The 45,935-nt window shown below is 62.6% G+C and carries 39 protein-coding genes and 5 pseudogenes; 27 read left to right on the forward strand and 17 right to left on the reverse strand.

The window, feature by feature from the left end:
- The first annotated feature begins 122 nt into the window (after positions 1-122).
- The 4 genes from L5014_RS32200 to L5014_RS32215 all read left to right on the forward strand — a co-directional run bounded on the left by L5014_RS32200 (position 123) and on the right by L5014_RS32215 (position 1,774).
- A complete protein-coding gene (locus L5014_RS32200; RefSeq protein WP_238467844.1) occupies positions 123-458 on the forward strand; it encodes a cupin domain-containing protein in 336 nt (111 codons plus the stop codon).
- A gap of 66 nt (positions 459-524) precedes the next feature.
- Positions 525-737, forward strand: a complete 213-nt coding sequence (locus L5014_RS32205) for a hypothetical protein (protein WP_238467845.1) — start codon at positions 525-527, stop codon at positions 735-737.
- Between the two features lie 121 nt (positions 738-858).
- Complete coding sequence (locus L5014_RS32210; protein WP_238467846.1) at positions 859-1,215, forward strand: carboxymuconolactone decarboxylase family protein; 357 nt, start codon at positions 859-861, stop codon at positions 1,213-1,215.
- On the forward strand, positions 1,196-1,774 hold the full coding sequence (locus L5014_RS32215) for a hemerythrin domain-containing protein (RefSeq protein WP_238467847.1): 579 nt from the start codon (positions 1,196-1,198) through the stop codon (positions 1,772-1,774). The genes L5014_RS32210 and L5014_RS32215 overlap by 20 nt, the downstream gene beginning before the upstream one ends.
- 56 nt (positions 1,775-1,830) lie before the next feature.
- On the opposite strand, the gene L5014_RS32220 is transcribed toward L5014_RS32215, so the two are convergent.
- Genes L5014_RS32220 through L5014_RS32250 form a run of 7 tightly spaced genes read right to left on the reverse strand, consistent with a single transcriptional unit; the run spans position 1,831 to position 5,947 of the window.
- Complete coding sequence (locus L5014_RS32220) at positions 1,831-2,019, reverse strand: hypothetical protein (protein ID WP_238467848.1); 189 nt, start codon at positions 2,017-2,019, stop codon at positions 1,831-1,833.
- Positions 2,020-2,027: 8 nt separating this feature from the next.
- Positions 2,028-2,420 carry a hypothetical protein gene (locus L5014_RS32225; RefSeq protein ID WP_238467849.1) on the reverse strand — a complete coding sequence of 131 codons (393 nt, stop codon included), beginning with the start codon at positions 2,418-2,420 and terminating at the stop codon, positions 2,028-2,030.
- Positions 2,420-3,295: a helix-turn-helix domain-containing protein gene (locus tag L5014_RS32230; protein WP_238467850.1), complete on the reverse strand. Its 876-nt coding sequence runs from the start codon at positions 3,293-3,295 to the stop codon at positions 2,420-2,422. The genes L5014_RS32225 and L5014_RS32230 overlap by 1 nt, the downstream gene beginning before the upstream one ends.
- A 57-nt stretch (positions 3,296-3,352) precedes the next feature.
- Positions 3,353-3,622, reverse strand: coding sequence for a DUF2249 domain-containing protein (locus L5014_RS32235; protein WP_238467851.1), 270 nt, complete (start codon positions 3,620-3,622; stop codon positions 3,353-3,355).
- A 36-nt stretch (positions 3,623-3,658) separates the two neighbouring features.
- Entirely contained in the window at positions 3,659-4,210 is a 552-nt protein-coding gene (locus L5014_RS32240) for a hemerythrin domain-containing protein (RefSeq protein ID WP_338019364.1), read from the reverse strand.
- A 22-nt stretch (positions 4,211-4,232) separates the two neighbouring features.
- Positions 4,233-5,426: an NnrS family protein gene (locus L5014_RS32245; protein WP_238467879.1), complete on the reverse strand. Its 1,194-nt coding sequence runs from the start codon at positions 5,424-5,426 to the stop codon at positions 4,233-4,235.
- Between the two features lie 2 nt (positions 5,427-5,428).
- Positions 5,429-5,947, reverse strand: coding sequence for an RrF2 family transcriptional regulator (locus L5014_RS32250; protein ID WP_238467852.1), 519 nt, complete (start codon positions 5,945-5,947; stop codon positions 5,429-5,431).
- Between the two features lie 775 nt (positions 5,948-6,722).
- On the opposite strand from L5014_RS32250, the gene L5014_RS32255 reads away from it, so the two are divergent.
- Together L5014_RS32255 and L5014_RS39090 are read left to right on the forward strand one after the other, a co-directional pair.
- Positions 6,723-6,986 (forward strand): DUF2249 domain-containing protein, encoded by a 264-nt coding sequence (locus tag L5014_RS32255; RefSeq protein WP_238467853.1) that lies wholly within the window; start codon positions 6,723-6,725, stop codon positions 6,984-6,986.
- Between the two features lie 11 nt (positions 6,987-6,997).
- Positions 6,998-8,107: pseudogene (locus L5014_RS39090) on the forward strand (hypothetical protein).
- Between the two features lie 77 nt (positions 8,108-8,184).
- Here the strand turns inward: L5014_RS39090 and L5014_RS32270 are convergent.
- Positions 8,185-8,760, reverse strand: coding sequence for a hemerythrin domain-containing protein (locus tag L5014_RS32270; RefSeq protein WP_338019365.1), 576 nt, complete (start codon positions 8,758-8,760; stop codon positions 8,185-8,187).
- Between the two features lie 694 nt (positions 8,761-9,454).
- Complete coding sequence (locus L5014_RS32275) at positions 9,455-9,715, reverse strand: hypothetical protein (RefSeq protein ID WP_238467882.1); 261 nt, start codon at positions 9,713-9,715, stop codon at positions 9,455-9,457.
- Between the two features lie 80 nt (positions 9,716-9,795).
- Here L5014_RS32275 and L5014_RS32280 point away from each other — a divergent pair, with 80 nt between their 5' ends.
- The 8 genes from L5014_RS32280 to L5014_RS32315 all read left to right on the forward strand — a co-directional run bounded on the left by L5014_RS32280 (position 9,796) and on the right by L5014_RS32315 (position 23,168).
- Positions 9,796-12,900 (forward strand): transglycosylase domain-containing protein, encoded by a 3,105-nt coding sequence (locus L5014_RS32280; RefSeq protein WP_238467856.1) that lies wholly within the window; start codon positions 9,796-9,798, stop codon positions 12,898-12,900.
- A gap of 522 nt (positions 12,901-13,422) precedes the next feature.
- Complete coding sequence (locus L5014_RS32285; protein ID WP_238467857.1) at positions 13,423-13,860, forward strand: hypothetical protein; 438 nt, start codon at positions 13,423-13,425, stop codon at positions 13,858-13,860.
- A gap of 401 nt (positions 13,861-14,261) precedes the next feature.
- Complete coding sequence (locus L5014_RS32290; protein WP_238467858.1) at positions 14,262-18,068, forward strand: nitrate reductase subunit alpha; 3,807 nt, start codon at positions 14,262-14,264, stop codon at positions 18,066-18,068.
- On the forward strand, positions 18,065-19,588 hold the full coding sequence (gene narH, locus L5014_RS32295) for a nitrate reductase subunit beta (protein ID WP_238467859.1): 1,524 nt from the start codon (positions 18,065-18,067) through the stop codon (positions 19,586-19,588). Before L5014_RS32290 ends, narH begins: the two co-directional genes overlap by 4 nt.
- Positions 19,589-20,299 (forward strand): nitrate reductase molybdenum cofactor assembly chaperone, encoded by a 711-nt coding sequence (gene narJ, locus L5014_RS32300; RefSeq protein WP_238467860.1) that lies wholly within the window; start codon positions 19,589-19,591, stop codon positions 20,297-20,299.
- Positions 20,300-20,351: 52 nt separating this feature from the next.
- A complete protein-coding gene (gene narI, locus L5014_RS32305; protein ID WP_238467861.1) occupies positions 20,352-21,035 on the forward strand; it encodes a respiratory nitrate reductase subunit gamma in 684 nt (227 codons plus the stop codon).
- A gap of 22 nt (positions 21,036-21,057) precedes the next feature.
- Entirely contained in the window at positions 21,058-21,864 is an 807-nt protein-coding gene (locus L5014_RS32310; protein ID WP_238467862.1) for a peptidylprolyl isomerase, read from the forward strand.
- Positions 21,865-21,887: 23 nt separating this feature from the next.
- The gene (locus tag L5014_RS32315; RefSeq protein ID WP_238467863.1) at positions 21,888-23,168 is read left to right on the forward strand and encodes an MFS transporter; all 1,281 of its coding nucleotides are present in this window, start codon (positions 21,888-21,890) and stop codon (positions 23,166-23,168) included.
- Positions 23,169-23,195: 27 nt separating this feature from the next.
- On the opposite strand, the gene L5014_RS32320 is transcribed toward L5014_RS32315, so the two are convergent.
- The 6 genes from L5014_RS32320 to L5014_RS32345 form a co-directional block, all read right to left on the reverse strand.
- Positions 23,196-24,422, reverse strand: a complete 1,227-nt coding sequence (locus L5014_RS32320; RefSeq protein WP_238467864.1) for an ISL3 family transposase — start codon at positions 24,420-24,422, stop codon at positions 23,196-23,198.
- Positions 24,423-25,157: 735 nt separating this feature from the next.
- Positions 25,158-25,340 (reverse strand): transposase, encoded by a 183-nt coding sequence (locus tag L5014_RS32325; protein WP_420800177.1) that lies wholly within the window; start codon positions 25,338-25,340, stop codon positions 25,158-25,160.
- 444 nt (positions 25,341-25,784) lie between these two features.
- Complete coding sequence (locus L5014_RS32330; RefSeq protein WP_238467865.1) at positions 25,785-26,390, reverse strand: hypothetical protein; 606 nt, start codon at positions 26,388-26,390, stop codon at positions 25,785-25,787.
- A gap of 370 nt (positions 26,391-26,760) precedes the next feature.
- Entirely contained in the window at positions 26,761-27,783 is a 1,023-nt protein-coding gene (locus L5014_RS32335; RefSeq protein ID WP_238467866.1) for an APC family permease, read from the reverse strand.
- Positions 27,783-28,358 (reverse strand): APC family permease, encoded by a 576-nt coding sequence (locus L5014_RS32340; RefSeq protein WP_238467867.1) that lies wholly within the window; start codon positions 28,356-28,358, stop codon positions 27,783-27,785. The genes L5014_RS32335 and L5014_RS32340 overlap by 1 nt, the downstream gene beginning before the upstream one ends.
- Before the next feature lie 64 nt (positions 28,359-28,422).
- Positions 28,423-28,740 (reverse strand): DUF1840 domain-containing protein, encoded by a 318-nt coding sequence (locus L5014_RS32345; protein ID WP_238467868.1) that lies wholly within the window; start codon positions 28,738-28,740, stop codon positions 28,423-28,425.
- Positions 28,741-29,115: 375 nt separating this feature from the next.
- Here L5014_RS32345 and L5014_RS32350 point away from each other — a divergent pair, with 375 nt between their 5' ends.
- From L5014_RS32350 to L5014_RS32365, 4 genes are all read left to right on the forward strand, one after another.
- Positions 29,116-29,571, forward strand: coding sequence for a MarR family winged helix-turn-helix transcriptional regulator (locus L5014_RS32350; RefSeq protein WP_238467869.1), 456 nt, complete (start codon positions 29,116-29,118; stop codon positions 29,569-29,571).
- Positions 29,572-29,707: 136 nt separating this feature from the next.
- Positions 29,708-31,168, forward strand: coding sequence for a trypsin-like peptidase domain-containing protein (locus L5014_RS32355; protein WP_238467870.1), 1,461 nt, complete (start codon positions 29,708-29,710; stop codon positions 31,166-31,168).
- Positions 31,169-31,620: 452 nt separating this feature from the next.
- Complete coding sequence (locus L5014_RS32360; protein WP_238467871.1) at positions 31,621-31,812, forward strand: hypothetical protein; 192 nt, start codon at positions 31,621-31,623, stop codon at positions 31,810-31,812.
- Positions 31,805-33,874: a recombinase family protein gene (locus L5014_RS32365; RefSeq protein ID WP_238467872.1), complete on the forward strand. Its 2,070-nt coding sequence runs from the start codon at positions 31,805-31,807 to the stop codon at positions 33,872-33,874. Before L5014_RS32360 ends, L5014_RS32365 begins: the two co-directional genes overlap by 8 nt.
- Before the next feature lie 21 nt (positions 33,875-33,895).
- On the opposite strand, the pseudogene L5014_RS32370 reads toward L5014_RS32365, so the two are convergent.
- Positions 33,896-34,983, reverse strand: a pseudogene (locus tag L5014_RS32370) (IS3 family transposase); the annotation flags it as partial.
- A 442-nt stretch (positions 34,984-35,425) separates the two neighbouring features.
- Here L5014_RS32370 and L5014_RS32375 point away from each other — a divergent pair.
- The 6 genes and pseudogenes from L5014_RS32375 to L5014_RS32400 all read left to right on the forward strand — a co-directional run.
- A pseudogene (locus tag L5014_RS32375) lies at positions 35,426-36,223 on the forward strand (IS630 family transposase); the annotation flags it as partial.
- Positions 36,224-36,331: 108 nt separating this feature from the next.
- A complete protein-coding gene (locus L5014_RS32380; protein ID WP_238467873.1) occupies positions 36,332-36,793 on the forward strand; it encodes a helix-turn-helix domain-containing protein in 462 nt (153 codons plus the stop codon).
- On the forward strand, positions 36,790-37,338 hold the full coding sequence (locus tag L5014_RS32385) for an IS630 family transposase (protein WP_238467874.1): 549 nt from the start codon (positions 36,790-36,792) through the stop codon (positions 37,336-37,338). The genes L5014_RS32380 and L5014_RS32385 overlap by 4 nt, the downstream gene beginning before the upstream one ends.
- Positions 37,339-37,343: 5 nt before the next feature.
- Positions 37,344-37,565, forward strand: a pseudogene (locus L5014_RS32390) (IS630 family transposase); the annotation flags it as partial.
- Positions 37,566-38,131: 566 nt separating this feature from the next.
- Positions 38,132-38,374 (forward strand): hypothetical protein, encoded by a 243-nt coding sequence (locus L5014_RS32395; protein WP_238467875.1) that lies wholly within the window; start codon positions 38,132-38,134, stop codon positions 38,372-38,374.
- A gap of 1,026 nt (positions 38,375-39,400) precedes the next feature.
- A complete protein-coding gene (locus L5014_RS32400; RefSeq protein ID WP_238467881.1) occupies positions 39,401-39,727 on the forward strand; it encodes a hypothetical protein in 327 nt (108 codons plus the stop codon).
- Positions 39,728-41,059: 1,332 nt separating this feature from the next.
- On the opposite strand, the pseudogene L5014_RS32405 reads toward L5014_RS32400, so the two are convergent.
- Positions 41,060-41,732, reverse strand: a pseudogene (locus L5014_RS32405) (MgtC/SapB family protein).
- Between the two features lie 521 nt (positions 41,733-42,253).
- Between L5014_RS32405 and L5014_RS32410 the strand changes: the two are divergent.
- The 3 genes from L5014_RS32410 to L5014_RS32420 all read left to right on the forward strand — a co-directional run bounded on the left by L5014_RS32410 (position 42,254) and on the right by L5014_RS32420 (position 45,774).
- Positions 42,254-43,009 carry an energy transducer TonB gene (locus tag L5014_RS32410; RefSeq protein WP_238467876.1) on the forward strand — a complete coding sequence of 252 codons (756 nt, stop codon included), beginning with the start codon at positions 42,254-42,256 and terminating at the stop codon, positions 43,007-43,009.
- Positions 43,010-43,703: 694 nt separating this feature from the next.
- The gene (locus L5014_RS32415) at positions 43,704-45,479 is read left to right on the forward strand and encodes a PHA/PHB synthase family protein (protein ID WP_238467877.1); all 1,776 of its coding nucleotides are present in this window, start codon (positions 43,704-43,706) and stop codon (positions 45,477-45,479) included.
- Between the two features lie 10 nt (positions 45,480-45,489).
- Entirely contained in the window at positions 45,490-45,774 is a 285-nt protein-coding gene (locus L5014_RS32420) for a hypothetical protein (RefSeq protein WP_238467883.1), read from the forward strand.
- The last annotated feature ends 161 nt before the right edge of the window (positions 45,775-45,935 follow it).

A 45,935-nucleotide genomic window follows, 5' to 3' on the forward strand; every position in this document is an offset into this window, starting at 1 on the left:
TTGGTCGTAGTAAGCGACCCCGCAGGCGGGCCACAGACAACGGCAAGGAGAGAGAGGTTAATTCGGATAGCATAATTTTTGTCTTGGAATGGTTGACTTTCAACGCCCCATAGAAGGCTGTTATGGCGATGCCACGGGTGACACAGGGGGAACTGATCGACGTTCGACCGCTCGGTGACGCACTGCGGGATTCGAAATCCGTCACGCTCATGCGCTCGGATCACCTGGAGGTGGTTCGGCTTGTGCTTGCGGCGGGCAAGCATATTCCCGAGCACCGGGCGCCCGGAGAAATAACCGTGCAGTGTCTCGAGGGCGTCGTTAAGTTCGGCACCGGCGCGGGAGCCCAGCTGATGCACAGCGGGGATATGCTATTTCTGCTGGCCGGGGAGCCCCATTGGCTCGAGGCCGTGGAAAACGCCTCGGTACTGGTAACCCTTTATCTCCCCCATGGTCGTTAGGTTGGCCGGTTCGGTCTGCGGGGGGACCGCCGTAGACCCGGCCCGCAAGGCAATAGCGAGGCAAGCATGAGCGAGCAGCCACGCATTGAGTTCCTCATCGAACGCGACGGGCTCCCGCAGGCCACCGACTGGGTGCACCGCACGATGCATATCTATCGCCGTGCGGTGCTCACCAGGGGACATTTCGCGCGCACCCATCCTTACCGGCACCGCTTCATCATTGCGTATCTGGAATTCAGGAGATGGTTACGAACGGGTTCCACCGCCCGGCCGGCGTGACGGCGGGTCTCGAACCTCTTTCATGGCGGCGTCAACAGCGGCACGCCGGGCTGGATTGAGTGCGACGATGTCGACTGCGAACGTCCGCGTTTTTCGCAGAAGGTGAATGATGGAAAACTCAATGTATCCGCAGCCCGGTCCGGAAATGGCGAGACGACGCCGGGAGCTTGCACCCGACGCGCTCGCTGCGTTCCGGGCTTTCAGCAGCAGCGTGTTTGCCGACGGCGCCCTGCCAGCGAAGACGAAACAGCTGATCGCTGTGGCCGTCGCACACGTGACGCAGTGCCCCTGGTGCATCCGTGGTCACACGAAAGAGGCCTTGAAGGCTGGAGCATCGGGGGCTGAGATCATGGAAGCGATCTGGGTCGCGGCCGAGATGCGTGCGGGTGCAGCTTACGCGCATTCGGCACTCGCGCTCGACGTGATGAAGCAGGAGGAGCAGTCGAGTGAGGCCCGCCATGACGACGAGCATCATTGACAACCTGATCGCCGAGCACCGGCGTCTGGAGCGACTCGTGCAACTCCTCGACCGTCAATCGCTGCTTCGCGACGCGCAGGCGGCAGCGAACGCTGCACTGCTCGTGGATGCCCTCTATTACCTCACGCGGTTTCCCGACGTGAACCACCATGCGCTGGAGGACCGCATCATCGGCAAGCTGCTCGAGAAGAAGGTACTGGCCCACGAACTGGGAAGCGAACTGTCGGCGCAGCACGAGACGCTGGCATTTCAGGGCCACGAATTGATTCAGGATCTCGAATCCATGGTGCGTGATGAAAATATGTCCAGGGAACTCCTTGAGTTTCGGATCCGGCTGTACGCGGAGCGACTGCGGCATAACATGGCCGTTGAGGAACTCACGCTGTTTCCCGTCGCGAGGCGTCATCTGGACTCCGGCGACTGGGCCTCAATCCTGCAGGCAAGCCCGACCCGGTCAGCCGACCCGCTTTTTCAAACGCCTGTCCATGAGCGCTTTGTGCAACTGCATCGTGTGATTGCTGCCGAAGCCGATTGCGGATGCCGCGAGGGCAACATGTAGAGCCACTGGCTGTGAAGGCAGGACAGCCAACCACCCGGGCGCTCCCGCTTTCGAGCTCAGGAGGGGTAACGGTCTTTGCGCCGGTCGATACCGGTCGCGACGTTCGTCGCGACCGGCCAAGGTTCCGGATGGACGGCGGGGGGATCGCTTGCCGGGAAGCTCTCCGCCCCGGCCTCGTCGATCAGGGCTTCGAGGTGATCCGCGCCCTGACGGGCCGCGCGCTCAATTTCATGAAGGATTTGCATGATGGGCCTCAATAATGGTCTCGACTGCGATCAAGGTTTGGCAAGACATCTTTCGATGCCCGGCGCGTCGTTTTGCAAAGCCGGACGACGAGAACGTCACCCAACGGCGTCACCTGAGGTTTGCCCCGGCACCTGCGACACTGGTCAATCTTGACCAGATTGCCGTTTAACAATGGCAGCAGGTCGGGCCACTCGATGCTGACCTGCCCGGGGGTGTGAGCAACGAGCATGAGCGTGGCAATCTCGTGCGGCGTCAACAACGGGAAATCTGTGGCGCAAGTGGGAGACGCACCGCATTCCAGCGCGGTCCGGCCTGAAGGCCGTGCTTGCCCATCCCGGTGGGTGTCGACATGGTTGACCGGTCGTGAGGCAATGCCGTCGATTTCGTAGTGCGTTTCCATCAATGTCCTCCTGGCCGATGTTCTGGCAAGCGCCCCTCAGGCGCGTACCCCAATGCCTCCAGGTGCGGTTTCCCCCGGAAGGACGCGGGGCCAACGTCTGTCGCCAGCTTTCGCAGCCCATCAATATCGAGAATCCTGAGATCCTTGCCACACGCGTGGATCAGCCGGCGCCGCTGCAATTTCGTTACTGTCCGGCTGACCGTTTCGAGCTTCAGTCCGAGGTAGCAGCCGATTTCCTCACGCGACATCTTCAGCGTAAATGCAGCAGCGGAGTAGCCGCGCGCCTGCCAGCGCCGCGACAGGTCGGCGAGAAAGGAGGCTACCCGCTCCTCCGCCGTCATGGTGCCGAGCAGCATCATGAGGGTGGACTCGCGCACGATCTCGGCGCCCAGCATCTGGTGCACATGGTGCTGGATCGTCTTTACTTCCCGACAGAGCATCTCCAGCAGGTCGAACGGCATCACGCACACGGCACTGTCTTCCAGCGCGATCGCCTCGCAGCTGTGTCTGCCGCTGGCAATGCCATCAATACCGAGCGTGTCGCCCACGATGGCAAAGCCCGTGATCTGCTCGTGCCCTTCGCGATGCATGACCACGGTCTTGAACGACCCTGTGCGGATCGCATAGATGCTCCGGAACGCGTCGCCCGGGCGATACAACGCGTGGCCGCGATGAACGATGCGTACGCACTGCACGACATCGTTGAGCCGCTCGTGGGCCCGCGCGTCAATGGGGCTGCGGGTGCACAGCGCGGCCATCGCGCACGTCTTGCAGCCGATTTCTGCCGCCCACCTCGCTTCCTCGTCCGGCCGCGCGAGCGGTTCACGATAAGGGGCAGGCGTAGCGCTTCTCTGGAGTACGGTTGTCGTCAACATGCTTTCCTCTGGCCATGAATATCCGGGTGAACGGATGCGTAGATCCACGCGGGCAATTCAATCCACGGCTTTCACCGCGAAGTCAATCACGATGTTGCCCGGTTCGCGCGCGACGTATCCGATCTCCACGCGCGGCCCGAAGTGATGCTCGATCTGCGCCAGGAGCGGCAGCGGGTCGTGATCGTTGACAAAGCGCATCACTTCGCCTGGCTCCAGCGCACCGAGCGCGCCAAAAATGGCCGCGTGGCGAAAACGTCTGGCAACGCCGCGGGCATCGAAAACGTACGGCCAGGAAAGAACGGGAAGGATGTCTGATGGATTATGCATGGCTGTTTCTCCTGAAAAGGCGGTTGATCGCGGCCGTCACTGCGGTGTAATGGTGCCAATGGTGCGTCGGGCCACCATGGCCGCGCTCAGCCTGGCCAGTTGCTGCCGGTCGAGGCACGCTTCGGCAAATGGAAAAATCTGGCTCTCCTCCAGGGCAATGTGCGCGCGGTAAGCGCCGGCGAAGTCAGCGACCCGGACCGGTTCGAGCGGTCTCGTTTTCCCTTCGGCGATATCGGCGAGCACGGTGCGCAATTGTGCCCACGACGCCTCCATGGATCGATGCTCGTCGAGCAGGGATGCGATCCGCTCACCCACCGGCGAGCACTGACGCTGACTGATCCCAAGCAGCACCGGAAAGAGATCCTGTTCCTCGTCAGCGTGATGATGCGGCGCGGCGAGGTCGAAATAGCGCATGATGTTCCGGGCTGCCTGCTGCGCCTGCGTATCCGCGCCGTGCGAAGGCAGGTGTGCCGCAAGCTTTTCGAGCGTCGTGCATTGCACCGCAATGCGCTCATGACACGCCCTCAGCATCTCAACGGGTTCATCAAAAGAAGGCGCGGGTTTGATCAGGAGGCTGTCAGACTTCATTTCGTACTCGCATCGTTTCGCTTCAGCCCGCCTTGCCGTCGATTCGCGGACGTGTCAGCCAGGGCCAGTATTGGCGCACGTACAGCGCGAACGCCGCGCACCAGCACAGGCCGGCGGCGTCGATCCACCCGGCGCTCCAGCGACTTGCGAGCAACGGGCCGGCAACGCGCAGGATAGCGGCGGCGATCACGAGGCAATAACAGGCAATCTCAGTTGACCCGGCGACGAGCTGACGCCCCGTATGTCCGAGCGCCGTACGCGTGATCATGGCGATGATCGCGCCGCCGAGCACACCGACGGTGAGGGCGTGCAGTGCAATGGAATGCGGCACCAGTCCGACCGCGCTCAGCGCCAGCAGGGCGAAGCCGAGTGGCAGCCACGCGTAGGCCACGTGAAGGATCGCGAGAATCGGCCGGCGGCCCACTTGCCACGAACGCCATCCCGCAAGCCGGATGCCATGGACCACCGCCGTCGCGACTGCCGCGCTGACGACAAGCCACGCGCTCGCGCCCATCGCGTCGAGCGCAAAAGCCAGCAGCGGCAACGGAACGGCCAGCGCCTCGATCGCGCGCCAGCGCCTGCACGCATAGCCAGGTACAGCGTTAGCCGTGAACGCCGGCGTGACGCGACCCGCGATGATGGCGACGAGCGTCACCAGCAGTCCAACAGCCGCGTCAGCAGAGCGCAGCGCCAGATCGGCCCGTCCCTGCAACACCCAGGCGTGAAACAGGATGTTCAGGAGGCCGAGCATGCCCAGCACGACGGGTACAAAGATATTGTGGCGGTTGCGTGCCGGCATAAGCACGCGCAGCAGGACGATCATCAGGACTGGCAGAAACGCCGAATCCACGATCGCGGCCAGCCGCTCCGGGCCGAACCCTACCGTGATGCGCCCCGCGAGCCACAAAAGCCATAACAGGGCCAACGGCCCGCCAGATGGTGTTTCGCGCGAGGTCCAGGCCCGCACCGCCGTCAGCAGAAAACCAGCGACGATGGCTGCGGCAAACCCGAAGATCATCTCGTGCGCATGCCACAGGATGCCGTTGAGTGACGTCATCCGGCCTGCCGGCACAATGCCATGCAGCGCGCCAAGCCAGACCAGCATGGCGAGCGCACCGAACAGCGCACCACCGAGATAAAACGGCCGGAAGCCGAGTCTCAGGACGGGCAGATCCGATGCCGGAATCGCGCAAGAAGAACGGTGCGGAAGATGCATTTTCATGACCGGACTCCTGCCCGGTGCCGCGTGGCACCTTGCGGGCGCGACACAACCACCGGTGCCAGTTGGCGACGGTCGGCCACGCCCAGGACAGAGGCCGCCACGGTGGGCGCTGCAATGGCCTCCCGCAACGTCATCGTGTCAAGTTCATGGAGGAACGCATCGACCGCCCGGTACAGCCTGCGCCTGAGGTTGCAGGCCGGGAAAATCGCGCAGTTGTGCGGGACAGTGGTGTCATGGCAACGCACGACGGAGAAATCCTTCTCGGCGACACGCACGATCTCCCCTACCGAGATCTGCTCGGGCGCGCGCGCGAGGCACGCGCCGCCGGTCCGGCCGCGCGTCGTCTCGATGAGACCGACCTGACTGAGTTCGTGAATGATCTTCGTCAGGTGATTGCGCGAGATCCCATAGGCCCCCGCGATTTCGTCGATCGTCGCAACGCCACCATCCGGGTACTTCAGGGCGAGGTACATCATCACCCGAAGCGTGTAATCGGTGTAGACGGTGAGGTGCATGGCGACTCCATCCTTGAAGCGGTCCGCTGGGGACCCAGGCGCGAGGCCAGTCAGCTTCGATTCGCACTTAACATGCATTTACCATACATCATTAAAGCCGGATTCACAATGACGCCGGGCGATTGATTCCATTTCCCGGCGCGTGATCCGTTCTGACCTCCGGATGCCCCCTCACGCTCGTGCCACGGCTGTCCCGAGGTGGTCAGCCATTGGGGGCTTTCTCATCGTGCGACCAATTGACCCGGATCGGATCCGGATGCCGGCCCCCGTGCTAAAACATACATAAGAAATACATTTTATCCGCCCGGTCTGCGCGGCGCCGGGTACCTCCCTCTTCTCGGTGACCCCGGAAGGAGCGCGTCATGCGATTGACGACCTGGCCTGCATCGCAATGCCTTCTCTCACGCCTATACCCGGGGTGGCGTCCTGCGCCGTCCCGGCTGTTTCCGAGCGTTCGCTTGATGGCGCCCCCAGGTCGCGGACCAGTCGCGCGTAGCAGCGCCATCCTGGGTCACATGCCGCGTCCCGGGCCTCGAACGCATCCACGACTGATCTTGCTGCGCGAGCACACCCCATTCGTCAGGGGCCAGCGACGTCCTTCTTTGGCCCGGGAAGTCGCACCTTCCAGCGGTTCTGTCGATGTCGCGCTGGTCTGGGACCCGCCGTGGTCGCCTGCCATGATGAGCGAGGCCGCGCGCGAGGTGCTCCACTGGCCCGAACATTGACGCTTCCGGTTTCTTTCATTGTGGCTGCAGTTTCATTCTGGAGTACGAATATGTCTACCATTGCCATCCCTGCCTCCGTGATCGTCGTCGACGTTGGTACGGTTGATCCACGTGATCGCCATTCCATGGTTTTCGACACGTTTGCGGGACTGGCCCCTGGCCAGGCGCTCGAACTCGTGTCGGACCACAATCCCGAACCGTTACTCGAGGAGTTCGTCGCCGAACTGCCGGACGGGTTCTGGTGGCGGGGCGAAAAGGATCCGAACAACCTCTGGCGCGTGCTGATTGTCAAACCCGAGACGGCGCTCGATTGACGGCAACGGCCATGCGTACCCTTGCGTTTCTGCGATCGGCAGCGGCCGCCACAGGTATCGCCGCTGTCCCGCTCCTCGCCTGCGCGGTGCTGACCGGGTTGGCGCGCCTCGGCGTGGTGGTGCCGGCGTTCGCGCTGACACGCGCAGCCTGGCACGGCGTGCTGATGATTCCGGTGTTTTTCGGCACCGTGATCAGCCTGGAGCGGGCGGTAGCCATGCAGCGCACGGCGCCTTATCTCGCACCGGCGGGCACGGTGGTTGCCGGAGCGGCGCTGCTGGCCGGTGCGCCAGTGCCACTCGTGCAGGCGTTGCTTGTGATCGCAGCCGGCATCCTGGTGGCTGCGAGCATTAGGCTCGCCTGGCGTCAACGCACGCTGTTTCTGTTCGTCCTGGCAGGCGCCGCAGTTTGCTCGGCGGTCGGCAATGGCGTGTGGCTGACCGTCGGTGACCTGTCGGCCGCGATACCGTGGTGGCTGTCGTTCCTGATCCTCACCATTGCAGGCGAGCGCCTCGAACTGACGCGCCTGCTGCCCGTGTCAAGATAGGGACCCCGGCAGTTCGTGATCATCGTCGTGGTCATACTTGCCGGTGCGACCGGTGCACTGTGGTGGCCCGACGGCTTCCTGCGTGTGTTCGCCGGCGGACTGCTGGCGCTGGCCGCATGGGTCGCACGCCATGACGTCGCCCGCCACACGGTGCGACAAAGGGGAGTGGTGCGCTTCATCGCAGTGTGTCTTTTGTCGGGCTATGGCTGGCTGACCGTTGGCGCGCTGCTGGGTCTCAGCGGTGCCTTCGCGCCCGGGCATGCCTGGCGGGATGCGGCGCTGCACGCGATCACGCTGGGGTTTGTGTTCTCGATGCTCTTCGGCCACGCGCCGCTCATCCTGCCGGCCGTGGTGCGCGAGCGCCTGGCGTACCACCCGAGCTTCTACGTCCCTCTCGCAGTGCTGCATGTCTCGCTTCTGGTGCGAGTGGCCGGCGGCTTGAGCGGAGCATTCTGGCTGCGCCAGGCAGGTGGACTCGCGAGCGCGGCGGCGCTCGTGCTCTTCGCGCTCACCTTACTGATCGGCGCATACCGAACCTGGCGACGAACAGTTTCCGGGGTCATGTCGAGCCGTTAGCGTGATGTCATCGCTGCCGCCCGCGGCACCGCGGAATCGGTCGCCGCGGACGGATGGCGGATCAATCAGACTTCTGTTCATGTCTGGTGGTCTTGCCTGGACGCATGCGCTACACGATCGATCTGCCTGCGCAGTATCTCGAAGCGCTCCAGCACGTCGTCGCCAAATAGCGGATCGGAGCCGGCCGGCACCGCCGCAGCTACTGCGGCCCAGTCCTCTCCCGTCAACACCTGTGCCGCACGAGGCATTACAACGCGCTCCTCGGTGGCAAGATGGTGACGATAGTACACAAGGTATGTCGCCGTGGCCGCCTCAAGATGCGACCGGGGGGTCAACACATCTTCCGCAATCTGCTTAAGGCAATTTAGTAGCTCCTCGCCCGCTGTCGCGATAACACGGTGCTCCTGGAGGAGCCGGTTTACCAGCAGTTGGACACCGGGATCCTGTTCAGCAAGCCGCGCGTACGCGACATCCTCCGGAGGATGGTGAACGCGATCAGCAAAATTCCGCATGTAGTAGAGGATATCGGACATGAGCGCATAGTCCGGGCGCTCTCCCTGATGGAATTCAGCAACCTGTTCCTCCAGGAGGTCGAGGAGTCGCGCGAAATTGACGTGCTCGGCATGCCATACGGCGAGTGAGTCTGCCATCATAGGCTCCGTTGAAATTGAATGACGGACGATAGAACGTTTGCTCGTTACTTCCTGGACGTCGGACCCAGCGTGAAATGTGCAATTCGGAAATTCGGCGGCGCGGCACACGCGCGACTGATACGACATAGCCCTGCCCCCATTACCCGACATCACGGTAATGTTCACCGCTTTGTATGGCGAACAATGCGACCATCGCTACGTAGCGTCAATGCGATGCCATGTGCGATCAATTCTTCCTGACTCGGCGGCATTGCAATGCGTACGTCGGCGACTGTGCGGAAAATTACAATCCGCTCGCCGCGGACCTCACCCACATTTATCCTCGAATCATGCCGATTGCGATGACTCAGTGCCTGGCTATATTCAGTGGCACTAACAGCAGCTTATCGCTCCGACTCAGCCTAGTTTCGCTGGCTGGCAAAACATTGAGATAGATCAAATCTTCACTGACAGCGGCCGACTTCGTTCTCGGACCGGGGGAATCTCCGCATTGCCGACGGGGAAGTCGACCTGGTGCTGCACAACCCCTCGCATAGTGTCTTCAGATCGGACAGCCTGCCGTTCTCCGGCAGTATGCTCGAGCACAGCCGGGACGCCATTGGGCGTGGCGAGCTCAAGGAGGCCAATCATCGTCTTGCAGGCATCGCGCTGCGTCAGCCGTACCTCGAACTGCTCCCACGTCCTGAAACAGGCCTCACGCGGAAACGTCGTGGTGGCCCACCGGAAACGAATGGCTTGACAGCCATTGCCCCGCCAGGCGGGTGACACCGCCACCCGTTAGCTTGCCCAATGTCGACCAACCCGCGCTCGCCGATGCACCTTTAAAAGTGAAGGTATACAGGGGCGCCGGGCTGCTGCTTACCGTCCATTTAACAAACTGGTGGTCGGCAAGTCGACTTTGCTTGCGCTCGCCAAGGAACATATCGTCGACCTGTTCGTCATCGGCGTGCGGCACTGGCACACGAATCACGCAGGCGAGATAAACTTTCTGAGAGGTGTACTCCGCGATCTGACGCGACGTCAGGGGGAATAACCATGAGCCGCCCGTCTGTCCGCTCTTCTCTTCCTGTCACCCACGCCCGTTCAGTCTGGCGATGGGTCAAGTGGGGTTTGCTCGTCGCGATTCTAGCGGCCATCGCTATCCTGGCGCACATCGTCCAGACCGAAATCGACACCTCGCGGCTGCAGGCGCGCTACCTCTCCGAGTTGACGCGCGACATCGGCTTCGCGGTCGAGCCCGGCGCGAGCCACAACATCCGTTTTCCCACGACGAATGGCCCTTACGATATCCGGCTTGGGTATGCGCAACTGCCTGCGTTCACCGACCGGTTCGAGCAGCGCGGTTTCGCAGTGGCCGCGCAGGCGCGCGATTCAGCGCGCATGATCGCGCTCGCCGACGAAGGCCTTTTCCTCCCTTATGAGGAAAAGGACCAGGCCGGCATCGTGCTGCGCGACGCGACCGGCGAGTTGCTGTTCCGCACGCGCTATCCGCAGCGCGCCTACGAAAACTTCGGAGCCGTGCCGCCGCTTGTGCGCGATTCGCTGGTCTTCATCGAAGACAAGTACCTGCTCGCCGCCGACCAGCCGAACCGCAATCCGGCCATCGACTGGGGGCGCTTCAGCCGCGCGCTCGTCGATCAGGGCTTGCGCCTCGTGAACAGGCACCAGCACACGCCGGGGGGCAGCACGCTCGCCACGCAGCTCGAGAAGTTCCGCCACTCCACGGGCGGGCGCACCGCCACTCCGCCAGAGAAGCTGCGCCAGATTGCGTCGGCCTCGGTGCGCGCCTATCTCGACGGTCCGCAGACGATGCCCGCGCGCCAGCAGATCCTCGTGCACTACCTGAATTCAGTGCCGCTTTCGGCGAGGCCGGGCGTGGGCGAGATCAACGGCATCGGCGACGGCCTCGCGGCCTGGTACGGGCGCGACTTTGGCGACGTCAACCGCATCCTGCGCGAGCCCATCTCGAACGCGACGCTCGACGAACAGGCGCTCGCGTTCCGCCAGGTGCTCTCGCTCCTGATCGCGCAGCGCGCGCCCTCGTATTTCCTGCAGAAGAACAACGACGCGCTGGCGAAGCTGACCGACAGCTATCTGCGTCTGCTCGCAAACGGCGGCGTGATTTCGCCCGCGCTGCGCGACGCCGCGCTGGCGACGCAGCTCACGCTCGACCGCTCGAAGCCCGCGCCGCGCCCGCCGGTCTCCTACGTCGAGCGCAAGGCGGTGCTCACGCTGCGCACGCAGCTGATGCAGGCGTTGGGCCTCAAGACGCTCTACGATCTCGACCGCCTCGATGTTTCGGCCACGTCCACGCTCGACGACGCCGTGCAGCAGGCCGTGAGCAACCGGCTCGCCGATGCCGCGACCATGGATGGCGCACGCGCGGCGGGGCTCGTGGGTTTCGAGATGCTGCGGCCTGCCGACGATCCCTCGAAGATCGCGTACAGCTTCACGCTGTTCGAGCGGCGCGGCGGCGAGAACCTCGTGCGCGTGCAGACCGATAGCGTGAACGAGCCGTTCGACATCAACTCCGGCGCGCGCCTGAATCTCGGCTCGACGGCGAAGCTGCGCACGCTCATTACGTATCTGCAGATCGTGAGCGCGCTGCACGCGAAGTACGCAAACGACGATGCGAAGACGCTGCGCGCGATGATTCCGCAGGTCGACCCAGGCGATGCGCTTACGCGCTGGGCGCTCGACTATCTCTCGACGACGCCCGACCGGTCGCTGCCTGCCATGCTCGAAGCGGCCGTGCAGCGCAAGTATTCGGCCAATCCGGGCGAGGTCTTCTACACGGGCGGCGGTGCGCAGACCTTCAATAATTTCGAGTCGAGCGACAACTCGCAGATCCTCACCGTGCAGCAGGCGTTCCAGCATTCGGTGAATCTTGTGTTCGTGCGGCTCATGCGCGACATCGTCCACTACGAGATGATCCAGACTTCGGGGCCACCCTCGGCTTACCTCGACGATCCGGCCGTGCGCAACCGCTACCTCACGCAGTTCGCCGACGGCGAAAGTCAGGTCTACATGCGGCGCTTCTACACGCGCTACGCAGGCAAGGGTAATGACGAGGCGCTGCAGATCCTGCTGCAGCACACCCGCAAGGGCCCGGCGCGGATCGCGACGGTGCTGCGCAGCGTGAACCCGAACGGCGACCAGGCATGGTTCAACGGCGTGATGCGCGCGCAACTGAAGAACACCCAGTTCCAGGGGCTCGACGACGCAGACCTCGCGAAGTACTACAACAAGTACGCGATCGACAAGTTCAACCTCAACGATCGCGGCTATATCGCGGGCATCCATCCGCTCGAACTGTGGCTGCTGAACGATCTGCGCGCCCATCCCGATGCGACGCTCGATCAGGTCCAGCAGCAAAGCCACGACGCGCGCCTCTATACCTACAGGTGGCTCTTCAAGACGCGCTATCACGCCACGCAGGACCGGCGCATCCGCCACATGATCGAGCTGAAGGCCTACGCCGCGATCGGCAGGTCGTGGCGCGCGCTCGGCTATCCGTTCGACAACATCACGCCTTCGTATGCCTCGGCGATCGGCGCGGCGGGCGACCGGCCGTCGGCGCTCGCGTATCTGATCGGCCTCGTCTCCGACAACGGCGAGAAGCTGCCGACGCATAGCTTCGAATCGCTCGACTTCGCGCGCGGCACGCCCTACGAGACGCGCTTCGTACACGCGGCCACGCCACCGCAGCCGCTCATCTCGCCGGAGATCTCGCAGGTGGTGCGCGAGCTGCTGACGTCGGTGGTGCAGGGTGGCACGGGCAAGCGGCTCGCCGACGGCATGACGTTCTCCGACGGCAGGACGCTGCAGGTCTATGGCAAGACCGGCACGGGCGATCAGCGCTTTAACGTCTATGCGAAGGGCGCACGCCTGATCGAGTCGCGCAAGGTAAACCGCTGTGCGACTTTCGTCTTCGTCATCGGCGACCGCTTCTACGGCGCGATCACCGCTTGGGCGCACGAGCCCTATGCGGCGCGCTACACGTTCACGAGCGCGATGGCGGTCCAACTGCTCAAGTCGATGACGCCTGTGCTGCAGCCGCTGCTGGAGGACAAGAACTCGCCGGCCGGCACGCTCAGGGCTGGAAGCGGCGCACAGGCGATGACGCCGAGCCATCCGTAGACGGGGCGACACGCATCGCGCGAGTTGAGCGCGTGCGTAACCACGCGCGGCGTCGAATTGGTCCAGTTCGGCGGCGGGATTATATTCGGATGTCGAACCCGTTCTGGCAAAGATGCATGTGAGCTGATGAAGTGCTGAACGTGAGGTCGTTCGCAAGCAGGCGCGCCTTCCTTGGCGGGTTGCCCGACGTGTTGGCGCAGATGCGCATTCCGTACAGTTCACCGTGTCGCAAAAACGTCTTCAAGTGCGCCGATACCATGGCCCTCCCGTGAGCGTTTCGCGAACAGCGACGCGTTCGCCCCTCAGGTGAAGCAGCCGTCACGCGGGAGATCCCGGAAAGGCTCACCTCATATTCGCTATCATACGTTCCTCCGCCAGACCTGCCCCCCGATCTCCCTACCAGCCCGCGACGTTGACCGCTAGCTCGAAGCTGCGGCACGCGAAAACACCCGACACAGCGACCAGTCGGCGATCCGCCATTTTGAAATTGAATGGGGCGGCTTCCTGTCGGCAAGCGCTGATGTGATCGCGCGGTACACCGTCGAACACGCCGCATCATTGTCAATCAATACGTTGCGCGCACGTCTTGCCGCAATTGCGCAGCGGCATCAGGCACAGTGCTTCCCCGACCAAGGCACCCCACCGCCCGAACCGCCGGTAATTGCATTGCCTGCTCCGTCACCGACGACAAGGACCGTGGCACCGAGGACCGAAACCCGTCTGGACCTGCACCTGGCAGGTCCACTTACTGAACGCAACAGCAAGTTCGTGCGGGCAGGTCAAAGGCGCGTCGATTCACGCCGCAACGAATACGAGATCGCAATGCCGTACGAATATGGCCTGTACACGGAGCGGGCGATCGCCGAGTTACGCGCAGAAATGCATTCCACTGCAGACTTCTGCAACTGCTGGATCGAGGGATCGCTGCACAATCCTGTGACCGATACGTATTGGGGATGAGAATGTTCGCTGCGGACTCAAGGACGCGCGAATGATTTCGACCGACGGGAAAAGGTGCATCTGTTGGAGGACTATCAGAAGCACCAGCAAGCCTGGCCGGGGTCGATCGCCCCGGGACGACAGGCGAACCCATAAGAAAAACAGACGTTACCGCGTTGGATCGAAATGATCCGGTGCATTTTTATAACCAAAAGGCTTATGACCGGAACCTTCCTTTCCTCGTCGTGGATCCCGGGAAGGCCATCATTCGAAACGCAAACGATTGCGGCCTCTGGCGTTCATGCCCAACACGCAGCACCGCAACGATCAATCAGACCCTCAATGTTTTCATCGCCCACTTTGCACTACGCAGTCGTATCCATTTAATTCATAATCGCCTGAACGCGAAACCTGGAGGTGCCATGAGTCATTTTCTGGATCGTCTGCGTTACTTCACTACTGCGAGACCGCAATTCGCGGACGGCCACGGCGCCGTTACCGATGAAGACCGAAAGTGGGAAGATGCTTATCGCACGCGCTGGGCGCACGATAAAATCGTGCGCTCCACGCACGGCGTCAATTGCACGGGCTCATGCTCATGGAAGATCTACGTGAAGGGCGGCATTGTCGCCTGGGAAACGCAGCAGACCGACTATCCGCGCACCCGCCCCGACATGCCCAACCACGAGCCGCGCGGCTGCTCGCGTGGCGCATCGTACTCGTGGTACCTCTATAGCGCGAACCGCCTGAAATATCCGCTCGTGCGCAGCGCACTCGTGAAGCTGTGGCGCGAGAAGCGCCGCACGCTCTCGCCCGTGGAAGCCTGGGCCGCGATCGTCGACGACGAAGAGGCGCGCAAGAGCTACCAGTCGCGGCGCGGCCTCGGCGGTTTCGTGCGCGCCGACTGGAGCGAGGTGACCGAGCTCGTCGCCGCGGCCAACGTCCATACGGTCAAGCGCCACGGTCCCGACCGCGTGGTCGGTTTCTCGCCCATCCCCGCCATGTCGATGGTCTCGTATGCGGCGGGCTCGCGCTATCTCTCGCTGATCGGCGGCGTGTGCCTCTCGTTCTACGACTGGTATTGCGACCTGCCGCCGGCCTCGCCGCAAACGTGGGGCGAGCAGACCGACGTGCCGGAATCGGCCGACTGGTACAACTCCTCGTTCATCATGCTGTGGGGGTCGAACGTGCCGCAAACGCGCACGCCCGACGCGCACTTCATGGTGGAGGCGCGCTATCGCGGCGCGAAGATCGTGTCGATCTTCCCCGATTACGCCGAAGGCGCGAAGTTCGGCGACATCTGGCTGCATCCCAAGCAGGGCACCGACGCCGCACTCGCGCTCGCGATGGGCCACGTGATCCTGAAGGAATATCATCTCGCCGGCAAGAGCGCGTATTTCGCCGATTATTGCCGCCGCTTCACGGACATGTCGTGCCTCGTCACGCTCACGGAACGCGACGGCCAGTACGTGCCCGATCGCTACCTGCGCGCCTCCGACTTCGCCGATTCTCTTGGCCAGACCAACAATCCCGACTGGAAGACCGTCGTGATCGATTCCGCGAACGGCGCGTTCGCGACGCCGCTCGGCTCGGCGGGCTTCCGCTGGGGCCAGCAGGAAGGCGGCGACCTCGGCAAGTGGAACCTGCGCGAGGAAAACGCCCAGGGCGCATCGCTCGTGCCGGCGCTCTCGCTGGTCAAGGGCCACGACCAGGTGGTGGACGTGGCGTTTCCGTACTTCGGCAACGTCGCGCACGCGCACTATTCGCATACCGATCACCAGTCGGTGCTGAGCCGCCGCATCGGCGTGCGCCGCGTGGCCACGCGCGACGGCGAGAAGCTCGTGGCCACCGTCTACGATCTCTTCATCGCGAACTACGGCCTCGATCAGGGACTCGGCGGCAAGGACGTCGCGCAAAGCTACGACGACGACGTGCCTTACACGCCCGCATGGCAGGAAGCGATCACCGGCGTGAAGCGCGCCGACGTGATCAATGTCGCGCGCCAGTTCGCGGAAAACGCGGACAAGACCCAGGGCAAGTCGATGGTGATCATCGGCGCGGGCATCAATCACTGGTATCACATGGACATGGCGTACCGCGCCATCATCAACATGCTGGTGATGTGCGGCTGCGTGGGCCAGTCGGGAGGCGGCTGGTCGCATTATGTCGGCCAGGAGAAGCTGCGCCCGCAAACGGGCTGGACCGCGCTGGCGTTCGCGCTCGACTGGAACCGTCCGCCACGCCAGATGAACGCGACGTCGTTCTTCTACGCGCACACCGACCAGTGGCGCTACGACCCGATGAACCCCACCGACCTGCTCTCGCCGCTCGCGGACAAGTCGGCGTATCACGGCGCGCCCATCGACTACAACGTACGCGCCGAGCGCATGGGCTGGCTGCCCTCGGCGCCGCAGCTCGGGTGCAATCCGCTCGAACTCGGGCGCGCGCTCGGCGACGCCACGCAGGCAGGCGCGGCAGTGGCGGGCAAGCTCAAGGACGGCAGCCTCAGGCTCGCCTGCGAGGACCCCGACAACCCCGCCTCGTTCCCGCGCAACCTGTTCGTATGGCGCTCCAATCTGCTCGGCTCGTCGGGCAAGGGACACGAGTATTTCCTCAAGCATTTGCTCGGCACCACTAACGGCGTGCAGGGCGAGGAAGTCGCGAAGAACGGCGCGGCGCGTCCCGAGGAAGTCGTCTGGCACGACGAAGCGCCGCGCGGCAAGCTCGATTTGCTCTGCACGCTGGACTTCCGAATGTCCACCACCTGCATGTACTCGGACGTCGTGCTGCCAACGGCCACGTGGTACGAGAAGGACGACATGAATACGTCCGACATGCATCCGTTCATTCACCCGCTCTCCGCCGCCGTCGACCCCGCATGGCAGGCGAAGAGCGACTGGGAAATCTTCATGGGCATCGCGAAGCGTTTTTCGGAGCTGAGCGTGGGGCACCTGGGCCGCGAGCGCGACGTAGTGCTCTCGCCGATCACGCACGACGCGCCGGGCGAGCTCGCGCAACCCTTCGGCGTGGCCGACTGGAAGCGCGGCGAATGCGACCCGGTGCCGGGCAAGACCATGCCGACGGTGACCGTGATCGAGCGCAATTACCCCGAGACGTATCACCGCTTTACCTCGCTCGGCCCGCTGATGGACAAGCTCGGCAACGGCGGCAAGGGCATCAGCTGGAATACCGAGGAAGAAGTTAAACAACTCGGTGACCTCAACTACCGCTACCCCAACGAGCCGGAGTCCGGCGACGCCGCAGGCCGTCCGCGCATCGAGACCGCGCTCGATGCGGCCGAAACGATCCTCTCGCTCGCGCCGGAGACCAATGGCGGGGTGTCCGTGAAGGCGTGGGAGGCGCTCGGCAAGATCACCGGCGTCGACCACGTGCATCTGGCCGAAGCGCGCGCCGACGAGAAAATCCGCTTTCGCGACATCCAGGCCCAGCCGCGCAAGATCATCTCGTCGCCTACGTGGAGCGGCATCGAATCGGAGCACGTGTCGTATAACGCGGGCTATACCAACGTGCACGAGCTGATCCCGTGGCGCACGCTGAGCGGCAGGCAACAGCTCTATCAGGACCACGAATGGATGCGCGCATTCGGCGAAGGGCTGTGCGTCTACAAGCCGCCCATCGACACCGGCAGCTACGCGCACATGCACGGCGTGCGCTCGAACGGCAATCCCGAGATCGCGCTGAACTTCATCACGCCGCACCAGAAGTGGGGCATCCATAGCACCTACACGGACAATCTGCTCATGCTCACGCTCTCGCGCGGCGGGCCGATCGTCTGGATCTCTGAGAAGGACGCCGCGCAGATCGGCGTGGTCGACAACGACTGGATCGAGTGCTACAACTCGAACGGCGCGCTGTGCGCGCGCGCCGTGGTGAGCCAGCGCATCCCGCGCGGCATGGTGATGATGTACCACGCCCAGGAAAAGATCGTGAACACGCCGAGTTCGGAAATCACCGGCACGCGCGGCGGCATTCACAACTCGGTCACGCGCATCTCGCTCAAGCCCACGCACATGATCGGCGGCTATGCGCAACTGGCCTACGGCTTCAATTACTACGGCACGGTCGGCTCGAACCGCGACGAGTTCCTGCTCGTGCGCAAGATGAAGAAGATCGACTGGCTCGACAGCGAAGAAACGCCCGTAGGCAACCTGCCGTCCCCCGTCAATGCGCCAGTCAATGCGGCCGCCCGCGAAGGAGAAACGTCATGAAGGTGCGCGCACAGATTGCGATGGTGCTGAACCTCGACAAGTGTATCGGCTGCCACACTTGCTCGGTCACCTGCAAGAACGTCTGGACGAGCCGCGAGGGCATGGAGTACGCGTGGTTCAACAACGTCGAAACCAAGCCCGGCATCGGCTATCCGAAGGAGTGGGAGAACCAGGAGAAGTGGCGCGGCGGCTGGACGCGCAAGGCCGACGGCAAGATCGAGCCGCGCCAGGGCAGCAAGTGGCGCCTGCTCGCGAAGATCTTCGCCAACCCGCATCTGCCCGAGATCGACGACTACTACGAGCCGTTCACCTTCGATTACGCGCATCTGCAGGAAGCCGGCAACACCAGGGCGATGCCGGTCGCGCGGCCGCGCTCGCTCGTGAGCGGCGAGCGTATGGAAAAAATCGAATGGGGGCCGAACTGGGAAGAGATTCTGGGCGGCGAGTTCGAGAAGCGCGCGAAAGACTATAACTTCGAGAACGTGCAGAAGGACATCTACGGACAGTTCGAAAACACCTTCATGATGTACCTGCCGCGCCTGTGCGAGCACTGCCTCAATCCGGCGTGCGTGGCCTCCTGCCCCTCCGGCTCGATCTACAAGCGCGAGGAAGACGGCATCGTGCTGATCGACCAGGACAAGTGCCGCGGCTGGCGCATGTGCGTGTCCGGCTGCCCGTACAAGAAGATCTACTACAACTGGAAGAGCGGCAAGGCCGAGAAGTGCATCTTCTGCTATCCGCGCATCGAGGCGGGCCAGCCCACGGTGTGCTCGGAAACCTGCGTGGGACGCATCCGCTATCTGGGCGTGCTGCTCTACGACGCCGACCGCATCGAGCAAGCCGCGAGCGTGGCCGACGAGAAGGACCTCTATCAGGCCCAGCTCGACGTGTTCCTCGATCCGTTCGATCCGGCCGTGATCGAGCAGGCCGCGCGCGACGGCGTTCCGCAGGCGTGGATCGACGGCGCGCAGCGCTCGCCGGTCTACAAGATGGCGATCGACTGGAAGATCGCGTTCCCGCTGCACCCCGAATACCGCACGCTGCCGATGGTCTGGTACGTGCCGCCGCTCTCGCCCATCAACTCGGCCGCGAACAGCGGCGACCTCGGCATGAACGGCTATCTGCCCGACGTGGAGGCGCTGCGCATTCCGCTGCGCTATCTGGCGAATCTGCTGACCGCCGGCGACGAGCAACCCGTAAAGGTGGCGCTCGAGCGCATGCTCGCGATGCGTGCGTTCATGCGTGCGCGTCACGTGGACCGCGTCGATGCCACCCAGGTGCTCGATCAAGCGGGGCTTTCGCTGCATCAGGTCGAGGAGATGTACCGCTATCTCGCGATCGCGAATTACGAAGACCGCTTCGTGATTCCCACCACGCACCGCGAATATGCGGAAGACGCCTTCGATCTGCGCTCGGGTTGCGGCTTCACGTTCGGCAACGGCTGCTCGGACGGCCGCAGCGAGGCGAGCCTGTTCGCGCCCAAGACCGGCTCGCGCCGTATTCCGATTCAGGAGATCTGAATGTTTGCGCCACGCCCTCCCAATCGCCTCACGTTCCGGCTGCTTGCCGCGTGCCTCGAGTACCCGACCGAAGCGCTGATCGGCGCGCTCGACGAGGCGCGCGAACTCGTGCAAGGCGAACGCGCGCTGCGCGGCGAGACGCGCGAGCATCTGCTGCGCTTTCTCGACTATCTCGGCTCGCGCGACCTGCTCTCGCTCCAGGAGAACTACGTTGCGCTGTTCGACCGCGGCCGCGCCACCTCGCTGCATCTGTTCGAGCATGTGCACGGCGAGTCGCGCGAGCGCGGCCAGGCGATGATCGACCTGAAGCAGATGTACGAGCGCCATGGCCTGCTGCTCGGCCCCGATCAGCTGCCCGACTACCTGCCGGTATTCCTCGAATATCTGTCGATCCTTGAAGCCGGCGAGGCGCGCTCGCTGCTCGGCGAAACCCTCGCGATTCTGCAGGCGATCACTGCCGAGCTGAGCCGCCGCAACAGCCACTATGCGTATGTGACCGGCGCGGTGCTCGCGCTCGCGGGCAACACCTTGGGTGACATCGAAGCGGCGCTGCCCGAAGAAGCGCACGACGACGACGCGAACGCGCCGCACGACGGCCAGGATCTCGATGCGCTCGATGCTGCGTGGAGCGAGGAGCCGGTGAAATTCATGGGCAATGCGCAGCCCGCGGTGGCGCCGGTGGAGTTCCATGCGCGCCGGCCGTCGCGCTGAAAGCCGCACCTGTACACCGCGCGGCCTGCCGCGCATTCAGCAAGGAGCAGTCATGGGCCAATATTTCCACCAGTTCCTGTTCGGCACCTATCCGTACATTTGTCTGGCGGTGCTGCTGTTCGGCTCGCTGGTACGGTTCGACCGCGAGCAATACACCTGGAAGAGCGACTCGTCGCAACTGCTGCGGCGCGGCGCGCTGCGCGTCGGCAGCAACCTCTTTCACTGGGGCATCCTGGTCGTGGCGATGGGTCACTTCGTGGGCTTTCTCGCGCCGCACTGGCTCGTGGCGCCGTTCATCTCGGCGTCCATGCACCAGTTGCTTGCGATGGTCGCGGGCGGCACCGCGGGCTTCTTCGCCATCATCGGACTCACGATGCTGATCGCGCGGCGCCTCGGCGATGCGCGCATCCGCCACAACAGCAGGACGTGGGACATCGTGATCGTGTTGATGCTGTGGGTGCAGCTCGCGCTGGGACTCGGCACCGTGGTGCTCTCGGCGGGCCACATGGACGGCGCGATGTTCGAGCAGCTCACCGACTACGTGAAGGGCGTCGTGACGTTCCGCGGCAACATCGCCGGTCTGCTCGACGGCGTGCCGCTCGTCTACCAGACGCACATCGCGCTCGGCTTCACGATCTTCCTCGTTTCGCCGTTCACGCGCATGGTGCACATCTGGAGCGGCATCGCTTCGGTGGCCTATCTGCTGCGTCCGTACCAGCTCGTGCGCAAGCGCTGAAACGACTCAAGGAGACACGTGCATGAATGCCGATAGTACCGGTAACCAAGCCGTGGCGGGCGCCGGGTTGACTGCGCCCGCACGCGTGAACCATGTGGAAATCGATCTGCAAGCCATCGCCGAGGAAAGCCGCCATCACGCCGACGATCCCGATCCGCCGCTCGCGGCGCGCCGCGCGCTGGTGGTGCGCGAGTTGCTGCGCCAGCGCGCGGTGGAGCTAGCGCTGATCGATGCCACGAGCCCGCTCGACGACGACGCCCTCGAAACCCTGCTCGCACGCGAACTGCGGGTGCCGGAGCCGACGCCCGAGGACTGCCGGCGCTTTTATGAGCAGCACCCCACGCGCTTCATCCGCAACGAGATCGTCTACGCGAGCCATATTCTCTTTGCCGTGACGGACCGCGTGCCGCTCGCGCTGCTGCGCCAGAAAGCCGAGGAAACGCTCAATGCGCTGCTGGCCGCGCCGGACACCTTCGAGGCGCGCGCCCGCGAACTTTCGAACTGCCCCTCGGCGGGCGTGGGCGGCAGCCTCGGCCAGTTGATGCGCGGCGACACCGTGCCCGAGTTCCAGAGCGCGCTGTTCGACAACCCGGACGAGGGCCTGCTGCCTCGTCTCGTGCGCACGCGCTACGGATTTCACCTCGTGCGCATCGATCGGCGCGTGGCGGGCGAGCCGGTTGCATTCGAGGCTGCCGCCGGCGACATCGCGCGCTTTCTCGCGGAGCGGGTGCGCCACAAGGCGATTCAGCAATACGTATCGATTCTGGCATCCGGGGCCTCGCTCGAAAATGCCGCCGTCGATGCAGCGGCGAGCCCACTGGTTCAATGAGCCGTACAGCACTGGGAGACGACATGAATACACGTAACAAACCAGCCCAGACCGCTGCCGCCGCACCCGAGGTCGCAGACGCCAAGGCATGGTCCGTGCTGCTCGCGAGCACGCTCGCGTTCCTGGTCTGCTTCGTGGTGTGGATGATGTTTGGCGTGCTTGGCGTGGGCTTGCGCGACGAGCTCAAGCTCAACAGCACCGAGTTCGGCTTGCTCACGGCGACGCCGGTGCTGACCGGCGCCGTGATGCGGCTTCCGCTGGGCACCTGGACCGACCGTTTTGGCGGGCGCATCGTCATGACGATCCTGCTCGTGGTCTGCGCCGTGCCCGTCTATATCATCAGTTATGCAGATCAGTTCTGGCAATTTCTCGTCATCGGCCTCTTTCTCGGCTGCGTGGGCGCCTCGTTCGCGGTGGGCACGCCCTATGTCGCGCGCTTCTTTCCGCCCAAACAACGCGGCTTCGCGATGGGTTTTTTTGGCGCGGGCACCGTGGGCGCAGCGGTCAATCTGTTCGTGACGCCAGTACTCACAAAGCTCTACGGCTGGCGTTTCGTGCCGCGCGTTTATGCCGTCGCGCTGCTCGTGACCGCCGTGATCTTCTGGCTGGGCTCCGCGCGCGACCCCGGCGCGGGCAAGGCGAACGGCTCGTGGCTCGACGCGTTCAAGGTGCTCGGCGATTCCCGCGTCTGGCGCCTGTGCCAGTACTACTCGATCACATTCGGCGGGTTCACGGCACTTTCGCTGTGGATTCCTCAATATCTGAAAGCCGAATACGGCATGTCACTGGTAATGGCTTCCGCGTTTGCGGCGGGTTTCTCCCTGCCGGGATCGGTGCTGCGGGCCGTGGGCGGCATCCTCGCCGACAAGCTCGGCGCGCATGCCGTCACGTGGTGGGGCCTGTGGGTCGCGTGGATTTGCCTGTTCATTCTCTCGTATCCGGCCACCGATTTCGTAATCCATACCATCGACGGCACTGCCACGCTGCATATCAGCATGCCAGTCGCGGGTTTCGTCGCGCTCACGTTCGTGCTGGGCGCCGTGTTCGCGTTCGGCATGGCCTCGACCTTCAAGTACGTGGCCGACGACTTTCCCACCAACATGGGTGTGGTGACCGGCATCGTGGGTCTCGCAGGCGGGCTGGGCGGCTTCCTGCTGCCGATCCTGTTCGGCGCGCTGCTCGATCTGCTCAAGATACGCTCGAGCTGCTTCATGCTGCTTTACGGCGTCGTGTCGGTCTCACTCATCCTCATCTACATTTCCGAAATCAAGCGCGCGTCGATCCTGGGCATCGCAAGACAATAATTGTGGCTCTTTTGAAATTCAAATGGGTTATGCGGTATGCGGGTTGATCGAAGTGAAGTTGAGCTTGCCAGCGATCAGGAACAGCACGGTACGCATGGTTTCGATATTCGCGTAGCCACGAGCGCGTCGCTTGGCGGCCTGAAACAGGCCGTTGATCGCTTCCAGAAAGCCGTTGGTCTGGCGCGTCTGTGTCCATGCGACGATGCCGTCGAAGTGTTTTCGGATCATGCGGGCGACCTCCTTCATGGGCTCAACCTTGGAACGCATTACGTTGGTACACCACTGCTCAAGCATCTCGGAAACGACGTTGATCTGCTTGCGATCCAGGATCTCGCGCAACTGCTCCCGATAGAGCCAGGCACGGGCCGTACGCTTCGTTGTGACGTTCGCGACCAGTGCATCGAGATCGGCGCGCTGTGCCGCATTGAGGCGGTCACGGTCCTTGAGCAACGCCCAACGCAAACCCTTGAGTTCGGGATCGGTCTTCTGTTCGAGCCGCCGGGTCTTGTCCAGTGCAACCGACGCCTGGGCGACGACGTGGAACTTGTCGAAGGTGATGCGGGCATTGGGCAAATGTTCGCTGACGCCCTTGATGAAGGCGGGAGACATGTCGATGCTGACCGAGGTGATCTGTTCGGGCTTTGCAAGGTGCGCTCGCAGGTGAGCGGCGAACGCTTTGACGGTGGCGGCATCCTTGCCGTCGGTGACGAACACGACCTTGCGTTCGTCGGCGTCAGCCACCAGCGTCAGATAGTTGTGCCCCTTTCTATAGGAGGTCTCATCCACGGCGGCACTGGTCATGCCGGACAAGTCGATCGCGGCCAGCGCCAGTTCGACATAGCGCTTGCAGATCGCATGCACGCGGTGCCACGATTCGCCAACGGCGCGGGCTACGGCTGCAAAGGGCATCTGTTGGGCGAGCGTGAGCACCATCGCCTCGAACAGCAGCGTGAAACCGCTGAGCTTGCCGGCCCAATCGGGCTCGACGAGCACCACGCGGCCGTCGGGCAGCTTCACGCGCGGCGTGCGCACTTCGAGGTAGCAGTCATGCTGAAAAAAATTCAGGTGCCGGTAACGCTTGACGATGGTGTCATGCACGGGATGCACGCCGGTCACCTCAGGATGCGCGAAGCGGCTTCCAGCGGTGAAGTCGATCTGAATCGTCAGCAGCTTGGTGGTCGCGTCGAAATCGACGCCGCTCACGAACCATGGATCACTTACACCCAATGCGGCTTCGAACAGCTTGCTGTGCATGACCTGCCTTCGTCTTGGTTATGGATAAACCGGGACGATACCACCCACTGAAAATTCAACAGAGGCATAATTGTCTCCGGCCGCCCAATCAGGCTGCAACCGCTAGACTTCATATTGGCGTTAGCGACGTCACGATATTCAAATGTGGGGGATGTGCGCACGATCAGGCGAATGTGCGTTTGCAGTAAGGGTTGTCAACAGGCTATACGATCGCTGCGAACGGGCCGTCCGGATGCGACAGGCGGCGGCTGATCGCAATGCTCGGCGACCCGTCACCCACCCGGATTGCCCCGCTGCATCACAGTGTAAATGGCGTTGTTAGCGGTACCGGAAAAGTCGTTGCGCTTGACGCGCGTGACCGTATGCACAGACGCCCCGCCAAACACAAGCGGCAAATCGAGGCTCTCGCGCGTCGGGTTGCTTAGCCAGAGCAAGAAGCAATGCCTCGCCAACTCAGCCGAGGTCAGTCAGATGACTTCTCTGCCCGCGAAAACGTGCAATTCTCAGTCAAATTTTTGAGAGAATTTTCCTTAAAAATCAACGACACAACTATACGACTAGCCTCAATGCCCAAGATCCACACCGTGAAAATCCCTGCAAATCAACGACGGCACTATACAACTTTATTTTCACTCACCACGGTGAGAGTCCCTGGTAGCGGATCGATCTAACCTGTCGACCGTCCGAAGCGCGAACGTTTGACGCAGACGGGAATACGGTTCACGACCAAGGAAATTAGGATAGGGGCAGGCCTCGCGGCCCGACCCCTCCTGCACCACCGTGCGTACGGGTCGCTTTCCAGTTGTAGTAGGTCGCTTCCGAGATGCCGTACTTGCGGCACAGCTCCGCCGGCTTCAGGCCAGCCTCAGCTTCCTTCAAGATGCCGATGATTTGTTCTTCGGTGAATCGCTTTTTCATTGCCGATCCTCTCTGGAACGGACTCTACACCGTCACCGTACTAAGTAAACGCGGGGAGCAGGTCAAACAGTCTGGTTCCCGCAAATGGGTAGCCCTGGAATTGTCATGTACTCCTCTGGACATTGGCCTGGTGCCGGCGGGTTCGTGGAGCTCGACTTGAGCGAGGGGCGACTGCCAGATCAGCAGCACTCGCCTTGATCCTGATGGGTGACTGGTGCGGATCAGTTCCGCAGCCAGACAGACGAGAAACCGGGCGCGTCATCATGCGTTTCGCAGCGCGGTGTGGTGATGACAGATTTGCCGTGCGACGTAACTTGAGGCCTCGGGTGGATTCATTTACCTCTTAACCTTGGCCTTTCAATGGGTGACATCTTTGCTTTGTTCTATGGCAGAGTGAAGTAGCTCTTGGCGAGCCGCATGTTCCTCCTTCGGGTGGCGCCAATCTCAGTTCGTGGCCGCATTAGACCTTGCGGGCCTGGAAACACCGTCTTTTACAGGATTCACCATTTTCGTGGGATCGAAGTCCGCCAACTTACCGTCCTTCCAGAGACCGCTGAACTCTTCGATATCCTCACCGTTTGCTTCACGCAATACACGCGCCGCCTGAAATTGCTGGTCGGCGTTGACATGGACGGCAAGGAGCACGCCGGATTCGCGCTCGTGAGGCACGGCCGAAACGGCGGGCTGATCGGTGCGCTGTTCGCCACGCGTCATCAACAGCGCGCCGCCCAGTGTGCCGATGCATGCGCCGACAGCGGTCGCGACCGGTAGCACCAGAAGCGAGTGAAAGAGCACGATCGTCAGCACGCCGGCCACCAGCGCCCCAACGATCGCACCGAATTCACCGCCGCCTGTCGCTCCAAGGCCTGCAGGCCGCGCCTGAGGATCGGCAAATTCGTCGCCGCCGAGGGGAAACCGGTCGTGCTGGCCACCGGGATTCACATAGAACTCGGCGACATCCTCGGCGACGAAGCCGCTCATCAATAGCTTCGACTTTGCCGCGTCTGCGGCGTCAAACGTGGTAAAGCGTGCTGCGACGATCTGTGACATGGCTGACTCCCTTTGGCAGTCAGATTCCTTGGGTGCACGAGGTGAATCCGTTCGTCGCCGTGGCGATTGCACATGGCTGAGCGCGCAAGCTACGGGAATTCGACGTCTTGCATCGATCCGCACTTGTCGTTCCGCCGGATCTCATCGGTCTGCACCTTATCGGCGGCATGCGAATTACACGACTATCACCGCCATTCCGGGATTATTTTTGCTTGCACGTAACAGGCCGCATCCACTTCAGGAGACTGACATGCTTCATTACGCGGGTTGTCTTTTTGTAACTATTCAGCAGGCGGCATAGGCGAGAGCACGTTGCCGGCGAACGCGATTCAAAATCTGCAGGATTGTCTCCGCCGACATTCAGGTTCTGTCATGCAGTTGCGTCGATCAAACCCATCATGCGTGCGGTATCCGCCGCCGGCAGCGCTGTGCGCAGCGCCATGATCAGCACCAGCAGGCTCCAGACCGCAACGCACAGCACACCCCATCCAAAATCGAGTACGCCTTTGCCGCCGCCGATGCCGCTCAACCAGGACAGGATCCACATGCCGCCGAACCATGGCAGTAGCCACGCAATATGCCGCCAGCCGAATTCGCTGGCGGGCTTCCGCGCCACGAAGTGGTGGTGCAGGGCGTACAGGATGAAACCGATCGCAACAATCGCAAAGAGGAACGAGTTCGTCCGGAAGCCGGTCCAGTAGATCACCCAGTTGCTGCAGATGAACGCCGCCGGCGCAATCAGCCATGCCCCCTTCAGGCGGAACGGCCGCGCGAGATCCGGCATGCTATGGCGCAGAACGAGCAGCGCGATCGGGCCCAGACCGTAGGTGAGCACGGTGATCGAGGTAATGTAGTTCACCATCTGCTGCCAGGCAGGGAATGGCAGCAGGAACACCGCGCCGACGATCCACATCACCAGCACGGCGACCCATGGCACGCGGTTCGCATTCAGCCTGACAAGCGTACGTGGGCCCGCATCCATTTCGCCGATCGCGAACAGGATGCGTGAGCCGCCCGTCACGTACATCAGACCGGTGCCGCCTGGCGAGATATAGGCATCGATGTAGAGCAGCGTGGCCATCCAGCCGAGGCCCAGCGTCGCGGCGAGGCCCGCGAATGGCCCCATCTGTCCGGTGTAGCTCAGATGCGCCCAGCCATGAGCCAGGTCGGCCGGCGCCAGCGCGTACAGGAACGCCACCTGCAGCAGGATGTAGAGGATCGCCGCCAGCACCACCGGGCCCATGACCGCGAGCGGAATGTTGCGGCCGGGATTGGCGCTTTCGCCTCCGAGGTCGATCGCGGTGCGGAAGCCGAGATAGCTGAAGATGATCCCGGCTGCCGGCAGCGCGGTGAACACGCCGGTAGCCTTGTAGCCGGTCGGGTCCGCGGCCATCACGTTCTGCTCGCGGCGAACAGCACGACCACGGTCAGCAGCGGCACGAAGAGCTTCCACCAGGTCACCGTTGAATTGACGTTCAGCAACCAGCGGACGGTCATCAGGTTCAATACGGCCATGATCCCGAGCAGAATGGCGCAGGTCACAAACCCCGTGGGGGTCAGCAACCCTTCGCCGCCGGGCTGGATGAAGTACGGCAGATAGTTGTTCGCGTAGGTGACGATGGCCTCGGACTCGACTGCTGGTACCGGCACATACGCGAGAAACAGCATCCAGCTCCATATCCGTCCCATGCCGTCGCCGTGACTGGCGTGACTCATGTGCACGAGCGCACCGCTGCGCGGAAACAGTGCGGAGAGTCCCGCAAAGCACAGCGCGATCAGCATGATGATGATCGCGCCGGCCACCCAGCTCCAGATGCTGAGCGGTCCTGCGATCTTCGATGCATGAAACGCGCCGAAGAGCCACCCGGAGCCGACGATGCTCGTCGTGCTCGCGAACAGCAGCCCGATGTTGCCGGCATCCCTGCGCAGGGTTCCGGACGCGTTTGATCGTGCTACTTCAGCCATCATGGCCTCCTGGTATTCCACCTTTGTCCACCAGGCATCAACGCGCAGCAGCAAAACAGCATGACGTCTACAGCCCCCAGATGATGTCGGCATTGTGTTTGCGGGCTTCACGCATCATGGCGAGAAACGGCCACGCCCGCTGCGAAAGGCCGCCGCCCGACGCCTTGCTGCGATCCCGGGAATACTGCAGCAATTCGAGCGCAAGCTCTGCCTTCTGGTCGTCCGAAATCGCCGCCTCGAGGCGGCGGATGGCAACAGGCAGCTCGTCGTGCAGGATGACGCCGCGCGTGTCGAGCCGCTTGCCGACGAGTCCGAGCAGATACTGGGCGAGATCTCTCAGCATCACGACATCCGGCGCAGCAGTCGACTGAAACGTGACCAGCATGACGGTTCTCCGTCGATTCCGTGTTGTCTGCCGACGGTGTGATCCGGGCTTCCCGTGCGACTCCCCGCAGCAACCCCATCGGGCCTTCAGGATGACCGGATTCAGCGGATCGGGATCCGGCGCAACGTCCCCCCGGGATGTGTGCTATCCGCGGGAATCATGCCTGTATTCCAGCGCGGACTGTGATCCTCAGGAGCCCGGCCACCAGAAGGCTTGCCTGTATTTTATATCACAGTATGATATATTCAAGCGCAGGAAGTTCCGTTCAAGAATCCTGTGCCGGCACGGCTTGACGCAGCATTCGTCCAGAAACGATCCCGAATATATCGCGGCGTGATATATTCGTTATCCTTAGCAAAATATGAGGGATTTGCGATGACTACACGACCACCACGACTGACGAAAACCGATTTCGAGCAGCTCTCTGAATTCCGGCACCAGCTGCGGCGGTTCGAACACTTTTCCGATCAGGCTGCGCAGAGCGAAGGCATCACGCCGCTGCAGTATCTGTTGCTGCTGCATATCAAGGGCTACCCCGGGCGCGAGTGGGCGAATGTCGGCGAGCTGGCCGGGCGCCTGCAAGCGCGACATCATGGCGTGGTCGCGCTGGTCACTCGCTGTGAGGCACTGGGCCTTGTCCGTCGGCATGTGAGCGAGACCGACCAGCGACAGGTCGAGGTTCATCTGCTGAAGGCCGGCGAGACCCTCCTTTCAAAGCTGGTCGAAATGCACCGGGCAGAACTCAGGTCGCTCGAGGGGGCGTTCCGTGTTCCCCGAACCGGATTCGCGCAAACACAATCGGTGCATCCCGCTCCGGGACTTGCAGATTGAGGCAATAGCAGGTCAGGGCGGCTTTAAGAATTGCTTAAGTCTGCTGGCCTAGTCTCGAAGAAATGCGGTGTGGAGGTAAGGCGCGCGCACGCAGTGTGGGTCGCCGGCGGTTTTCCATGCCGTCTGGAGCGATGTCGTGCAAACCGGAAATCTGCTGTGCGCGCGGCTCGCGGCATGCCTGATCCCTGCGCTGTCTGTGGGATGCGTGTCCCCTTCGGCGCAGCCGTCAGTCGCACCGGACGTGGTGCTTGCCAGCGCTCTGCCTGCGGTACAACACGGCCCGCCGCCCGGGATCGTGACGGATTTTGCCGACCTGGTCCGGCAGAACGGACCCGCCGTGATCAATATCAGCGCGGCTCACCGCACGCATGTCGCGAACCTCACGGCGCTCTGGCCGCCTGCCCCACGCGAGGACGAGCCGTTTGTCCAGTTCTTCAGGCAGTTTTCGCCCGGTGAATCCAGTGACGCACAGTCTCAGGGAAGTGCCGGCTCCGGCTTCATCATCAGCCCGGATGGGTACATCCTCACCGATGCGAGGGTGGTCGAGGGCGCCACCCATGTCAGGGTCAGCTTGACCGACGGGCGCGAATTTACGGCCTCCATCGTCGGCATCGACTCACCGAGCGATGTCGCGTTGCTGAAAATCGGCGCGCGCGGTCTGCCTACCGTGAAAATCGGCACGCCATCGGCTGCAAAGGTCGGACAGTGGGGCGTCTCCATTGGTTCGCCCTACGGGCTCGACAACACGGTTACTGCCGGCATCATCAGCAGCAAGGGACGACTGCTTCCGGCTGAAACGTACATTCCGCTGATCCAGACCGATCTCACACTCAATGCAGGCGACTCGGGCGGGCCGCTTTTTGATCTGGGCGGCACCGTGATAGGCCGCGATGCGCCCGCGCGTCCCGCGCTTCAGGGACTCTCATCCGCCATTCCGATCGATGAAGCGATGAGAATCGGGCAGCAGTTGCGGCTTCACGGGAAGGTCGAACATGGCCGTCTGGGCGTCACTGTGCAGGAAGTCAGCGTGCCGCTGGCGCAGTCCTTTGGATTGCAAAAGCCGGTCGGTGCCCTCGTCAGTTCAGTTGACGTGAGCGGTCCGGCGGCCAGATCGGGACTGCGCAGTGGGGACGTTATCCTCCGTCTCGACGACGTGCCAATCACCGACTCGAAACAATTACCGATGGTCGTCGCCGACCGGCGACCGGGAACGGCCGCGCACGTCGAATTCTGGCGAAACCGCGGTACCCATGACGCCGTGGTCATGCTGGGTGCGATGTCCGGTGACCTGCTGGCCGCGGAAAGGCCCGTGCGCGTCGCAAGCGGGAAATTCGGGCTGATCGTGCGCAGCCTGACATCGGAAGAGCAACGCAAGGCTGGCTTGCCCGGGGGCGTGCTTTTCGAGCGAAGTACGGGCCCCGCCGCCCTCGCCGGCATTCTGCCGGGCGACGTCATCTCGCGGGTCAACAACAGGCCTGTATTGAACGCGGCGCAGTTACGCGAGCAACTCGACCGCGCACGAAACCGCGTCGCGCTGCTCGTGCAGCGTGACGGTCAGCCGATGTTTGACGTTGCCCGCGATTTTCGCATCCGCTAACCGAGCACTTATTATGCCGCTTCCTTTCGCTGTGCGGCGTGCCAGTCTTGTTCAAATTGCATCGGACTGACGTAATTCAACGTCGAGTGCAAGAGCGAATGATTGTACAAGCCGGCAACACAACGCCCATATCAGCGAGTCAAGGGAAGTTCTGTATCGTTGGCATCCGTGGTACGGGCACACGGTATGGATTTTCACCACGATAGAAAGGAAGAACGGCGAGTCAATCCTGCGTTGTGCGCGAGAGCCGTTTCACACGACGGGCTTGCTGGAAGTGCCGCAATGGATGTTCGATCCCGTTGCCTGCTGTTGCATGACTTCGGCGACGTCTCCCGCCGTCAGCTGTGAAGCATTGAGGGAACTGAAGTACCTGCTGGCGCAGGCGCCTGCTGCCGGGCAGCGCGATATGGTACAAGCCGAGCACCATCCTTTGCTCCGTACAGGAGGTGCTGATGCGACGCCAGACCAGCCCGCAACCGGGCGCTCAACTCGACCTGTTTCATCCTTTTCCGAAGACGCCACAGTGGACGCACCTGCCGCAGGAGGTCCGGCAGGAGACGGTGCGTTTGCTGGCGCAAATGCTGCGGCAACACCGTCGCGGCCTGTTCGCCGTCGTACACGAGCCGGAGGTGCGCGATGAGTGACAAGATTCGGGCACAGCATCTGACGCGCAAGGCCATGCTGTACGTCCGCCAGTCGTCGGCCTACCAGGTCAGCCACAATCTGGAGAGCCAGAAGCTGCAGTATGCGATGCAGGATCGTCTGCACCAGTTGGGCTGGAAGGAGATCGAAGTGATCGACGAGGATCTTGGGCGCTCTGCGGCCGGAACGCAAACGCGCACGGGCTTCGAACGAATGGTGGCAGAGGTCTGTCTTGGGCACGTCGGCGCAGTTGCCGCTCGCGAGGTTTCGCGATTTGCGCGCAACAGCCGGGAGTGGCAGCAGCTGGTTGAGGTGTGCCGCATTGTCGACACGGTGCTGATTGATCAGGAGACCGTGTACGCGCCACGGCAGAGTAACGATCGTTTGCTGCTCGGCTTAAAGGGTAGCCTGAACGAATACGAGCTGGATCTGCTGCGTCAGCGTTCGCTCGAAGCTCGGCGGGAGAAGGCCAAACGCGGTGAACTCGTCATCGTGGCGCCGGTGGGTTACTGCAAGACCGAGGACCAGCGCCTTGAGAAGGATCCGGATTTGCGCGTGCAGGACGCCATTCGCTCAGTGTTCCGCCAATTCGGCGCAGTTGGATCGGTGCGTCAGACGTTGTTATGGTTCCTGGAGCACAGCCTGCAGTTGCCGGCATGCACGCCGCGCGGCGAAATCCAATGGAAACGGCCGAACTACGGCACGGTGTACCGGATTCTGACCAACCCGATCTACGGTGGCGCGTATGCCTATGGCAAGACCGAACGCACGATCAATTACGAAGGCGGAGAACAGCGCAAACGTGATCGCCGGAAACCTCGGGATGAGTGGCTTGCGCTCATTCCCAATGCTCACGACGGGTACGTTCAGTGGGACGAATTCGAGCGGATCCAGCGCGCGATCAATGGCAACCTGCGTCTGGCCGGACACGCTGGCGCCCCAAAAAACGGCGAGGCCCTTCTGGCGGGACTGTTGCGCTGTCGGCGCTGCGCAAGCAAGCTGACGTTACACTACACGGGTAACAGGCACGACGCCTTGCGCTATAGCTGTCAACGCGGCTGGCTGGACAAGGGACAACCGCGTTGCATTGCGTTCGGTGGCACGCGCGCGGACGCGGCCATTGCCGAGGCGGTCTTGCAGGTCGTTCAACCAGCGGCAATTGAGGCGGCAATGGTGGCGCGCGAAGAAGAGACCCTGAAGCAGGATGAAGTGCTGGCCGCGCTGCAGCGGGATCTGCAAGCGGCACGCTATACCGCCCAACGCGCGCAGAAACAATACGACGCTGCTGATCCCGAAAACCGGCTCGTCGCCGACGAACTGGAGCGGCGCTGGAATGATGCGCTGCTGCGCGTGGAGGAAGTGGAATCGCGAATCGAGCAACAGACGCGCACATCCGGTCAGACACCGCCCGCCCGGCCCGATGAGTTTGCCGATCTTGCTGCAGCGTTGGAATCGATCTGGCCGCAGGCCGACGCCCGACTGAAGAAGCGTATTGTGCGCACCCTGATCCATGAAGTCGTGGTCGACGTTGACAACGCAACGAGCGAAATTGTGCTCGTCATTCACTGGAAAGGCGGAGTACATACCGAGATTCGCGTGCCACGTCGGCGGCGCGGTGAGAACACCACGCATACGTCACACGAAGCGATTGATGCCGTGCGGAAGCTCGTCCGTATCTGTCCGGATCTGGTGATTGCTGGCGTGCTCAATCGCAATGACTTGCGAACCGGCCGGGGTAACTTGTGGACCCAGGGGCGAGTCACCGCGTTGCGTAGCCACCATCAGATCCCTGTCTATTCGAGCGAGCGACGTGCCGCTGAAGGTTGGATGACGTTGACCGAGGCTGCGGCGTTCGTCGGCGTGAGCCCCGGAACGCTCAGGCTTGCGGTCGAGCGCAACGAAATCGTAGCCGAGCATCCGCTGCCCAATGGTCCGTGGATCTTCAATCGCAATTCACTGGACGGGGATGCCGTCTCCGAACTCGTCGCCAGGGCACGTGCGCGGCGCGGATACCCCACAAAACCAATGGCACAACAGGGCTCTCTAGATTTATCAAGCACATAGCGAGGTTGGGCAGTATGAAACATACTTGTAGAAGCTCAACCAGTCGATTACCTCGTCCATCGCTTCGCGACGCGTCGCAAAGCGTTTGCCGTGGATGCGCGCCTGCTTCAGCGATCCCCACAGGCTTTCGGTCGGTGCGTTGTCCCAACAATTTGCTCGGCGACTCATCGAGCTTTGCATGCCGTAGCTCTTGAGCAGGTCCTGAAACTCGGCGCTGCAATATTGGCTCCCACGGTCGCTGTGCACGATCAGACCGGTCTCGGGGCGACGACGGAACCACGCCATACGCAACGCGTCAGAAACCAGCTCCGTGCGCATGTGCGGCTTGAGCGACCAGCCCACGACCTGGCGGCTAAACAGATCCAGGATGACCGTCAGGTACAGCCAGCCCTCGTCGGTCCACAGATACGTGATGTCTGTCGTCCAGACCTGATCGGGCTTCGCCGGCGAGAAGTCGCGTTGCAGCAGGTTCGGTGCGACCGGAAGGTTGTGGCTGCTGTCTGTCGTGGCCTTGAAGCGGCGTTTGGTCCGCGCCTTGATGCCATGCAGCTTCATCAGCCGTTGAACCCGGTCCTTGCTCACGCGAATGCCTTGCGCAAGCAGCTTTTTCCACACGCGCGGCCAGCCGTACTCGCCTTTGGATTCGGCGTGCACGGCCTTGATGTGGACCAGCAACGCATCGTTGCTGATACGTCGGCGCGGCCGATCAGGATCAACGTCTCGGGCCTTGCGGTTGTGATAACCACTGGGGCTGACACCCAGCGCCTCACAGGCCACGGATACCGGCCATTGTCGGCTGTGCCGCTCAATCCAGGCATACTTCACGCCGACCTCTTCGCGAAGTATGCCGTCGCTTTTCCCAGGATGTCGCGCTCCATGCGCAGCTTCGCGTTCTCTGCCCTGAGTCGCGCAATTTCCATCTGTTCGGCCGATACCTGTTTGCCTGCGCCAGCGAGCTTGCCAGCCTCGTCAGCCTTGAGCCAGCTGTTTAGCGTCTGCGTACTGATGCCCAGAATCTTTGCCACCGCCGCCTGGCTCTGGCCGTTACGCACCATGCGAACCGCCTCAACCTTGAATTCCAGCGTGTACCGCGCCCTCGGGTTACCCATTGCTCAATCCTCCGTCACTGAAGTTTTACACACTCTCAATAACGGATACGTTTTTCGAGGGCAAGGTCAGTTCGTTGCTATTGATGTCGGTTAATAAACGCAGTGGCGGATACGGCAAACATTTTGTGCACTGGATGGAGATCAACATGAAAGGCAGCTTGAAATTGCGGTGGAGCGTGGTGGCGCTAGTGTTCGCTGGAAGCGCACAACAGGCGTTTGCCATGCCGGCTAGCCTTCCCCCACTGCAGCATGCGGGTAGCATCAGCTATCTGTCCGGAGAGGTGTGCCCCTTCTATGTAATTCGTCAAGCGTTAGGAGCTGATTTGAGTTCCTAAAAGGTGCCGTCGCGCAGCATGGCGAACAGGACATCGCAGCGTCGCCGTGCCAGCGCAATAAGCGCCTAGTCCGTTGAACCATTGAAATTGCACTGATCTAATAGTGCATGGGTAAAATGAATCTGAGTGAAACCGAGCGCGAAGAGCTGATGTCGATGCAGCGCAGCCGCACGATGGCCGTTGGCCAGGTAAGGCGTGCGCGATTGATCTTGCTGCTCGACGAAGGGGCCTCGCGCGCGGCGATCATGGCCGAATTGCACTGCGATTCGCGTTTCATCACAACGTGGCAAACGCGTTTCGCAAGTGAGCGCTTGGCTGGCCTGTACGGCAGACATCCAGGCCGCGCGCCGCGACCTGACCTGGCGGGCCTTGAAGCGAGAGTGCTCGACTACACGCTGCGACGCAAACCTGCCGACGGCTCGACACACTGGAGCAGCCGCAAACTGGCGGCACAGCTGGGCATGACTTTCATGACCGTGCAACGTATCTGGCGCAAGCACGACATTCGGCCACATCGTCTCGATACCCATATGGTGTCCAACGATCCCGACTTTGAGGCGAAGGCGGCCGACGTGATCGGGCTGTACCTCAATCCGCCATTGCATGCGGTGGTGTTCTGCGTGGACGAGAAGACAGCCATCCAGGCGCTGGATCGCAAGGACCGGATGCTGCCGCTCTCGCCCGGGCGGGCCGAGAGTCATGGCTTTGAATACAAACGCAATGGAACCCTGAGCCTGTTCGCCGCATTGAATGTCGCCACTGGTGAGGTGCTGGGCAAAACCGCGCCGCGCCATACCAGCGCCCAGTTTGTTGCGTTCCTCACCGAGGTGGTGTCGGCGCAGCCACGCGGAAAGGAGATTCACGTGATCTGCGACAACGTGAGCAGCCACAAAACCGATGCTGTTTGAACATTTCTGGCTGACCATCCGAGAGTCTCGATACATTAAGTGTTCCGGGTAAACGGTTTTGAAGTTGACGCGTTTTAGTAAGTAGTCCAACTCAAACGTCGTCAGATGAGACGCACCATCAAGCTTAGCGAAGTAGAGAGGCACACCTTGCAGCAATTGAGCGTGAATCATCAACATCGAGACATCCGCACGCGTGCAGCAGGGCTGCTGTTGCTGGGCAGCGGATTGAGTGCCCCCAAGGCCGCCGCAAGGCTTGATGTGAGCGCGCAGTCGATCTACAACTGGTCCCGCCTGTGGGCGGAGCTTGGCTTGTGTGGCCTTCTGGGCGGCCATGGAGGTGGCCGTCCTCGCTCGTTGTCCGAAGCCATGCTGGCCACGGCAATCGATGTTGCGCGCGCGCAGTCCATGACGCTCGGGGAAATCGCCAAGCACATCGAAGCTGAGCATGGCGAGCCGATGCCGTGCGTACTGGAAACCTTGTCGGTTGCTCTGCGGCGGGAAGGCTTCTCGTTCAAGCGCAACCGGTTCTCGCTCAAAAAAAGCGGAATCAGGAAGACTTTGAGATGAAATCGGCCACCCTCGACAAACTGCAATGTGCCGTGCGCGCCAACGCCGTGCGTCTGGTCTATCTCGATGAGGCGGGTTTTGCCGCGTCACCTCCGGTGCAAAGAGCGTGGTCACCGCGTGGTCTTCCTCATTGTGTCGAACCTCGCTTCCATTGCAGGCGTTCGGTACTTGGCGCACTCGACTTCGGCGCAAACACACTGGCTTACCATGTCGCGAGTTCGTCGATCAAAGGCGACGCTGTCGTCGCATTCCTCGAGCAGATTGCGCTGCAGGGCGATGAACGTCCGACCGTAGTGGTACTCGACAACGCTTCGATCCATCACGCCATTGATCCCGAAGTACATGAACGCTGGCTACGCGAGCATCGCATGCAACTGTTCTATCTGCCGCCATACAGTCCCGAACTCAATCTCATTGAGATCGTCTGGAAGCAGGCCAAATACCATTGGCGAAACTTCGTCACCTGGACGAAGGAAACCATTGATGACGAAATTCGCAACCTGCTCGGTGCGTACGGCACAAAGTTTCAAATCAATTTCGCCTGAACACTTACACGCCCACGTATTCGTCATGGCTGAATCAGGTCGAGAACTGGTTTGCCCGCATCCAGCGCGACGTTATTGCGCGTGGCGTATTCACCAGCACCAAGGATCTCGACAAAAAGCTCATGCGGTACATCCGTCAATACAACAAGCAAGCGCTCCCATTGAAATGGAAGTACTCCGATCCATCGCGGCGAATCCGGTGCAATTCATCCGGTTCAACGGACTAGTTATGTCGCTTGCCCTGCTGGACCTTGCGTGCGTAATAGGCTCGCGATACGGAGTCTAGTCCCTCCATCGAAGCGACGAACGATGTGATGGACGCGCCATCAGGTGTCCGCCGTGATTCGTTTTTGGCATGCCGCGCAGACCTTGTCTTGATCGAGCCATAATTCCTCTCTTTGGCCGATAATTGCGCAAACGCAAAAATCGGGGACCGTGACCCATCGCGAGCGGGCCGGGCAACGCTCCAGGTTTGGTAATACACTACATTTGCAGGGGCCGATCTTCACGTGCTGCGTCAGCATTTTGCAGTACATATTTATCGTCCTGTGGGACGGGCTATTTCGGTGCGGACTATTCAGGTTACCTCACTACGTCTTTTTCAGTCGCGCCATGCCGGGAGACCTTATCGCCGGAACAATGCGGCAGGCATATTTACGTGGAGGCGCATATGGATGGAGACAGGACTCCCGCGCGATCGATCCGGCACCGGGTCGAGTCACGGGCAAAGACACGGATCTGTTTCCGTTACAGGCCTCCAGGGCGGCATGCCTCCCTTTTTGATGTACAGATCGTGATTGACGACACCGGAGTTGCGCGCCGGATCGAAATCCGGCGCGCCACCGCCACCGCCGACGATCTGCCTCCACTGTCTCGCGGACGGCTTAGCGCAGCCCGTCTGCGAGCCGCGGTCAATCTCCTCGGCCTGATCGACCGCGTGATACGCACCCGCAGGGAGAACTACGCGCCCAGCGCGCTTGTCAGCATCCTTCACCTTCAGGGATTCCGTCGGCTAGGGAAAAACAACTGGTACTGAATTCTGGTCCTGTTCGCAAAAGGACCCGCCCCCCAGTCTGTAGCGTCGCGCAAGGGCACCAGCAAGGCGACGCGGCCCTATGGCGTTGCCTGTAGCTGCCGTGACCCGCTTGCGATGGCACTTTCCCGGACGACGATATTTGCGACGATAGACGAGTGCGTGGCCTGGGCAGGCCGTTGCCGCGTGCATCGGTGGCACCCGAAGCTGAACTAGGCCAGTGCCGTGATGCGCCGTAAAGAGCCGGACCACCGCCTGACAAGGACACGCGATCCAATCGTATTGGCTGCCGGATTCGTAAAAGGCGGCTGCGCAATCAACCGACTGGATGGGAAAGCTGCCTCTCGAACACCGCCCCGGCACGGCAATGACTTGAGGTGAGCGAGGGGCATTCATTTAGGGAATCGCAGCAGCGTCACGGGTGCCGCAACGGATAGCTGCGTGAGCCATGCCGAGCATGAAACGCGCGTTCAACATACGTTCAACATCACGCCGGAAGATGTCTACTGTGTGTCGCGCCTGCACGGCGATCGCAGCCCGGCTCCGTGGCGGTGATCCGTGCCACTGGACATCGGCGGGATCATGCCTTCAGGGCTGAAGAGGCTTGACGACGCCGCGCACGTGCGCAGTTCGACAAAGCGAGCCGCAATCCGCAAACGGGTTACTGCACGCTCACCGGACACGTGAATGATGTGCTCTACGCGCATGAGCGGCGCGCGTGCGGCGGCAGGAGAGTCGGTCTGGTCGCGACGGGAGACGCGGCACAAGCCACTTCGGCTTCCGGGAGCCTCACTGAGGCAGAGCGCTGCCCGTTATTAGCCCGATGCCCGATCCTCGCGACTCAGCGCGGCAGGCATGCAATTATGGGCCACACTGAAAATGTGTCGTTCGCTTGCCTGGGCGCTCATTTGATGCACCGCGACGTTGCTGGTCGCCGATCATGGCGGTCGGATGGCCACGGCACGGGCAACACTGCCGTTATCTGCCACCTGTATTCATCTGGGACTGGTGTTCAAGAAGGGGGACATCATGTTGCGGGCCAGTGAAATCCAAATGCGCTTTTCTCATCTGCAGCAAACCGTCAGCGAGGCATCACGGACGTGCCATGCCGTTACGACGATTCCAGAGGACGTGATGAACTGGGTAGATGAGCTCGACAAGGTATGCAAATCGGCGAGGAATATCATGTTGTCCAGGGATGAGGCGCGAATCCGGCGCTGCGTCGAAGATCTCGAGCAGATCGGGGATCGTGCGCAGCGCGCGTGCCAACAGACCGGCGGTCTCAACGCCAGGATCAAGGACGCGGTGAGTTCGATGCGTTCTGAACTTTCTGACCTGAAGCGGCAACTGCATTGAGCCAACTGAGCGCCCCGGTCCAGCACCGGGGCAATTTGCGCTACGGAGCCGCCAAGACGCGGCGCAATGCGGGGCACACCCGAGACCGTTCGCTCGCCGCAGCGGCGCCCTGCGGCGCAGGCTGATCTGAGGCAACTGCTGGTCGTGACGGCAACTGAAGCTGTCGACCGGATTCGCCACCGCGACGATACCCGGAGGCAGGACGCGACTGGTTTCCTGCCCACCTCCGGCATTGAAACATGAAATGCCCCTCGGTCGCGCGCAGGTGGGCACGCTTCTACGTCCTCGATGCACAGAACAGTCCTGTCCAGTTGTTCGACCACAGCGGGTGGTCGTGCTTGATGTCCGGGAACGATCAGATATTCCGCCGCCCACTGCTGGATGATTGTAAGCGATGATATCCGCACACCGAATGGAGAATCGTTCGCAACCAGTGGGCGAGCGTAGCCGCGACGCGACGGATCGTCGCGACCGTCGCCACGCGTCGCGGCGGCAACGTTGCGCGCCTGGCCGTCCACCCGTGCTTACCTTGATCGAGGCAGGTGCATGGTATTCTCAACTTTGTCATTACCCACCAACTTATCTGTAGTCCTCCACATCGCGGACCCAGACTGCGCCCGCCTGAATCCAGTCCCTATTGCGCGCGTCTTCAGATCTGCATATTCAGATGCAACGTCGCATACGTTCGCACCGCGCGCCTTGGCTTCATTCACCGCGTTTCCAGACGACGGATTTGTGCTGCGTTTTCCCGGATGCGCCTTTCATCTGAGATGCTCAGGCCGTACCAGACATCACGACACGAACTTTGGTCAGCCATGGCCCCACCGGGTTTCCGGCGCTTGTCACCCTCTGTCTGACGCGTCTAAACGGGACGTTCGCGCGAGGTGCGTCGTGGTCCCGACGGCCTCCGTTCTCGGCCGACACAAGCGGCATCAAGGAACGCAAGGTGGTAGCGGCCCTGGGCGGCATTTTCTGCCGCCGTCATTGAAAGGAATCCTGACCAACTTTGCGGGGGCCCGCACGACCTGACGCTGAGTCCAGTCAGGGCAGATCGGGAGAGAACAGGTCGTCCACGATCTTGCGCCCTGCACCGTAGCCGCCCATGAGTGCATCCGCCTCCGTCGCAAACAGGTGACCGCAGGTTTCGCCCAATCGCTACGGCGAGCAGATCGCGACGGTGCGCCCTTCCCTGGAAACTCTGACAAGCGCCACGTAACGGGGCGGCGTCCGCATCCGCCTGTCCGGACGGATGTTGAAGTTGACCTCCACGCAAACCTCCAGCGTGAATCCGTCTTGTATCCGTTACTTCGCGACATGTCTCGCCCGGTTCCTTTATTCGTGCCGGCAGGCGCGCACGCCTACCATTTTCTCGAGCCGCGAGCACATTGCAGAGAACTCGCTTGAGGTCAGACGCGACAGCGCGATCTGTACGTCGTCGAGATCCGGGTCTTCATCCGATTGCTGAACGGCAAACTGCTTGACCCGAACGCTTCCTGGGCCCAGCATCCGACGCAGGGTCTCCAGAGACACGCTTCCGCGCTCGACCCGCAGTTGCAGGTTGCGCTCCTGTCGCCCGGAAATGAAGCGGCGCTCCAACGGCTTCAGTCCCGCGAGAATCAGCAGCCTGACGACCGTCGCGCCGATCGCCGCCGTGTACAGCCCCCCGCCAACGGCAAGGCCGACTCCCGCGACGGACCACTGACGTGCAGCCGTGGTCAAGCCGCGCACCACTTCGCCCCGAAGCAGGATCGCCCCCGCACCGGGGAAACCAATTCCCGAGACCACCTGCGCCGCGTCCCGGGAAGGATCGAGCATGACACGCGCCCCCCAGCACGTCAGCAAAACCGAACGCGGACACCAGCATGAGCAGGCAGGCCCCGACACTGACGGTCATGTGCGTGCGCAAACCCGCGGCCCAGTTCAGTTTTTCGCGCTCGATACCGATCACGCTCCCCAATAACGCCGCCATCATGAGGCGCGACAAATTCTCGGGATTACCTGTCAATGTCTCGTCCCCGGTAGTCACCCCAATGTGCCCTTGAAGCCCTGGCTTGAGCAGCCACCAGCGACGCCACGCCAGGGTCTGCCTGCTGTCGTGAGCGGCGTGCGTGTCGAGCTCGTCCGGGAGCTGCCATGGTCGCGAGTCCGGCTGTCCGATGTCTGTTGTCCCAGCCCATGACCCTGCGACAGGGTGGCGATGTGCGGCCTGACCCGGATTTCGTTTTAGAGAATGAAGGGACTTCGCCGTCCCGTGGCTGCGGTGGAAGCCGCAGATCGGCATCAAAGTGCCATGATGAAGTTCCGAACGTTCATCGACACCAGCAAGAGGGGAAGTCCATGGCGATTGTCACTATCGAAATCGATCTCGCCAGGACCGGACGCTTTCACACGAGCCCCCAGCGCGCCACGGAAATCGCCGGCGGGGTATTGCCGCCGTAACCGGAGTACACTGGAACTGGCAACAATCACCGGTACGCCGCGCCCCCTGGGTGCCCTGGGTGAGCGCGGCCCGGTCGTCAATCAGCGATGGACACGCATTCGAGCCTGCAGCTTCGGCCGCCGCGCGAGCGCGGCACAGGGCCAGCGTTTGGACTGGCGGTGAGCCTGCATGTCGTGCTGCTAGCGCTCGTGCTGGCCGGCACGAAAAGCCCGCAGGTGGCACCCACTGGCCCGCACATCGTGGTCACCGGATCGGTGACACCCTTCCTGCCGGCCGCTCCGCTCCCGCGGGTGGCCAGCCGGGCGTGGGCACCACGGGTCACGGCAGCGCCTGCCCGGCTCCTCGCCGCGAACGAACCGGCGCCTGTGGCGCGGCATCGCAGCATCGCCACCAGGCCCACGCGACTGCATCGGTCCGCCTTGCGCATCGCACGTGTCAGCGCGGTACCCCGGCCGCCGCCGGTTGTCGAAATCACCGTCGCGCCGCCACGAGACCGCCCCCTCGAGCGGGAGCGCGCAGCACGGCTCGCCGCGCTGCAGGCTGTCGCAGGCAGGCCTTTGCCAGCAAGCGGGGTATCGGCGGAGTATGCCGAGAAGGTGGCGCGTCGGGTGCGCGCCAACGTCCTCGCCCCGTTCGATATCGAGGGCAATCCGTCTGCGGTCATCGCGGTCACGTGCACCCCCAGAGGGGCGCTACTCAGTGTCAAGGTCGAGCGTTCGAGCGGAAATCCGCAGTGGGATCGGGCCGTGGTGGCCGCCGTCGAGGATTCAGATCCCATGCCGGTCGATGCGAGCGGCAGCGCACCGACGCGCTTTGTCATGACATTTCGCCCGAAAGGATGAGCTTGCACCGCCGGATGTCCGCTGTCGGGAAGCGGCCGGATCTGGGTGGCGCGCGCCCTTGCGGGCTGCCACGCGCGGGTGCTGTCCGCGTCTGGCAGGATCTCCGCTCACGCACCGGGCCGGCACGCCCTCATTCTGCAAGGGCACGATCTATCCGTGCCGGCTTGTGCAGCGTGTTGTCGTGGTGAACCGGATCTACGGACGGAAGCGCTTCACGGGCAGTGGCGCTGGTCCATACCGGGAACTGGTGCTCGCACGGTGCAGCGAGGCGGCGACCTGCGCAAAGGCGGTGCGGTGCCCGCTGTAGCGGATTGCGGAACTCGCCGGGCAGGCGTGCGATAGCATCTGCACGCGGCGGCATGCTCTGTTCCACGGGCCACCGTGAGCGCCCTGCAGTGCAGGCTGGAACGCCTGTTGCCGTCGCCGGGCAACGTTCCGCTGTTCGCGCGAGGGGCTGCGGGGATGGGGCGCGACCTCGCGACGGCACGGACCATCGTCGAGACGCATCCCGGGTACAGCGGCACGCCGGCGGGATCATGCCACTTCGCGAGCGGGGCGGCGTGCCGTCCGGCCCCTTCGACCGGAGTGACCGGACCTCCGGCGCGAATCCGTTACCGTGCCGCTGCGCCACATTGAACCGCGGGGCGGAGAGCGTGTCTGTCTTTCAGGCTCACTTCGATGCGAAGGACGGCAAATGGACCAGCGACCGAAGCCCGCGCCGGCGGGTGGCAATACGACCGGGGAACCGCTACCGGGTGGCGTGCCGACCAGCCCTTTCCGCGCGCTCGACCACGCGAAACTGGCGTTGATCGCGCGCGTCACCGGCGGATTTTCGCCAGCGGCGCTGATGCTCGCATTCGCCGACTGGTCCATCCACCTGATGGCCGCACCGGGCAAACGGCTGGAACTCGCGTCGCTTGCGGCGAACAACATGCGGCGGCTGCTTCAGAATCTGGCCGGAGGGCCGCCACTTACGCTGGCGCTGGCAGATGACGACCGGTTCAGCGCGCCCGCCTGGCAAGTCGAGCCGTTCCGTCTCTGGCACCACGCTTTTCTGCTCACCGAGCAATGGTGGAGCGCTGCCACCCATGAAGTACCCGGGACGACCCGTCATCATGAAGACGTCGTGTCCTTCGTCGCACGCCAGCTCCTCGACATGCTCGCGCCCGCCAACTTCGTGCCGACCAACCCCGAAGTCCTGCAGCGCACGGCCGCCACAGGCGGCGCCAATCTCGCGCTGGGCGCGTGCAACGCGTTCGACGACGTGCGGCGCGCGGTGCTGGGCCTGCCGCCCGCCGGCGCGGAACGTTTCCGGGTCGGCATCGACATCGCCGCGACCCCGGGCAGCGTCGTCTTCCGCAACCGCCTGTTCGAACTGATCCAGTATCACCCCACGACGCCCCAGGTCGCCGCCGAGCCGGTGCTGCTCGTGCCCGCGTGGATCATGAAGTACTACATCCTCGATCTGTCGCCTCACAACTCGCTGGTCCGCTATCTAGTAGACGAGGGGCATACGGTGTTCTGCATCTCGTGGCGCAACCCCGATGCGCAGGACCGTGATCTCGCGCTCGACGATTACCGGCGCCTGGGCGTCATGCCCGCGCTCGACGCGATTTCGCGTATCGTGCCGGACCGGAAAATTCACGCGACCGGCTATTGTCTCGGCGGCACGATCCTGGCAATCAGCGCGGCGGCCATGGCCAACGCCGGCGATGAACGGCTCGCGTCGGTGACGCTCTTTGCGGCGCAGACGGATTTCACCGAGCCGGGTGAACTGCAACTTTTTATCGACGACAGCCAGGTCTACTTTCTCGAGAGCATCATGTGGGAGCGCGGCTATCTTGGCGCCGACCAGATGGCAGGGTCGTTCCAGCTGCTGCAGTCGAGTGCGCTGATTGGCTCGCGCATCGTGCACGATTATCTGCGTGGCGAACGCTCGCCGATGAGCGACCTGATGGCATGGAACGCCGACCCGACCCGGATGCCTTACCGGATGCACTCGGAGTACCTGCGGCGGCTGTTCCTCGACAATGATCTCGCGTGCGCGCGCTACGAGGCTGAGGGCCGGCCGGTCTCGCTGCGCAACATCCGCGCGCCGCTGTTCGTGGTCGGCACCGAGCGCGATCACATCGCGCCGTGGCGCTCGGTCTACAAGATTCACTATCTGTCCGATACCGGCGTCACCTTCGTGCTGGCCAGCGGCGGCCATAACGCCGGCATCGTCTGCGAGCCCGGCCACCCTCACCACCAGTTCCGGATCAAGTTCACGGACCCGGCCGACATGAGTATCGGCCCCGACGAGTGGGTGGCGGCCGCCGCGCAGCGCGACGGCTCCTGGTGGCACGCGTGGAACGAATGGCTTGACGCGCACTGCGCGGCCGCACGCGTGCCGCCGCCGCGCATCGGCTTGCCCGATGCCAGCCAACCCGTGCTCGCCGATGCGCCTGGCACCTACGTCTTTCAGAAATGAAGGCTGGCGCATGGACGATCAACTGCTGCACAACCGTCCCTTTGATGAGATCACGATCGGCGAGTCGGCTTCGCTCGCGCGCACCGCACAGCGCAATGACATCGACCTGTTCGCGGCCGTTGGCCTTTTTGGTGCTGCCAGGCGCATTCCTCATTCTCGGACTGGCCTGTCTTCATCCAGGCCTTCGCGAGGAGATGGTTCGAGTCGGAGGTTTGTCCAGTCCTCTGGCAAAGGCGAGTCGTGTCTGTACAGGAATTCGGGCAAGGCTGCCATTCCGTCCTGGACGTCGCGCTGAGACGCAGCGAAGTCTGGGAAGCTGGACAGGCACGCGTGGTTGCATATTCCACGCGTACTCGAGCGCGAATTCCACGGCGACCCGAGCACCGATTCCACGATGACCCGAGCGCGAATTCCACGCACACCCGAGCGCGAATTCCACGCGTAAGCGAGCAGTAA

It is taken from the genome of Paraburkholderia tagetis (assembly GCF_022213065.1).
Classification (GTDB): domain Bacteria; phylum Pseudomonadota; class Gammaproteobacteria; order Burkholderiales; family Burkholderiaceae; genus Paraburkholderia; species Paraburkholderia tagetis.

Bases quoted from the DNA above. Each gene is read 5' to 3' on its own strand.
- L5014_RS32325 (WP_420800177.1), bottom strand. From the start codon at position 25,340: ATGAAAAAGCGATTCACCGAAGAACAAATCATCGGCATCTTGAAGGAA.
- L5014_RS32270 (WP_338019365.1), bottom strand. From the start codon at position 8,760: ATGATGGCAGACTCACTCGCCGTATGGCATGCCGAGCACGTCAATTTC.
- L5014_RS32420 (WP_238467883.1), top strand. From the start codon at position 45,490: ATGGACGATCAACTGCTGCACAACCGTCCCTTTGATGAGATCACGATC.
- L5014_RS32400 (WP_238467881.1), top strand. From the start codon at position 39,401: ATGTTGCGGGCCAGTGAAATCCAAATGCGCTTTTCTCATCTGCAGCAA.
- L5014_RS32235 (WP_238467851.1), bottom strand. From the start codon at position 3,622: ATGCATAATCCATCAGACATCCTTCCCGTTCTTTCCTGGCCGTACGTT.
- L5014_RS32245 (WP_238467879.1), bottom strand. From the start codon at position 5,426: ATGCATCTTCCGCACCGTTCTTCTTGCGCGATTCCGGCATCGGATCTG.
- L5014_RS32280 (WP_238467856.1), top strand. From the start codon at position 9,796: ATGAGCCGCCCGTCTGTCCGCTCTTCTCTTCCTGTCACCCACGCCCGT.
- L5014_RS32220 (WP_238467848.1), bottom strand. From the start codon at position 2,019: ATGCAAATCCTTCATGAAATTGAGCGCGCGGCCCGTCAGGGCGCGGAT.
- L5014_RS32345 (WP_238467868.1), bottom strand. From the start codon at position 28,740: ATGCTGGTCACGTTTCAGTCGACTGCTGCGCCGGATGTCGTGATGCTG.
- L5014_RS32240 (WP_338019364.1), bottom strand. From the start codon at position 4,210: ATGAAGTCTGACAGCCTCCTGATCAAACCCGCGCCTTCTTTTGATGAA.
- L5014_RS32215 (WP_238467847.1), top strand. From the start codon at position 1,196: ATGACGACGAGCATCATTGACAACCTGATCGCCGAGCACCGGCGTCTG.
- L5014_RS32330 (WP_238467865.1), bottom strand. From the start codon at position 26,390: ATGTCACAGATCGTCGCAGCACGCTTTACCACGTTTGACGCCGCAGAC.
- L5014_RS32230 (WP_238467850.1), bottom strand. From the start codon at position 3,295: ATGTTGACGACAACCGTACTCCAGAGAAGCGCTACGCCTGCCCCTTAT.
- narJ (WP_238467860.1), top strand. From the start codon at position 19,589: ATGTTTGCGCCACGCCCTCCCAATCGCCTCACGTTCCGGCTGCTTGCC.
- L5014_RS32360 (WP_238467871.1), top strand. From the start codon at position 31,621: ATGCGACGCCAGACCAGCCCGCAACCGGGCGCTCAACTCGACCTGTTT.
- L5014_RS32210 (WP_238467846.1), top strand. From the start codon at position 859: ATGTATCCGCAGCCCGGTCCGGAAATGGCGAGACGACGCCGGGAGCTT.
- L5014_RS32385 (WP_238467874.1), top strand. From the start codon at position 36,790: ATGAAATCGGCCACCCTCGACAAACTGCAATGTGCCGTGCGCGCCAAC.
- L5014_RS32290 (WP_238467858.1), top strand. From the start codon at position 14,262: ATGAGTCATTTTCTGGATCGTCTGCGTTACTTCACTACTGCGAGACCG.
- L5014_RS32340 (WP_238467867.1), bottom strand. From the start codon at position 28,358: ATGATGGCTGAAGTAGCACGATCAAACGCGTCCGGAACCCTGCGCAGG.
- L5014_RS32205 (WP_238467845.1), top strand. From the start codon at position 525: ATGAGCGAGCAGCCACGCATTGAGTTCCTCATCGAACGCGACGGGCTC.
- L5014_RS32320 (WP_238467864.1), bottom strand. From the start codon at position 24,422: ATGCACAGCAAGCTGTTCGAAGCCGCATTGGGTGTAAGTGATCCATGG.
- narI (WP_238467861.1), top strand. From the start codon at position 20,352: ATGGGCCAATATTTCCACCAGTTCCTGTTCGGCACCTATCCGTACATT.
- L5014_RS32310 (WP_238467862.1), top strand. From the start codon at position 21,058: ATGAATGCCGATAGTACCGGTAACCAAGCCGTGGCGGGCGCCGGGTTG.
- L5014_RS32335 (WP_238467866.1), bottom strand. From the start codon at position 27,783: ATGGCCGCGGACCCGACCGGCTACAAGGCTACCGGCGTGTTCACCGCG.
- L5014_RS32415 (WP_238467877.1), top strand. From the start codon at position 43,704: ATGGACCAGCGACCGAAGCCCGCGCCGGCGGGTGGCAATACGACCGGG.
- L5014_RS32225 (WP_238467849.1), bottom strand. From the start codon at position 2,420: ATGGAAACGCACTACGAAATCGACGGCATTGCCTCACGACCGGTCAAC.
- L5014_RS32255 (WP_238467853.1), top strand. From the start codon at position 6,723: ATGTCTACCATTGCCATCCCTGCCTCCGTGATCGTCGTCGACGTTGGT.
- narH (WP_238467859.1), top strand. From the start codon at position 18,065: ATGAAGGTGCGCGCACAGATTGCGATGGTGCTGAACCTCGACAAGTGT.
- L5014_RS32380 (WP_238467873.1), top strand. From the start codon at position 36,332: ATGAGACGCACCATCAAGCTTAGCGAAGTAGAGAGGCACACCTTGCAG.
- L5014_RS32410 (WP_238467876.1), top strand. From the start codon at position 42,254: ATGGACACGCATTCGAGCCTGCAGCTTCGGCCGCCGCGCGAGCGCGGC.
- L5014_RS32200 (WP_238467844.1), top strand. From the start codon at position 123: ATGGCGATGCCACGGGTGACACAGGGGGAACTGATCGACGTTCGACCG.
- L5014_RS32350 (WP_238467869.1), top strand. From the start codon at position 29,116: ATGACTACACGACCACCACGACTGACGAAAACCGATTTCGAGCAGCTC.
- L5014_RS32315 (WP_238467863.1), top strand. From the start codon at position 21,888: ATGAATACACGTAACAAACCAGCCCAGACCGCTGCCGCCGCACCCGAG.
- L5014_RS32250 (WP_238467852.1), bottom strand. From the start codon at position 5,947: ATGCACCTCACCGTCTACACCGATTACACGCTTCGGGTGATGATGTAC.
- L5014_RS32365 (WP_238467872.1), top strand. From the start codon at position 31,805: ATGAGTGACAAGATTCGGGCACAGCATCTGACGCGCAAGGCCATGCTG.